44 protein-coding genes (1 of these 44 running past the window's edge) are annotated in these 57,671 nt (G+C 65.4%); 26 read left to right on the plus strand and 18 right to left on the minus strand.

Features of this window, described 5'->3' with window-relative positions; genetic code table 11:
* From RLO07_RS17905 to RLO07_RS17915, 3 genes are all read left to right on the plus strand, one after another.
* The coding region (locus tag RLO07_RS17905; RefSeq protein WP_462293510.1) for an HNH endonuclease signature motif containing protein at positions 1 to 238 on the plus strand (238 nt) is incomplete at its 5' end.
* Positions 239 to 324: 86 nt separating this feature from the next.
* Entirely contained in the window at positions 325 to 1,182 is an 858-nt protein-coding gene (locus tag RLO07_RS17910) for an SDR family oxidoreductase (RefSeq protein WP_462293511.1), read from the plus strand.
* The gene (locus RLO07_RS17915; protein WP_462293512.1) at positions 1,179 to 2,252 is read left to right on the plus strand and encodes a tRNA-queuosine alpha-mannosyltransferase domain-containing protein; all 1,074 of its coding nucleotides are present in this window, start codon (positions 1,179 to 1,181) and stop codon (positions 2,250 to 2,252) included. Before RLO07_RS17910 ends, RLO07_RS17915 begins: the two co-directional genes overlap by 4 nt.
* Here RLO07_RS17915 and RLO07_RS17920 read toward each other — a convergent pair whose 3' ends face one another.
* Positions 2,253 to 3,806 (minus strand): tannase/feruloyl esterase family alpha/beta hydrolase, encoded by a 1,554-nt coding sequence (locus RLO07_RS17920; protein ID WP_462293513.1) that lies wholly within the window; start codon positions 3,804 to 3,806, stop codon positions 2,253 to 2,255.
* 3 nt (positions 3,807 to 3,809) lie between these two features.
* A complete protein-coding gene (locus RLO07_RS17925) occupies positions 3,810 to 4,721 on the minus strand; it encodes a LysR family transcriptional regulator (protein WP_462293514.1) in 912 nt (303 codons plus the stop codon).
* 120 nt (positions 4,722 to 4,841) lie between these two features.
* Between RLO07_RS17925 and RLO07_RS17930 the strand changes: the two genes are divergently transcribed.
* The 5 genes from RLO07_RS17930 to RLO07_RS17950 are packed head-to-tail and all read left to right on the plus strand — an operon-like array spanning position 4,842 to position 11,711.
* The gene (locus RLO07_RS17930) at positions 4,842 to 6,392 is read left to right on the plus strand and encodes an NADH-quinone oxidoreductase subunit L (protein WP_462293515.1); all 1,551 of its coding nucleotides are present in this window, start codon (positions 4,842 to 4,844) and stop codon (positions 6,390 to 6,392) included.
* Positions 6,389 to 8,848, plus strand: coding sequence for a YbcC family protein (locus RLO07_RS17935; protein WP_462293516.1), 2,460 nt, complete (start codon positions 6,389 to 6,391; stop codon positions 8,846 to 8,848). The genes RLO07_RS17930 and RLO07_RS17935 overlap by 4 nt, the downstream gene beginning before the upstream one ends.
* The gene (locus tag RLO07_RS17940) at positions 8,845 to 9,681 is read left to right on the plus strand and encodes a DUF6671 family protein (protein WP_462293517.1); all 837 of its coding nucleotides are present in this window, start codon (positions 8,845 to 8,847) and stop codon (positions 9,679 to 9,681) included. Before RLO07_RS17935 ends, RLO07_RS17940 begins: the two co-directional genes overlap by 4 nt.
* A 55-nt stretch (positions 9,682 to 9,736) precedes the next feature.
* Positions 9,737 to 11,410, plus strand: a complete 1,674-nt coding sequence (gene ilvD / locus RLO07_RS17945) for a dihydroxy-acid dehydratase (RefSeq protein ID WP_462293518.1) — start codon at positions 9,737 to 9,739, stop codon at positions 11,408 to 11,410.
* A 10-nt stretch (positions 11,411 to 11,420) separates the two neighbouring features.
* Entirely contained in the window at positions 11,421 to 11,711 is a 291-nt protein-coding gene (locus RLO07_RS17950; RefSeq protein ID WP_462293519.1) for a hypothetical protein, read from the plus strand.
* A gap of 23 nt (positions 11,712 to 11,734) precedes the next feature.
* Here RLO07_RS17950 and RLO07_RS17955 read toward each other — a convergent pair whose 3' ends face one another.
* On the minus strand, positions 11,735 to 11,914 hold the full coding sequence (locus RLO07_RS17955; RefSeq protein ID WP_462293520.1) for a PLDc N-terminal domain-containing protein: 180 nt from the start codon (positions 11,912 to 11,914) through the stop codon (positions 11,735 to 11,737).
* A gap of 218 nt (positions 11,915 to 12,132) precedes the next feature.
* On the opposite strand from RLO07_RS17955, the gene RLO07_RS17960 reads away from it, so the two are divergent.
* From RLO07_RS17960 to katG, 3 genes are all read left to right on the plus strand, one after another.
* Complete coding sequence (locus RLO07_RS17960) at positions 12,133 to 13,323, plus strand: multidrug effflux MFS transporter (RefSeq protein WP_462293521.1); 1,191 nt, start codon at positions 12,133 to 12,135, stop codon at positions 13,321 to 13,323.
* A 98-nt stretch (positions 13,324 to 13,421) separates the two neighbouring features.
* The gene (locus tag RLO07_RS17965) at positions 13,422 to 14,729 is read left to right on the plus strand and encodes a spinster family MFS transporter (protein ID WP_462293522.1); all 1,308 of its coding nucleotides are present in this window, start codon (positions 13,422 to 13,424) and stop codon (positions 14,727 to 14,729) included.
* A gap of 173 nt (positions 14,730 to 14,902) precedes the next feature.
* Positions 14,903 to 17,131 carry a catalase/peroxidase HPI gene (gene katG / locus RLO07_RS17970; RefSeq protein WP_462293523.1) on the plus strand — a complete coding sequence of 743 codons (2,229 nt, stop codon included), beginning with the start codon at positions 14,903 to 14,905 and terminating at the stop codon, positions 17,129 to 17,131.
* Positions 17,132 to 17,198: 67 nt separating this feature from the next.
* On the opposite strand, the gene RLO07_RS17975 is transcribed toward katG, so the two are convergent.
* The 5 genes from RLO07_RS17975 to RLO07_RS17995 form a co-directional block, all read right to left on the minus strand.
* Entirely contained in the window at positions 17,199 to 18,341 is a 1,143-nt protein-coding gene (locus RLO07_RS17975) for a hypothetical protein (protein WP_462293524.1), read from the minus strand.
* A 1-nt stretch (position 18,342) separates the two neighbouring features.
* On the minus strand, positions 18,343 to 18,774 hold the full coding sequence (locus RLO07_RS17980) for an MAPEG family protein (protein ID WP_462293525.1): 432 nt from the start codon (positions 18,772 to 18,774) through the stop codon (positions 18,343 to 18,345).
* A 49-nt stretch (positions 18,775 to 18,823) separates the two neighbouring features.
* Positions 18,824 to 19,798: a hypothetical protein gene (locus RLO07_RS17985; RefSeq protein WP_462293526.1), complete on the minus strand. Its 975-nt coding sequence runs from the start codon at positions 19,796 to 19,798 to the stop codon at positions 18,824 to 18,826.
* A 158-nt stretch (positions 19,799 to 19,956) separates the two neighbouring features.
* Complete coding sequence (locus tag RLO07_RS17990) at positions 19,957 to 23,109, minus strand: UvrD-helicase domain-containing protein (RefSeq protein ID WP_462293527.1); 3,153 nt, start codon at positions 23,107 to 23,109, stop codon at positions 19,957 to 19,959.
* Positions 23,106 to 25,799: a PD-(D/E)XK nuclease family protein gene (locus RLO07_RS17995; RefSeq protein ID WP_462293528.1), complete on the minus strand. Its 2,694-nt coding sequence runs from the start codon at positions 25,797 to 25,799 to the stop codon at positions 23,106 to 23,108. Before RLO07_RS17995 ends, RLO07_RS17990 begins: the two co-directional genes overlap by 4 nt.
* Before the next feature lie 128 nt (positions 25,800 to 25,927).
* Between RLO07_RS17995 and RLO07_RS18000 the strand changes: the two genes are divergently transcribed.
* The 4 genes from RLO07_RS18000 to RLO07_RS18015 all read left to right on the plus strand — a co-directional run bounded on the left by RLO07_RS18000 (position 25,928) and on the right by RLO07_RS18015 (position 30,975).
* Positions 25,928 to 27,268: a serine hydrolase domain-containing protein gene (locus RLO07_RS18000; RefSeq protein ID WP_462293529.1), complete on the plus strand. Its 1,341-nt coding sequence runs from the start codon at positions 25,928 to 25,930 to the stop codon at positions 27,266 to 27,268.
* A 236-nt stretch (positions 27,269 to 27,504) separates the two neighbouring features.
* The gene (locus tag RLO07_RS18005) at positions 27,505 to 27,792 is read left to right on the plus strand and encodes a hypothetical protein (RefSeq protein ID WP_462293530.1); all 288 of its coding nucleotides are present in this window, start codon (positions 27,505 to 27,507) and stop codon (positions 27,790 to 27,792) included.
* A gap of 53 nt (positions 27,793 to 27,845) precedes the next feature.
* Positions 27,846 to 30,233: a Lon protease family protein gene (locus RLO07_RS18010; RefSeq protein ID WP_462293531.1), complete on the plus strand. Its 2,388-nt coding sequence runs from the start codon at positions 27,846 to 27,848 to the stop codon at positions 30,231 to 30,233.
* Complete coding sequence (locus RLO07_RS18015) at positions 30,223 to 30,975, plus strand: universal stress protein (protein ID WP_462293532.1); 753 nt, start codon at positions 30,223 to 30,225, stop codon at positions 30,973 to 30,975. Before RLO07_RS18010 ends, RLO07_RS18015 begins: the two co-directional genes overlap by 11 nt.
* On the opposite strand, the gene RLO07_RS18020 is transcribed toward RLO07_RS18015, so the two are convergent.
* Entirely contained in the window at positions 30,950 to 31,420 is a 471-nt protein-coding gene (locus tag RLO07_RS18020) for a pyridoxamine 5'-phosphate oxidase family protein (protein ID WP_462293533.1), read from the minus strand. The two genes, RLO07_RS18015 and RLO07_RS18020, sit on opposite strands and share 26 nt — an antisense overlap.
* Positions 31,421 to 31,428: 8 nt before the next feature.
* Complete coding sequence (locus RLO07_RS18025) at positions 31,429 to 31,956, minus strand: retropepsin-like aspartic protease family protein (RefSeq protein WP_462293534.1); 528 nt, start codon at positions 31,954 to 31,956, stop codon at positions 31,429 to 31,431.
* 149 nt (positions 31,957 to 32,105) lie between these two features.
* On the opposite strand from RLO07_RS18025, the gene RLO07_RS18030 reads away from it, so the two are divergent.
* From RLO07_RS18030 to RLO07_RS18045, 4 genes are read left to right on the plus strand one after another with little or no spacing between them, the layout of a single operon-like run.
* Positions 32,106 to 33,968 (plus strand): DUF1302 domain-containing protein, encoded by a 1,863-nt coding sequence (locus RLO07_RS18030; protein ID WP_462293535.1) that lies wholly within the window; start codon positions 32,106 to 32,108, stop codon positions 33,966 to 33,968.
* A gap of 26 nt (positions 33,969 to 33,994) precedes the next feature.
* Complete coding sequence (locus tag RLO07_RS18035; RefSeq protein ID WP_462293536.1) at positions 33,995 to 35,359, plus strand: DUF1329 domain-containing protein; 1,365 nt, start codon at positions 33,995 to 33,997, stop codon at positions 35,357 to 35,359.
* Between the two features lie 10 nt (positions 35,360 to 35,369).
* The gene (locus RLO07_RS18040; protein WP_462293537.1) at positions 35,370 to 36,518 is read left to right on the plus strand and encodes a WD40/YVTN/BNR-like repeat-containing protein; all 1,149 of its coding nucleotides are present in this window, start codon (positions 35,370 to 35,372) and stop codon (positions 36,516 to 36,518) included.
* Positions 36,515 to 38,866, plus strand: a complete 2,352-nt coding sequence (locus RLO07_RS18045; RefSeq protein ID WP_462293538.1) for an efflux RND transporter permease subunit — start codon at positions 36,515 to 36,517, stop codon at positions 38,864 to 38,866. The genes RLO07_RS18040 and RLO07_RS18045 overlap by 4 nt, the downstream gene beginning before the upstream one ends.
* 2 nt (positions 38,867 to 38,868) lie before the next feature.
* Here RLO07_RS18045 and RLO07_RS18050 read toward each other — a convergent pair whose 3' ends face one another.
* The 3 genes from RLO07_RS18050 to RLO07_RS18060 are packed head-to-tail and all read right to left on the minus strand — an operon-like array spanning position 38,869 to position 44,482.
* Positions 38,869 to 40,821, minus strand: a complete 1,953-nt coding sequence (locus tag RLO07_RS18050) for an outer membrane protein assembly factor BamB family protein (RefSeq protein ID WP_462293539.1) — start codon at positions 40,819 to 40,821, stop codon at positions 38,869 to 38,871.
* A complete protein-coding gene (locus RLO07_RS18055; RefSeq protein WP_462293540.1) occupies positions 40,818 to 42,710 on the minus strand; it encodes a pyrroloquinoline quinone-dependent dehydrogenase in 1,893 nt (630 codons plus the stop codon). The genes RLO07_RS18050 and RLO07_RS18055 overlap by 4 nt, the downstream gene beginning before the upstream one ends.
* A 5-nt stretch (positions 42,711 to 42,715) precedes the next feature.
* Positions 42,716 to 44,482, minus strand: a complete 1,767-nt coding sequence (locus RLO07_RS18060) for a Vgb family protein (protein ID WP_462293541.1) — start codon at positions 44,480 to 44,482, stop codon at positions 42,716 to 42,718.
* A gap of 87 nt (positions 44,483 to 44,569) precedes the next feature.
* Between RLO07_RS18060 and RLO07_RS18065 the strand changes: the two genes are divergently transcribed.
* From RLO07_RS18065 to RLO07_RS18075, 3 genes are all read left to right on the plus strand, one after another.
* Positions 44,570 to 46,261 carry a cation:proton antiporter gene (locus tag RLO07_RS18065; RefSeq protein ID WP_462293542.1) on the plus strand — a complete coding sequence of 564 codons (1,692 nt, stop codon included), beginning with the start codon at positions 44,570 to 44,572 and terminating at the stop codon, positions 46,259 to 46,261.
* Between the two features lie 92 nt (positions 46,262 to 46,353).
* The gene (locus tag RLO07_RS18070; RefSeq protein WP_462293543.1) at positions 46,354 to 48,354 is read left to right on the plus strand and encodes a serine/threonine-protein kinase; all 2,001 of its coding nucleotides are present in this window, start codon (positions 46,354 to 46,356) and stop codon (positions 48,352 to 48,354) included.
* Between the two features lie 49 nt (positions 48,355 to 48,403).
* Positions 48,404 to 49,051: a hypothetical protein gene (locus tag RLO07_RS18075; protein ID WP_462293544.1), complete on the plus strand. Its 648-nt coding sequence runs from the start codon at positions 48,404 to 48,406 to the stop codon at positions 49,049 to 49,051.
* Here RLO07_RS18075 and RLO07_RS18080 read toward each other — a convergent pair.
* Positions 49,048 to 49,875 (minus strand): HAD-IIB family hydrolase, encoded by an 828-nt coding sequence (locus RLO07_RS18080; protein ID WP_462293545.1) that lies wholly within the window; start codon positions 49,873 to 49,875, stop codon positions 49,048 to 49,050. The genes RLO07_RS18075 and RLO07_RS18080 overlap by 4 nt on opposite strands.
* A gap of 89 nt (positions 49,876 to 49,964) precedes the next feature.
* Here RLO07_RS18080 and RLO07_RS18085 point away from each other — a divergent pair, with 89 nt between their 5' ends.
* Positions 49,965 to 50,624, plus strand: coding sequence for a GDSL-type esterase/lipase family protein (locus RLO07_RS18085; protein ID WP_462293546.1), 660 nt, complete (start codon positions 49,965 to 49,967; stop codon positions 50,622 to 50,624).
* 4 nt (positions 50,625 to 50,628) lie between these two features.
* Here the strand turns inward: RLO07_RS18085 and RLO07_RS18090 are convergent, their stop codons facing one another.
* From RLO07_RS18090 to RLO07_RS18105, 4 genes are read right to left on the minus strand one after another with little or no spacing between them, the layout of a single operon-like run.
* Positions 50,629 to 51,261 carry a glutathione S-transferase family protein gene (locus tag RLO07_RS18090; RefSeq protein WP_462293547.1) on the minus strand — a complete coding sequence of 211 codons (633 nt, stop codon included), beginning with the start codon at positions 51,259 to 51,261 and terminating at the stop codon, positions 50,629 to 50,631.
* A 54-nt stretch (positions 51,262 to 51,315) separates the two neighbouring features.
* Entirely contained in the window at positions 51,316 to 52,053 is a 738-nt protein-coding gene (locus RLO07_RS18095; protein WP_462293548.1) for an SDR family NAD(P)-dependent oxidoreductase, read from the minus strand.
* On the minus strand, positions 52,043 to 52,441 hold the full coding sequence (locus RLO07_RS18100; RefSeq protein WP_462293549.1) for an HIT domain-containing protein: 399 nt from the start codon (positions 52,439 to 52,441) through the stop codon (positions 52,043 to 52,045). Before RLO07_RS18100 ends, RLO07_RS18095 begins: the two co-directional genes overlap by 11 nt.
* Positions 52,434 to 53,657: an acyl-CoA dehydrogenase family protein gene (locus RLO07_RS18105; RefSeq protein WP_462293550.1), complete on the minus strand. Its 1,224-nt coding sequence runs from the start codon at positions 53,655 to 53,657 to the stop codon at positions 52,434 to 52,436. Before RLO07_RS18105 ends, RLO07_RS18100 begins: the two co-directional genes overlap by 8 nt.
* Positions 53,658 to 54,616: 959 nt before the next feature.
* Here RLO07_RS18105 and RLO07_RS18110 point away from each other — a divergent pair.
* From RLO07_RS18110 to RLO07_RS18120, 3 genes are all read left to right on the plus strand, one after another.
* Positions 54,617 to 56,011 (plus strand): amidase, encoded by a 1,395-nt coding sequence (locus tag RLO07_RS18110; protein ID WP_462293551.1) that lies wholly within the window; start codon positions 54,617 to 54,619, stop codon positions 56,009 to 56,011.
* Entirely contained in the window at positions 56,008 to 57,207 is a 1,200-nt protein-coding gene (locus tag RLO07_RS18115) for a pyridoxal phosphate-dependent aminotransferase (protein ID WP_462293552.1), read from the plus strand. Before RLO07_RS18110 ends, RLO07_RS18115 begins: the two co-directional genes overlap by 4 nt.
* 153 nt (positions 57,208 to 57,360) lie before the next feature.
* Positions 57,361 to 57,671: the 5' portion of a hypothetical protein gene (locus tag RLO07_RS18120; protein ID WP_462293553.1), read on the plus strand. It continues 88 nt past the right edge of the window; 311 of the gene's 399 nt are visible here — the first part of the coding sequence; it begins with the start codon at positions 57,361 to 57,363; its stop codon lies off the right edge, out of view.

Here is a 57,671-nt window from a genome sequence, read left to right on the forward strand (position 1 = left end):
GCCGGAACGTATCCGCCGTGCCCTGCGCGAGCGGGACGGGGTCTGCCAGTATCCCGGCTGCCAGGAATCCGAGTACGTGGACGCCCATCATATCCGGCACTGGGCCGAGGGCGGGGAAACACGGCTGGACAACCTGGTGACCCTGTGTCGATTCCATCACCGTCAGTTGCATCGTGGCTGCTTTGACATTCGTCTCAATGGCAACTCCGCGGAGATTCTGGCGCCAGCGGATCATTAGGGGCAGCAGGCTCCAAGGGGTAGTAGTCGCTTGTTGCCAATAACCCTATACTCAATTGCTCGATTCCGGCAGCCAGGAGTTGCACCATGACACTGCAAGGCAAACACGTTCTGATCACCGGCCCCACCGCCGGGATTGGTCGCACGACGGCCCTGGCTCTGGCCGCCCAGGGCGCCGCCCTGACCCTGCTGTGTCGGAGTCCTGAAAAAGGCGCGACGCTGGCAGCAGAGATCACCGCCGCAGGCGGAACGGCGCCGACAGTTGTGGCGATGGACATGGCCAGCCTCGCCAGTGTGCGCCAGGCGGCGGAGCAGTGCCTGGAACTGGGGCGGCCGATTGATGTGCTGCTCAATAATGCCGGGGTAGTGAACACCAGCCGCCGGACCACAGTGGACGGGTTCGAGGAGACCCTGGCGGTCAATCACTTCGCGCCCTTCCTGCTCACCGGGCTGCTGCTGCCCGCAATTCGGGATGTCCCCGGCGCGCGCATCGTCAATGTCGCCTCCGCAGCCCACGCCTTCACCCGTGACATGGGCTTTGATGACCTGCACGCGGAGCGGGGCTACAAGACTTTCCGCGAGTACGGCCGCTCGAAGCTGGCGAACATCCTCTTCACCCGCAGTTTGGCGCAGCGGCTGGCGGATTACCCGGTGACGGCGAACAGCCTGCACCCTGGCGCCGTATCCACCTCGCTGGGAACCCAGAATGGCGGCGTAATGAGCAAGATCCTGCCGCTTGTTCTCAAGCCCTTTTTCCGTTCCCCGGAGAAGGGTGCGGAGACCTCGATCTACCTGTGTACCAGTGAAAAAGTAGCCGGGATCAGCGGCGAATACTTTGCCGACTGCAAGGTGGTGCGGCCCAAGCCCTGGGCCCGGGATGACGAGGCGGCCGAGCGCTTGTGGCGGGTTAGCGAGGAGAGCGTTGGATTTCAGTATCCGGCATGAGCGGCAGGGTAGCCGCCGCCCGGCGCTCGCGGGTCTGGCTACTCTCCGCCTACCGCGCCGACAGCCACGCCGCCTGGGCGGACTGGCTGCTGGCGTCCCAGACCCAGGTGGACTGGCAGCGGCTGGAGTTGCCCGGCCGCCACTTCGCCTGGCGTATTCGCGGCAATCCCCTGTCCTGGCTGGATACGCTGCCAGCTGAGCCGCCGGACCTGCTCCTCGCGACTTCCATGGTGGATCTGGCTACCCTGAAGGGCCTGCATCCGCGCCTTGCCGGGGTGCCAGCGCTGTACTACTTCCACGAGAACCAGTTTGCCTACCCCCTCAGCGACCGTCAGAGTCACTGGCTGGAGCCGTGCATGGTACAGCTCTACGGCGGGCTGGCGGCGGAACAGTTAGTGTTCAATTCCGCGTTCAATCGCGACAGCTACCTGCAGGGGGTGGCAGGGCTCCTGGGGCAGATGCCGGATGCGGTGCCGCCGGGTATCGTTGAGCGGCTGGCGCAGAAGAGCACCCTGTGCCCGGTACCGATTGCGCCGGTGCCCGCCGCGGCGGAGCGGGATCCGCAGCTGGTGCTGTGGAACCACCGCTGGGAGCACGACAAGGCGCCGGAGCTGTTCGCCGGGGCCATGATTGCACTGGCGGGGGAGGGAGTGCCGTTTCGGCTTGCCCTGCTGGGCAAACGGCCGCGGCGGGTGCCGCCGGCGCTGGCGCGGCTGCGGGAGGCGCTGCCGGAGCGGATTGTTGCCGACGGTCGTCTGCCACTGGACGACTATCGGGCCCTGTTGGGTAGAGCCGGTATTGTGGTCAGCACCGCGCGCCACGAATTTCAGGGGCTGGCGATGCTGGAAGCCGCCAGCGCGGGCGCCCGGCCGCTGGTGCCGGATGCCCTGTGTTACCCGGAACAATATGGTCCGGTCTACCGCTACCCGGCGGGTGACCACCCTGCGCTGGTGGCGCGGCTGCGGCAGTGGCTTACCGACGGCCTGCCGCCAGCCGTGGATGTCTCGCCCTGGTACAGCGAACAGCTGGCGCCACTGTGGGCGGAGGTGCTGGCGTCGCCGTCGAACTGATCACATCGGCTCCGCACAGCGGTAGCTCGCCGCACTGGTCGTTGGACCCCGGCCATCGTGCACTGCGCGCTGCGGGTAGGGGCAGAGCAGCGCGGTCGCGGTGGCGGCCTCCGGGTCGAGCTGGTCACGGGCGATGATCTGGCTGGGCGCAGTAGCGCTTTCCACCCAGGCTTCGAGGACCTGCACCGGGTCAAACAGGTCCGGCGCCAGCCCGGGCGCTTCCCAGCAGTGACCGTGGCCGGGCACCATGAACAGCCGCGCGTGCTTCCCCAGCGCCTCGGCGCCGCCATTTTCCCGAGCAGCGTCCTCGAAGTAGCTCACGGTACGTTGCGGCAGGATCAGCGGGTCCGCCCAGCCGTGCCAGAGCAGCAGTTTGCCGCCGGCGGCGCGCAGGCCGGACAGGTCCGGGTCGGTGGCGTTGGCGAGCACCGCCACCGGTGAGGTCGACATCGCCGCCGCTTCCGCAGCCACGTCAATTGCCGCCGGGTTGACATGCTCGCCCGCGGGCACCTGGCGGTAGATATCGAGGAAGCCCTGCGCGGCGAGCCCACCCCAGGCCGGCTGGCCTTCGCGGCCGGTAATCCAGAACGGCCACAGGTGTTCCGAGCCCGGTGGCAGGCCCGGGAACAGCTGATGCTCGCCATCCTGGGCGCCGCGGTAGAGCGCCGCCACACGCTGCAGCTGCTCGTCATCCAGGCAGCCCGGCTGTTGCCCGGCTGTGCAGCTCAGGACCGACAGGTCGGGCCGGCACAGTTCGGGGCTGGCAATGACGTTGTCCCGAACACCGTCCAGGGCGTCGCAGGCTGAGCGGACTTGCAGCGCCAGGCGCTCTGTCTGCTCCGGGGTGATCCGGGGTTCACCGGCGGCGGTCCAGGCCTGCTGGATCATCCATGCGCCCTGCACACCGGCATTGCCGGAGAGATCGAGGATAGGGCCGCCGGCGGCGATGCCGTCGAACAGGTCCGGGTAGCGTTGCGCGGCTACCAGGCCCAGGCGGCCGCCGTTGGAGCAGCCGGAGAAATAGCGCCGTGCGGGCGGACGCTGGTAGTAGGCCGCCGTGAGGATGTCGCCCAGGGCCACGAGTTCCGGCAGTACCTGGTGCGCCCACAGGTCGACAGCCTGCTGGTCACCGCGACGGGCCCAGTCGGTGTTGGCGGTGGAATCCGCCTGGTGGCCGCTGTCGTGGGCCATGGCGGCATAGCCGCGCCGTAGCGACGCGTTGATGCTGTTGGAGTAGCCCGGCTTGTCCGGCAGCAGCTGGCCGCAGAAGCCGCCGCAGCCGGCGAGCAGGAACCTGCCGTTCCAGTCTGTCTGCAGGGGCAGGCGCATCTCGAAGCCCACCCTGCCGGCAGCCGTGCCGCGTACCTTGCAGAAGGCCGGCAGACCCTCGATCCGGGTGAGCGCCGGGGCTGCTTCCAGGGAAAATTCCTGTCTGTCAGCCAGCGTCTGCCCCAGCGCGGCGCAAGCGGCTGCATCGCCGCCCGTACCCGGAGCTGCATCTGCCGTGCCCAGTAGCAGCAGGGTGCCGGCAAAGGAAATCAACAGACTGCGCATGAGCTATCTCCCCGGTGATGTATGGTCTTGTCCACTGTCCTGATATTGCTCCAGCAAGCTTTTCAGCGCCACCAGCTCGAAGTGGCGCTTGGCGGTGATGGCGTAGAACCGTTCCACTACCTTTTTCAGTACGCAGTAGCGCTGCAGTTTGCCACTGCGCAGCTCATCCTGCACCACCACCTCCGGCACTACCGCCAGCCCGCCGGAGTCGCGGGCCAGCAGGCGCAGCATGGCCATGTCCTCGACCTCGGCATAGGGGTCGGCCTCCACGCCGTGCTCTTCACACAGCAGGTCGAACTGGTTGCGGATTTCGCTGTTCGGTCCGGGCAGCAGCAGCGGTAGCCGGCCCAGGTCCTGTGGGAAGCGGAACCGCTGCGCCAGCTTGCCGGGCGGGCCAACGATACACACGCTCTGTTCGGCAATTTGCTGGCAGCGCCAGGGCGTGGAGGTGTCCGCGGCCACCGCACGGTTGGAGAGAATCAGGTCCAGCCTGTGCACGCGCAGCTGTTCCAGCAGCTCTTCCAGACTGGCGGACCGTATTACCAGCTTCACTTTCGCCTCTCCGATTACCGGCCGCAGGAAGTTTTCCTGGAAGTTGCGCGACAGGGTGGCCACCGAGCCGATGCGCAGGCGCTGCAGGCGCTGCAGCTCCCCGCTTTCGGTGAGGGCCAGCAGCTCGCTGCCGAGGCTGAAAATGCTCTCGGCATATTCCAGTACCAGGTGCCCCACTTCGGTCAGGCGCAGGGAGCGGCCATCGCGACTGAACAGTTCATGGCCCAGCTGTTCCTGCAGCTGGCGAATCTGCGAGGACAGTGCCGATTGCGACACATGCAACTGTTTTGCAGCGCGCGTCAGGTGGCCTTCCTTGGCCACAACCCAGAAATAATAGAGGTGGTGGAAGTTCAGGTGGCGCATGCAAATGTTCTCTTAAAAAGAACAATCATATCGAAACTAACTATTTTACAAAAGTGTTGCCGGGCCCCAGCATGCTCGTGTCTGGACATTGGACGACGCGACAGTGACAGGGGTGCATACATGACAGAATTCATCGGCGGCTGGTTGCTGCCACTCATCTACGCCACAGGCTGTGTGTTGGCCTGCCGCCGAGTGCAGCGGCACTGGGCGGTGGCGCGCCTGACCGCCGCCGCGGCACTGGCCGCAACCACCGCTGCCGCCGCCGCGGCGCTGCTCTGGTCCCGGTGGGGGGAGATCGCGGTGGATGCCCTGGGTTTGACCGCCGCGATGCTGGTGGCGGTGCTGGGGTGGGTCATCATCAACTACTCCGCACGTTACCTGAGCGGTGAACCCGGCCAGGCCCGCTTTGTCCGCGCCCTGCTGTTTACGCTGGGTGCCGTCGGTCTGCTGGTGGTCAGCCGGCACCTGGCGGTCATGGTGCTGGCCTGGACCGCCACCAGCCTCGGCCTGCATCACCTGCTCACCTTCTATCGCGAGCGCAAGGCTGCACAGGTGGTCGCGCACAAGAAGTTTCTGGTCAGCCGCTGTGCGGAGGCCTGTCTGCTGGTGGCGCTGCTGCTGGTGTACCAGACAGTGGGCACCTTGTCCCTGGAAGGTCTGGGTACTTTTCTGACCACTGTCGACAGCCTGCCGCTGTCACTGCATGTCGCGGCCCTGCTGTTTGCGCTGGCCGCCATTCTCAAGACCGCACAGCTGCCGCTGCATGGCTGGCTGATCCAGGTGATGGAGGCGCCGACGCCGGTATCTGCCCTGTTGCATGCCGGGGTGGTCAACATCGGCGGCTTCGTGCTCATTCGCCTCGCCGGTTTATTGTCACTGGCGCCGGCGGCACAAACCCTGCTGGTGGTGGTCGGCAGTCTGACAGCGGTGCTGGCGGGGCTGGTCATGCTCACGCGCATCAGCATCAAGGTACGCCTCGCCTGGTCGACCTGTGCGCAGATGGGATTCATGCTGATGGAAATCGGCCTCGGCCTCTACGAACTGGCGCTGCTGCACCTGGTGGCACATTCCCTGTACAAGGCCCATGCGTTCCTCGCCGCCGGGGATACCGTGCAGGCGGCACGAGAGGGCGATTTGCTAGCCGCGGGCAGGGCTTCGCGCTCGCCGCTGTGGTATCTGGCTGCGCTGGCCCTGAGCGGCGGCGTGGTCGCGGGCTCCGCCGCGCTGTGGCAACTTGTGCTGCCGGCGCTGGCAGTGCCGCTGGTCGCCCTGTTCATCGTCGCGCTGGGCCTCGCCTCACTGCTGTGGTTTGAATACACCGCGCCCCCCGCACTGTTGCGGGGCATGTTGCAGCTCGCGGCGCTGACCCAGCTCTACCTGCTGTGGCACCTGCTGTTCGCGGGGCTCGCTCCGGCGCCGGCTGCTGTCGCCTGGCCGCTGGTGCTTTGGGTCGCACTCAGCTTCACGCTGTTCTATGTGGCTCAGGTCTGGTTGCGCTGCTACCCACAGGGTCGCTTTGCGCGCACCGTCTACCCTTGGGCCTACTGCGGCTTTTATCTCGATGAAACCTTTACCCGGCTGACCTTCAGGATCTGGCCGCTGCAGCTCAGCCCCATCCAGGCGCAAACACTCACGAACCGGATCCCCCTGATGCAAGGAAACAGACTGTGAATGCACCCGTTAAATCCCTGCTGGTAGAAAATGAAGCACTGCACGAGGCCATTGCCGCGACAGTCGAGAGTATCGCCCCCAACTGGCCCCTGGACCGGATGATCGCGGTGAACCCCTACTGGGGGCGTATCCAACAGCCTTTCAGTGAGGTGGCCGCGACTCTGGCCCGGGTGGCAGGGTCGCCCATGACACTGCCTCTTGAGACCTACCGCAAAGCCTGGGAACGGGCAGAAATTGGCGTCGATGACCTGCAGCAGGCGCTGCGGGAAAACCGGGCGGGACAAACGCTGGAGCAGATGGTCTCCGCGCTGGATCGGCCGCAGCCCGCGCTGGTGCCGCTGCCCCTGCTCAGTGACCAACTGGACCGCCGCCGCGACCTGCGGCAGCAGCCCGCCTGGTGTGACACCATCACTCACCAGGTATCGCAGTTCTGCGCCGCCTGGTTCGACCGCGAGCAGGCCGACTGGCACCCGGAGCAGTCGGGACGGCTGTATGCCAGTTGGCGCAAGGCGTTGCGCCGGGATCACAGTGTCGCCCTGCTGATGCGGGCGCCCGCCATCCCCGCGTTGGCCGATACGCTCGCCGAGGACCCGGAGCAGCAGATCAGCAATGGCCTGGAGCAACTGGGCGTCGCACCAGCCGACTGGGCGCTGTATCTGCAGGCGGTGCTGCTGCGGGTGAGTGGCTGGGCCGCCTGGTGCGCCTATTTGCGTTGGCAGGCGCGGCTGGAGGAAGGCGATAATCATACCCTGGTCGACCTGCTGGCCATGCGTCTGAGCTGGGAGACCCTGCTTGATGATGGTGCCCGCGACAGCGGCTCTGTGTGGTCGGCCTGGCGAGCGGATTGGCGGGGCAAGGTCCATCAGCCGGTTGATGAATCATTGGCCGTCCGGCAGATCTGGCAACGGGCGCAGGAGATCAGCTATCAGCGCAGCCTGCGGAACCGCCTGTTGTCGGCGCCCCGGGTGGAGGTGGCAGAGATGCCGGCGGTGCAGGCTGCCTTCTGCATCGATGTGCGCTCGGAGGTGTTTCGGCGCCATCTGGAGGCCCAGTCCGGCGCTATCCAGACTTTGGGATTCGCCGGTTTCTTCGGTCTGCCGATCAGCTATGCCCCGCTGGGTACCGGGGCCCGGCGGCCGCAGTTGCCAGGGCTGTTGGCGCCAGCGCTGCACATCAGCGACAGCGCCGGTTCCGCGGCGGAGGACGCGGCCATTGCCCGACAGCGCAGCGAGAAGCTGCGCGGCATACTCGGCTGGCGAACCTTTCAATCGACACCGCTGTCCTCCTTTACCCTGGTCGAGGCACTGGGCCTGGGCTACCTGGGAAAGCTGGTGCAGCGCAGCCTGCCGGGTGCAGCGGCATTCACCTCCGCGGATTCCCTGGGCCTCGGGAACCATGCCTGCCGGGTGCGGCCCACCCTGGGTGCCGCGATCGCGGGTGGAGTGGCCGGACAGGCGGATATTGCCGCCCGGGTGCTGGGCGCAATGGGGTTCGGGCAACGGTTCGCGCGCCTGGTGCTGCTGTTGGGCCACGGCAGCCAGAATCGCAACAACCCGCAGCGCGCCGGGCTCGACTGCGGCGCCTGTTGTGGCCAGACCGGGGAAGTGAATGCCCGGGCCCTGGCGGGGTTGCTGAATGACCGGGCAGTGCGCGAACAGCTGCTGGCGAAGGGGGTGCGGGTGCCCGAGAACACCCACTTCCTTGCGGGCCTGCACAATACAACGACTGATGAAGTGTCGTTGTATGATCTGGATGCGCTGCCCCCCAGTCATGTGCCGGATCTGGAATGGATCCGCGAGCGGCTTGCCGCCGCGGGTGCCCGGGCGCGTCGTGAGCGGGCGCCTGCACTCGGTCTTGCGGCACTGCTGGACAGGCCCGATGCCCTGTTGCGCGCCGTCCGCGAGCGGGCCGATGACTGGGCGCAAACGCGGCCGGAGTGGGGCCTGGCCAACAACGCCGCGTTTGTGGTCGCGCCGCGGGCCAGAACCCGCGGGGTGGATTTGCAGGGCCGCAGCTTTTTGCACGACTATGACCACCGCGAGGATGCTGACGGCAGCCTGCTGGAATTGATCATGACCGCACCGATGGTGGTGACACACTGGATCAACATGCAGTACTACGCTTCCACTGTGGACAACAGACGCTACGGCAGCGGCAACAAGACACTGCACAATGTCGCCGGCGGCCGTATCGGTGTATTCGAGGGCAACGGCGGGGATCTGCGCATTGGTTTACCCTGGCAGTCGCTGCACGACGGCGAGCGCTGGCTGCATACGCCCCTGCGTCTGACCGTGGTCATCGAGGCGCCCAGGGAGGCCATTGATACGGTGATTGCAAAGCATGCCACGGTGCGGCAATTGTTGGACAATAACTGGCTCTATCTTGCCCGGCTGGAAGGGGAGCGCATGGAACGGTACTGGAACGGGAGCTGGCAGGTCTGGCTGGAACAACAGTGAAGAGTTCGCTGCAGGGGCGCAGTGTTGCGCTGTTGACCCGCCACGGCAAAGGCCCGCTGGTGGCGCCGGCGCTTGCGGCGCTGGGCCTGTCCCTGCGGGTCACGGACGCGTTTGATACCGATACGCTGGGGACCTTCTCCGGCGAGGTGGAGCGCACGCTCTCGCCGCTGGCGTGTGCGCGGCGCAAGGCGCGGCTCGCCTGTGAGCTGACCGGGCTCGACCTGGGTCTCGGCAGTGAGGGCAGTTTCGGTGGCGGTCCCGTACCCGGGGCGGTGAACTGGGACGAGGAGTTGCTGCTGCTCTGGGACCGCAGCTCCGGGCAGGAGATTGTGGCGCGGGCAGCGGGTCCGGTGCAGGTGGCGGCGGTTGCCTGGCAATCCGCTGCCCGGCTGGAATCGGAGCTGGCGGGCCTGGACACCTCACAGGCCTGGATAATCAGGCGTCCCGGTGGCGTCAGCAAGGGGCTTGCCGGAGTGTCCGGAGTCTTGCAGGCGCTCGCTGAAAGTCCGCCATGGGCGAGCAGCGGGCCCGACGTGGCAGGGGTGGTGATAGAGCCGGATCTCAGGGCCATGCATTGCCCCGAGCGGCGGGCTTACATTCGCCAGGCGGCAGAGCAGCTCGCGCAGCGCCTGCAGGCACTGTGCCCTCGCTGTGCTGCGGTCGATTTCTGGCCGGATGCGCAGGAGCCGGGCCTGCCCTGTGGGGCCTGCGAGGCACCGACCCCATTGCCGCGGGCGGCCGTTCGTCGCTGTCGTCCATGTGGCCATGAGCACCGCGAGCCCGATCCGCGAACCGCGGCCGATCCCCAGTACTGCCAGTGGTGCAATCCTTGAAGCCACTGCAGCAACAACGTCGTTTCGTACAACAGACTCCGAGGACCACACAACAGTGAAAAACACGCGCAAACACTCATCCCGGGTTGTGGATGGCATCGAGAAAGCACCCGCACGGGCCATGCTGCGCGCGGTCGGTTTTGACGACGAGGACTTCCGCAAGCCGCAGATCGGTATCGCCTCCACCTGGAGCATGGTCACGCCCTGCAACATGCACATCAACGCACTCGCCGACGAGGCCTGCGCCGGTGCCGATGCCGCCGGCGGCAAGGGGGTGATATTCAACACCATCACCATTTCCGACGGTATCGCCAATGGCACCGAGGGCATGAAGTACTCGCTGGTGTCCCGCGAGATCATCGCCGACTCGATAGAGGCGGTGGCCGGCTGCCAGGGCTTCGATGGCCTGGTGGCAATTGGCGGCTGTGACAAGAACATGCCCGGCTGCCTGATCGGCATCGCCCGGCTCAACCGGCCGGCGGTGTTTGTCTACGGCGGCACGATCCAGCCCGGGGCCAACCATACGGATATCATCTCGGTGTTCGAGGCGGTGGGGCAGCACGCCCGCGGTGACCTGGACCTGCTGCAGGTAAAGCAGATCGAGGAAACCGCGATCCCCGGTCCCGGCTCCTGCGGCGGCATGTATACTGCCAATACCATGGCGTCGGCCATTGAAGCGCTGGGCATGAGCCTGCCCAACAGTTCCGCCCAGGAGGCGGTGTCGCGCTCCAAGGCGGAGGACTGCCGGCAGGCGGGCGCCGCGGTGCTGGCCCTGCTGGAACGCGACATCAGGCCCGCGGACATCATGACCCGGGAGGCTTTCGAGAATGCCATCACTGTCGTCATCGCGCTCGGTGGCTCGACCAATGCGGTGCTGCACCTGCTGGCCATGGCTCATGCGATCGAGGTAGAGCTGACCCTCGACGACTTTGTGCGGGTGGGAGAGAGAGTGCCCGTGCTTGCGGACCTGCGGCCCAGCGGCAAGTACATGATGTCGGAATTGATCGCTATTGGCGGTATCCAGCCGCTGCTGAAAATGCTGCTGGACCGGGGGCTGTTACATGGCAATTGCCTTACCGTGACCGGCAGTACACTGGCGGAAAACCTGGCCAATGTGGCACCGTACCCCGAGTCGCAGGACATCATTCGCGCCTTCGACAACCCGATCAAGCGCAACAGCCACCTGATGATCCTGCGCGGCAACCTGGCACCCGAGGGTGCGGTGGCGAAGATCACCGGCAAGGAGGGCCTGCGTTTCGCGGGTACGGCACGCGTGTTCCACTCCGAGGAAGAGGCGCTGCAGGCGATTCTGGACGGTAGCGTGGTCAAGGGTGACGTGCTGGTGATTCGCTACGAGGGTCCCCGCGGCGGGCCCGGCATGCGCGAGATGTTGAGCCCCACATCGGCGCTGATGGGCAAGGGCCTGGGCGCCGAGGTTGCGCTGATTACCGATGGTCGCTTCTCCGGCGGCAGCCACGGTTTCGTGGTGGGGCATATCACGCCGGAAGCGAGTGAGGGTGGCCCGCTCGCCATTGTCGAGGACGGCGACGCGATTGTGATTGATGCGGCAACGTCGCGGATTGATGTGCAGCTGAGCGCTGCGGAAATCGCGGCGCGTCTCGCCCGCTGGCAGCCGCCGGCTCCCCGCTACACACGCGGCCTGCTGGCCAAATTCGCCAAGACCGTGGCCTCGGCGTCAGAAGGCGCAGTTACCGACAAGTACCTGTAGGGAATACGACATGACAAAAGAAGCAGACACGCGCAGCTATCGCCTGATCAATGGGGTGTTCTATCCTGAAGAGGCGAGCCAGCTGCTGCTGACGCTGATAGAGGACAAGATCAGCTTTCACAAGCGCAACGACTGGAGCCGGCGGGAGCGGTTCGGCGAAGTCGACCGGACCTCGGTGCAGCGCGTGAAGGAACTGCGGCAAACCAAGACAGACCTGGCCGCGCTGATTGCAGAGGCTGCCGCCGCCGGCATGAAACTCACCATCAGCGGCAATATCGAAATTACCCTGACCCCGGAGTAGGGCGCAGGTGCCGGGCGAAGCTGCTAGCCCTTGGGACCCAGCAGCGCCCAGATAATCAACCCGATTACCGGTGCCAGCAGCAGGAGCAAAATCCACAGCACCTTGGCGAAATCGCTCGCAGAGCTCTTCACCACCTTGATGATGGCCCAGATAACCAAAGCCAGCCAGATCAGGCCCAGCAGGCCACCTACTTCTACATTCATGGATAGCTCCTTGATCAATATGTCGTACCGGCGCCCCGGTCCAGCAGTCCCTGCGGCGTGCAGCTTACTCTACGCAATTCCGGCACGCGTATCCATGTAATTCAAGCCGGCCAATCTGCCTGCCCGCAGCAGTGACCGGTATCTGCATGCTATACTGCCGTCTTGCATGTCCCGCCACCGCAGGCGGAGAGCACCACTGAACACCATCCGGAACCCGCATGACCCAGTCCCAGCATACGCCGCTGGCGATCGTGTTTGCCCTTGGCTTCACCATGATGCTCGGGCCCTTCGCCATCGACACCTATTTGCCCGCGTTTCCCGACATCGCGGCTGCCATGGGCGTAGAGATCAACGTCGTTTCCCTGTCCATTTCGGTCTACATGGTCGCCATTGCCCTGGGGCAACTGGTGGGCGGCGCATTGTCGGACCGCTTCGGGCGCCGCCGGGTGCTGGTCACCGGCTTGCTGCTGTTCGCGGGCGCCAGTTTTTTCCTGTCCCGGGCGCAGTCCATTGAATCGCTGCTGCTGGGACGGGCGGTACAGGCGCTCGGTGGCGGCTTTACCGCGGTCTCCATACCGGCTCTGGTCCGGGACCGGGTAAAGGGACTGCAGGCCGCCAAGCTGTTTTCGATGATCGGCCTGGTGGCCATCGTGGCACCGGCGATCGCCCCGTCCATCGGCACGCTGCTGCTGCGCCTCGGCGACTGGGGCGTCATCTTTGTCTTTCTCGGTGTCTACGCCTTGTTGTTGCTGCCGCTGTTGACGGTGACCGTATTCAAGGGGCCGCGCCGCCCGCCTGCCGGTCCCGGGGGCATCAGCATGGTGGCACGCTATGTCGGGGTGCTGCGCGAACGCCGGGCGCTGCCACATATCGGCTGGCAAGCCGCGGGCTTCGGCGGCCTGATCATCTTCGTGACCTGGTCCGCCTTCATCTATCAGGTCCACTACGAACAATCGCGGGACGCCTTCGCCCTGTTGTTCGCCTGCAACATCGTCGCCATGTTCTGTTGCAACCTGCTGAACCGCGTGCTGCTCAACCGCCTGCCGTCACTGCAGATCCTGCGCGGGGCCACCGTGGCGCAGGCCGCGGCCGCGGTCTGGTTGCTGGGTGTCGCCCTGCTGGATGGGCCGGTGTTCGCATTCCTGCCGGGCATGATGCTCTACGCCGGTGCCCTGGGCGCCATCAGCCCCAACAACCAGGCCGGCTTCCTGGAATACTTTCCCGGCAGCAGCGGTTCGGCGGCGGCCCTGATGGGCACCGCTACCTTCAGCCTGGGCGGCATCGCCAGCGGGCTCAGCACACTGCTGCCGCAGACTCTGACGGCGGTAACTCTGTGCATGTTTGCCTGCTCTATGGTGAGCCTGGGCTTCATGGCACTGCGCGGCACCCGCAGCCACGCCATGGCCTGAACGTACTTCCCCTGACGCACCGTCACAGGTATTGTGCTTGACGCGACTATCGCAACTCCACCAGCACATAACCCATAACACTGCAGGGAGAAACCGTCTTGACAGACATCCGCCCGGGTGCGGCTGCACCGTCGGAAGCCTTTGGCGCGGGTACGCGCCGCTACGTACTGACCATCCTGGTTATCGCCTACACCTTCAATTTCATTGACCGCCAGATCCTCGGCATTCTGGTGGAACCGATCCGGCTGGAACTGGGCGTGGGAGATACCGCCATGGGCCTGCTGACCGGGCTGGCTTTCGCCCTGTTCTACACACTGATGGGTATTCCCATTGCCCGCTACGCGGACCGCGCCAACCGCCGCAACCTGATTGCCGTCGCGGTTGGCATCTGGAGCCTGTTTACCGCGGCCCAGGGCCTGGCCCAGAACTACTGGCAGTTGCTGGCCTACCGTGTCGGCGTGGGCGTGGGCGAGGCCGGCTGCTCGCCGCCGGCGCACTCCATGCTCTCGGACTATTATCCCGCCAACCAGCGCGCTACCGCGCTGGGGATCTACTCCCTGGGCATTCCCATCGGCATCCTGTTCGGCTTTTTTGTCGGCGGCTGGATGAACGAGTGGTTTGGCTGGCGGGTGGCGTTCTTCGTGGTCGGCATTCCCGGCATCGTGCTCGCCCTGCTGATCCGCTTTACTGTACGCGAACCGGACCGGGGCATGTCCGAGCTGCGAGCCACGGCGGACCCGGGTGCACAGCAGCCTGCCATAGGCGCCGTGTTCCGCTATCTGCTGGGTCGGAAGTCTTTCATTCACATGGCGCTGGGCGGGGGGATTTCCGCGTTCGTCGGTTACGGGATGATTTCCTGGGCGGCGGCGTTCCTGGCGCGCAGCCACGGCATGTCCTCGGGCGAGATCGGCACCTGGCTGGGGCTGATTTTCGGCATTCCCGGCGGCATTGGCATTGTCCTCGGGGGGCGTCTGGCGGACCATTTCGGCGAGCGTGACCAGCGCTGGTATCTGTGGGTGGTGGCGGTGGCACTGTTGATCGCGGTGCCCGCGGGTGTGGGCGTGTTCCTCTCCGATTCCGTCAGCTACGCGCTGCTGTTTCTGGTCATTCCGGTGCTGCTGGGCAACTTCTACCAGGCCACCACCTTTGCCCAGACCCAGACCCTGGTGGGCCTGCGCATGCGCAGCGTCGCCGCGGCCATTCTGTTGTTCGTGATCAATATCGTCGGTCTCGCCTTCGGGCCCTCGGTGGTGGGCATGGTCAGCGACCTGCTGGCGCCGCACTACGGCGTGGACTCCCTGCGCTGGGCGTTGTTGCTCTGCTCCATGGCCAATCTGTGGGCGGCGTTCCACTACTGGCGCGCGGGTGTGCACTTCCCGGGGGATCTGCAACGGGTGGAGGACTGAGCGCCGCCATGTTCAGTTTTATGGAACACAAACTTCTATTTAAATGTATTCTGCGAAACCTGGGGGCTGAGGTAGTCTCAGGATCGACCGAAATACACCTTTCGGATTTTTCTGCTACATTAGTAATGTTGAATATAACTCGCATCAGTGTTCGGTAATCAGAGAGGCTCGTGATGATCAAGAAGACAATACCCCTGGTAGCGGCGGTGGCATTTGCTACCGCTTCAATGTTGCCCAACGCCCATGCCACCACCCAGGCCGAGAACATGTCCAATCAGTTCTGGTGGCCGGAGCAGCTGAACCTGGCGCCGTTGCGTCAGCACAGCCCCCAGTCCAATCCGCTGGGTGAAGACTTCGACTACGCCGAGGCCTTCGCCAGGCTTGATCTGGCGGAAGTAAAAAAGGACATCGAAGCGGTGATGACCAACTCCCAGGACTGGTGGCCCGCTGATTACGGCCACTACGGCCCCTTCTTCATTCGCATGGCCTGGCACAGTGCCGGTACCTATCGCGTGGCGGATGGCCGCGGCGGCGCCGGTGGCGGCCAGCAGCGTTTCGAACCATTGAACAGCTGGCCGGACAACGTCAGTCTGGACAAGGCCCGGCGCCTGTTGTGGCCGGTCAAGCAAAAGTACGGCAGCAGCCTGTCCTGGGCAGACCTGATGGTCCTGACCGGCAACGTGGCCCTGGAGTCCATGGGCTTTAATACCTATGGCTTTGCCGGTGGCCGTGAGGATGACTGGGAGCCCGATCTCATTTACTGGGGTCCCGAGGACGAGTGGCTCGGCGATGAACGCTACAGCGGCGAACGCGAGCTGGACAACCCCCTGGCCGCGGTGCAGATGGGCCTGATCTACGTCAATCCGGAAGGCCCGAATGGCAACCCCGATCCGCTGCTGGCGGCGAAGGATATTCGCGAAACCTTCGGTCGCATGGCCATGAATGACGAGGAGACGGTCGCCCTGATCGCCGGTGGACACACTTTCGGCAAGGCCCACGGGGCGCACAAGCCCGGTGATTGCCTGGGGCCGGAACCCGGGGCGGCCGGTCTTGAGGAACAGGGCCTGGGCTGGAGCAACAAGTGCGGGAAGGGCAATGCGGAAGACACCATTACCAGCGGCCTGGAAGGTTCCTGGACCGCCGCGCCGACGCGCTGGACGATGATGTATCTGCAAAACCTGTTCAACTTCGAATGGGAACAGACACGCAGTCCGGCCGGCGCAATCCAGTGGGTACCCAAGGGTAATCCGGCCGCAGCCCAGGCGCCCGATGCCCATGTTTCCGGCGGCACCCAGTCGGTGATCATGTTCACCACCGACCTGTCCCTGAAGGAAGATCCGGCCTACCGCAAAATCTCCAGGCGCTTCCTGGAAAACCCGGCGGAGTTCGAACTGGCCTTCGCCAAGGCCTGGTACAAGCTGACCCACCGCGACATGGGTCCGCTGGCACGCTATGTCGGCGCCGAAGTGCCCGAAGAAGTGCTGATCTGGCAGGACCCGGTGCCCCCGGTTGAGCACGACCTGATCGACAAGCGCGACATCGCCAAGCTGAAAGCGGAGATCCTCGAGTCCGGCCTCAGCACCGGTGAGCTGGTGCGCACCGCCTGGGCGGCGGCATCCACCTATCGCGACACGGACAAGCGCGGTGGCGCCAATGGTGCGCGCATTCGCCTGGAGCCACAGAAGAGCTGGGCGGTGAACAACCCGGAGGAGCTGGCGAAGGTACTGGAACGTCTGCAGGGCCTCCAGGAGGACTTCAACGACTCCCAGCGTCGCGGCAAGAAGCGAGTGTCACTGGCTGACCTGACCGTGCTGGGGGGTGCCGCGGCCATCGAGCAGGCGGCAAAAGACGCCGGACTCAAGGTCGAGGTGCCTTTCGCGCCGGGTCGTACCGATGCCACTCAGGAAATGACCGACGTCGAGGCCTTTGCGGTGCTGGAACCGAAAGCGGATGGCTTCCGCAATTACTTCGACGAGGCCAACCGTCGTTCCCCGGTGGACATGCTGGTGGATCGGGCCAGCCTGCATGACCTGACCGTGCCGGAAATGACGGTGCTGGTGGGTGGCATGCGCTCCCTGGGAGCGAACAGCGGGCAAGTGCAACACGGTGTGTTCACCGAGCGTCCGGGAACCCTGAGCAACGACTTCTTCGTCAACTTGCTGGACATGTCCACGCAGTGGAAGAAGTCAGAGTCGGCTGATGGCATTTACGAAGGCCACGATCGCCAGTCCGGCGAACTCAAGTGGACGGCCACTCCCGTTGACCTGGTGTTCGGCTCCAACACCGAGTTGCGTGCGGTTGCTGAAGCCTACGCCGCCAGCGATGCACAGGAGAAGTTCGTCAATGACTTCGTCGCGGCCTGGACCAAGGTGATGCAGGCGGATCGTTTCGACCTGCGCTGATCACTGGCGGTATCCACCGGAAACGGCGGCGCGTAATGCCTCGCCGTTTTTTTGTGGCTGGGAACAATTACTGCCGCTTCAGCAACAACCACGCCTCCGCGTAGTCGCTGATATGCCGGTTGGCCGCGTGGTAGTCGTCCCAGCCACGGTAATAGCCGCTGAGCCAGTCCAGCTGGTAGAGGTTGTCGTGGAAGGCCCCGCCAGTGTCGGCGAGCACGGTCAGGCGAAAGGTCGGCTGGCCGGCTTCCTCCGCCCGCAGCAGCACCAGGCGACCGAGGCCAAGCTGGAAGATGTCCCCGGCGACAGTGACCAGCGGTTTTACCGGGATCTTGTAGTCCGCATCCTTGCCGTAGCCCAGCACTCCGGGCACTTCCTTGAAGTACCAGTAGCGGTCCTGCGCCTCGGGCTTGCGGCTGCGGTCATAGGCGACGCCATTGTTGCGGTGCACATTGAAGTAGCGGCGCTGCCCGCGCTCGTCCTCGACCACGGCGGTACCCTGCAGCAGTGCGCCTTCCAGGTCGGCGCGGCTGAGCCAGATCAGGGGCGGCGCCAGGGCGGCCATCCTGTTCGCGGTTTCCGGGTTGGTCTCCAGCGCGACCACGCGCTGCTTGCCGTAGCGGTAGCGCGTGATGCTGTCCGCATGCGCGTCCGCTGCCGCCAGCGCCAGGTCGGCCTCGTCGAAGGGCAGGCCGTAGAGGGCGTGGGGCGTGGCGGCGCTCTGCCGGGCACTGCCAGCCGCCACCCGCACATAGTATTTGGTCAGCAGCAGCTGATCGGCCGGCAGCCGTTGCAGCAGCGGCTTGCCAGCGGCCAGGGTGGCGGCTTTCGCCTGGTCCGGGTGCCAGCGCAGCAGCTCGAAATGCTGCTGGATGAAAGCCGGGTCGGTGAGGCGGGAGCGCTGGCCGCGCGCCTGATCCTGCCGCTGTACCTCGCAGACAAAGTCCAGGGTAGCCCGGATGCGCTGTGGCGAGGTCTGCAGCAGTGGCGTGGTGCCGCCGTGAATGGCGGCCGGGTCGTAGGCATGGCCCCGTTCGAGGTAGTCCGCGGTTGCCGCGGCAACCTCACACAGTTCGGCGCCGTGGTCCGCCCAGTCCCCCGCCGGCAGCGTGGCGGCGGGGCTGAACGCCGGGCTGGCGCAGGCATGGCCGCCCGCCAGCAGCAGGACGGCAACTGCGGCGAGACGGGGCAGGGGAGTGAGGCGGGCACTCACCCTACAGTGTTGCCGTGACCGCAAACCAGGCCATGCCAGCCAGCGCCAGCGAGGACACCAGGAACAGTAAAAAACGCACGGGCACGTAGTTGGTGGTGACCTGTACCAGGCTGTGGGCGACCCGCAGGCCGAGGTAGGCCCAGGCCAGCTGCAGCGCCAGCCCGGTGCCCGCGCCGCTGATGGCGAGGATGCAGCACAGGGCGTAGAACACGGTCGGCTGTTCGTGCAGATGGGTGTAGTTGTGCGCCTTCCAGTTGACGCTGTCCGGCAGTACGCCCTCAAGATCCGCCCCGCGGCGGCCGCCCGGTGTGGGCTTGGAAAGATCGAGGCCCGCCTTGTTCAATGCGGGCAGGCGAGTGGCCGCCATCCAGATGAGGATGACCAGGGTCCAGGCGGCGAGCAGGGCGGCGGGAGCGAGGATTGCTGTTGTCATTGTTGTGTCCTGTGCTGGAGTGGGTTCAGGGGTTCAGGGGTTCAGGGGTTCAAGGGTTCGAGGTGTCGGGTGCTGGCGTGGCGGGCTTGTGCCAGCTCGCGGCCTTGTCCTTGAGTTCGCGGAACTTGCCGGAGGCGCTGTCGAGCCTGGCTTCCCACTCGGGATTGGCCTGCTGGCCCTGGGTGACCTTGAAGAACACCTGCATCAGCGCGGTCATGGCAAACGGTTCAATCACCGCCTGCTTGATGCCCCAGGCGAAGACCAGCGCGATCACCAGGCTCAGCGGGCCGGCGCTGCCCGGGAACAGGGCAACCAGACCGGCCACCGGCGCCAGGATCAGCAGGAAGATCAGCAAGGTCAGGCCCCAGATCAGGAACGCCAGCCAGAAGGCGTTCTTCAGGAAGGCCTTGTAGTTCTGCGCATACAGCACCAGCGCGGTCTTGCTGGCGTCCCAGGGGTTTTCCGCGCGGGTGTGGATGTTGTAGGCGAGGATGACTTCGTCGAGATAGGTCAGCGACAGGTTGATCACGGTGTTCAGGAACTTGACCAGGCCCCCGCTGCCGGGAATTGGCAGGAAGCTGGCGACGGTGAAGAAGATCCGGTTAAAGGATTTCAGGATACCCTTGATCAGCTGGTCGAGGCCGAACAGCACCGAGGATTCCACGAAGCGTTCGCGCACCACTTGCTGGGCGTGGTCGATCTGCGAACGTCCTCCCGGCAGTTCCTTGCCCTCCAGCAACTCCACCAGCACCGCGATGTGTCCCGCCTTGACCATGTAGAGCAGGTATTCGCGCAGGAAATACATGATGGCGCCGGCGATGGCGAAGCCGGCAATACCGCCGTACATGCCGCCGACGGCACTGTCACCGGCGATGGCGCCGATGCCGTAACCCGTGCCCGCGCCCAGGCCGGTAATCAGCATATAGCCCAGGGTGATGCCGAAGTAGATCAGGAAGCGGAAAATGAGGAAGGGCGTGGTCCGCAGCAGCAGGCCGATGATTTCCCCGATATTGAAGTCTTTCATGTCGGTAAACTCCCCAACCGGTTCTGGTGATTATGCTGCTGAGTAGACCCGATGCTGATGCGGGGCGTCAAGCGGAGTTCCGCACTGCTCTCTGCACGGCCGGTGTTCCCGCCGATGGGCGGCAACGTCGATCCCGGGCTTCGCCAGCACCACAGAACTCATGGCAGGCGCACCTCGACCAGGCCTCCGGTGACGGCGAAATGGATCCAGGTGCCGAGCACTGGTTTGCCGCTGGCACGGGTCACGCCCTCGGCATAGGCCTGCAACTGGCCGGAATGGCCGAGCGCCACCTGCCGCCAGTCGTCGCGGCCCCGGGGCGAGGCCTTGTGATCGATGATGACGTAGCCTGCCACGGTTTCCAGCAACAGGTCGATCCAGCCGTCGACGATCTGGTCATCGTTGTTGACGTAGCACACCGGGTGCTCGGGATAGAGGGCGGTCGGCTGAAAGTGTTGCGCCACGGCAGCGAGCAGGCGCTCGCAGCACTGGTCGGCGGCCGCCCCCGGGAGTATCGCCGCCACCCCGTGGTCGGCGAGGATGCGGGCGCTGTCGGCGTGGCCAAGCAGCCGACAGGCGATCACTGCGTGCAGGGCGGAACCGAGGGTGGCCGGATCAAAATCGCCCTCCAGCTGCAAGCGCTCCCCCAGCGTGATGACGTCGCCGATGCTGGCTTCCGCGCATGGCGGGAAGGCGGAGGGGCTCTGGCGCCGGGGCAGCAGGCTCGGCTCGGGGGCGGGGGTGTCTGGCCACTCGGGGTGGTACGGAGCCTGCGGCGGCAGTCGATAATCCGCTGCAAGGGCTTGGAAGTGTGTCGGGATACTGCTGCCGTCGGGCAATGACAGCTGTGCAGCCGTGGGCAGCATCCACTCCGCGTTGAGGGTGTCCATCCACGGCCCGCCGCTGCTCTTGCCCTCGCGGGTCAGGATCAGGGCATCCCGTGGCCGGGTCAGGCTCACATACAGCAGGCGCTTTGCTTCCTGGATTTCCTGCGCCATTGCCGCCCGCCCCTCGGCGCTGGCGTCGATGGTGTCCAGTACCGGGATGCCGGTGCTGTTGTTGCCGAAAAATGCCGGCCAGTAGTGCAGGCTGCGCCCGGCGAGTGGGTTGTCCAGGCTGACCGGCTCTGGCGAGGGCAGTACGGTCAGGCCCCACAGGCGCGGTTTCAGGGGGCTGGCCAGATCCATGGCAATCACCAGCGGCCACTCCAGGCCCTTGGCACCGTGGTGGGTGACCAGCTGGATGGCGTCCTCGTCGCCGCCGCTGGCCTGGGTGTCTTCCTCCGCGTCCGCCAGTGCCTGCAGCCACAGCACCAGGCCGGTGACGGTCGCCGGCTCGCGCTGGGCGCGGCACTGCTCCAGATAGTCCCCGGCGTGGGCCAGCAGGGCCGCGAGATTGTTGCGGCGGTGCTGGCTGCGCTGGCCGGTGGGTCCCCAGCGGTTGATTGACTGCGCCACCTCGCCCGCGTCCAGCGCCAGGCGCAGGGTTTCCACCGGGGTCAGGAAGCGCAGCCGTGCCCGGGCAGCGGCCAGTGCCGCCAGCGGGCCGTCAGCGCGGTCTTCGCGCCAGCGCTGGGGCATGGCGGCCGGATCGGCGAGCCAGGCCAGGCGCTCGCTGAGCCACTGTTCCGGGTTGCGGCACTCGGTGAGGCTGATGATCTCCGCCGAGGCCAGGGTGTCCGCCGGGTCGATCAGGCGCCGCAGGCAGGCCATGGCCAGGCAGCCCTCGGGTGTCGCCAGCAGCCCCGGGCGCTGGTAGCGGATCGGCAGCCGCGCCGTTGCCAGTGCCGCCGCCATTGCCGCGAGGTTGCTGTGGCTGCGGCAGAGAATGGCGATGTCGCGACAGCGGATGGTCCGCAGTTGCCGACTGTCCTTGTCGCAGACCAGGCGCCCGCTCTGCAGCAGTGCCTGAACTCCGGCGGCCAGTGCTGCCGCCCGTTCGGGCTTGTTGCGCCCCTCCAGTTGCCAGCACTCCACGGCGGGTCCGGGGGGCGTCTCCGACGCCGGCCGCGCGGGGCGCAGGGTCACCCGCTCGACCGGCAGGGTGTCGGCAAAGGCGGGTGCAAACAGGGCGTTGCTGTACGCCACCAGGGCGGCGCTGGAGCGCCAGGACCGGGGCAGCACCTCGGGTACCGAACCCCGCTCCCCAAGCCGCGCTACTACCGCATCCATCAGCGCCGGATCGGCGCCGCGGAAGCCGTAGATGGACTGCTTGATGTCGCCGACCCAGATGACGTCATCTGCCAGCGCCGACAGCTTCAGGAACAGGGCCAGCTGAATCGGGCTGGTGTCCTGGAACTCGTCCACCAGCAGCAGCTGCAGCTCTTCGCGCAGTACAGACGCCACCTCCGGGTGGTCCAGCAGCTGGTACAGACGCTGCTCCTGGTCGACAAAATCGATCAGGCCCCTGCGGTTTTTCAGCTGCTGGTAGGTATCCAGGCTGGCGGCGGCAATGGCGAAAACGTCGTCGCAGAAGTCCCCCAGGTCCGCGTGCAGCTGCGGGTGCTGCTCGAACCGGGCAGCTACCGCACTGACCGGTTCGGCGATGGCGCGGGATTTGGCCCCGGTCTTGCCCTTCGCCAGGCCGATCCATTCAGGCCAGGTCAGAGTGCGCTTGATCAACGCCGCCTGGGCCTGTTGCAGGCGGGACTGGTAGTCCGCCGTGGCCTGGGTGCTGTCGTGGTCGGTGTCGAGTGCGGACAGGGCGTGGTTGACTGCTGCCAGCAGCTCGGCGTTCAGGTCCAGCGCGGTCGCAGTGGGGAAGTGCGCGAGCAGGGCGCTGGCACTGGCGCTGCCGAGGTCGCGGATATCCGCGGCGGACTGGTTGTTGGCCCGGGCCGCGTCGACAATCTTTTTCACTTCCTGCCGCCAGAGCTGCTGGCGACTGCGCTGGTCCACAATCTGCAGCCGGTGGCTCAGCGCGTTCATCTTGCGCAGGCGCGGCCGGTCGTCGGCCAGGGCCTGCTCCATGGCCTGGTAGAACAGCACATTGCCCTGGGCCTCGTCGATCACCTGCTGCTCCGGGGGCATCCCGGCCTCGAAGGCGAATCGCCGCAGCAGTTCACCACAGACGCCGTTCACGGTGCCGATCAGGGCCTGCTCCATGCGCACTGCGGTGGCGTGCTCCCCGGCCTCTATCAGCGCCCGGCGCACACGCTCCTGCAGCTCGCTGGCAGCCAGCCGGGTAAAGGTGGTGGCGATCACCCCGGCGGGTTCAACCCGTCCCCGGGCCAGGCGGTCGCGCAGCTCCGTAGTGAGACGAAACGTCTTGCCGCTGCCGGCCCCGGCGCTGATGAAGTGGATATTGGTGCTCATGCATTGTCATCCCAGCCGGTCAGCGCGCGGTAGTCGCTGAAGCTGTCACTGGTGGCGGGCATGGGCAGCCCGTCCTCGCCCGGGCTGGAGTCGGCATCGGGCTCGGTGCCGGTCACCGTCACTTCGATCAGGCCGCGGTCAAACTGCTGCCTGCGCCAGCGCCAGGTGTGCTCGAACCGGTGCCAGTACTCCTCGGGGCCGGCATCCGCCGGTGGTGCGACAATCTCCGCTGCGGGGAAAAACGTGTGGTTGAGGCTCAGCATGTGGGCATCACTGACGATGAAATAGCTCAGGCAGGGGCTCTGGCTGACGCCCGCCGCCCGCCGCAGCCGGGCGTACACCGCCAGCTGCAGGAAGCTGCCTTCGAGCAGGGACTGGCGCCGGTATTTGCGCCCCCCCCACTTGATGTCGACCACCGCCTCGCGGCCGTCGGCGCCGAGCGCCAGCAGGTCGATGGAGCCGGTCAACCTGCCGCCGCCGAAGCTGCCCTGCAGTTCCTGTTCCATCGCTACTGCCACGACTCCGGCCTCCTGCAGATGCGCCACCAGTGCTGCCAGGGCTTCCTGCAGCACGGTGATGAACCGCTCGCACTCGGCCTGGCGCCCGGCCTCCAGCAGCAGCGCACCTTCCTGTTGCAGCAGCGCATAGCAATGGGTATCCACCCAGCTTGCGATGCCATGGCCGGCGATTGTCTGCACCTCGGGGTGGGCCTGGAAAAACAGTTCCAGCAGGCGGTGGGCGAGATTGCCTTTCAGGGTGGCACCATCGTTGACGCTGGCCAGGGATCCCGGCTGGATACGGGCGCCGTAGCGCAGCAGCCACTGGTAGGGGCTGTGAATCCAGGCGTCGAGGGAGGAATAGGATTCCGCTTCGCGTGCGGGGATCGCGGTGCCGGCGGGCAGCTGCCACCAGCGGGCCAGAGGTGGCAGTGCGCGCGCGGGCAGCGGGCTGTGGGGCAGGTCCAGCACCGTCGCGCTGACCGCATCCGCCGCAGCGAGTACCGGCAGGCCGTCACAGAGGCTGCACAGCAGGTCCCACAGCGGGTGCTGCTGCGCGGCGTCACCGTGCAGCACCAGGGTGCACTGCGCGCGTGCACTGAGCAGGGGGCGCTGCCAGGCGCGGCCCAGCCAATCCAGCCGCGCCGCCTCGTTGTGCAGAGTGACGCCGGCGGCCTCCAGGGCTGCGCACTCGCGGCGGGACCAGGGCCAGCGCTGGACCCGGTCGGCGGCCTGGCAGTCCCACCACAGGACCCGTTCGACGGCTGTAGTAAAACTGCCGGCGTGGCTGGCGGCGAGGGCATTGCCGGCCCCGGGCGCGGTCTGCGCGCAGCGGTCGGTGACCGCGCTGCCGCTACCGCGCACGTCCTCGATCAATCGCAGCACGTTGTCCCGGGTCAGCCGGTCGCGGCCGTGGGCCGCGAGTCGCTCGATCGCCTTGACCAGCTCCCGGGCCTGGTTGATGGCGGTGTTGTAGAGCGTTTGCTGGGCTGGATCCGTGCTCGCTTCACGGGCGCCCAGCAGCCACTCGGCCACACGCCGGGCACGGTTCGCAAGCTGTGCACCCGGTACCCCGCTATCCGGCGCGAACCGTTCCGGCTGCAGCCAGAAGTCGATGGCCTGGCCCAGGTTCCGGTCGCCATCGGCGGCTGCCAGGCAGTCGGCCACCGCAGCCTCCCAGGCCGGGCTGCCGATGCCGGGGACCGCCGCCACAGTGCGCGCCAGCGCCCGCCGTACCGGCTGCGGCAAGGGGCCCACCGGATGCGCCAGAAACTGGAACAGGGCAGTGGGATTCAGTGGCTGCCAGAGCAGTTCGCAGGCCAGCGGCAGCAGCTGGAATACCGGCCGCCAGGGTGAGGCGCTGCCGAATCCCAGGCGCGCGCCGCCGCTGGCCTCCAGGGCCTCATCCAGCTGGTCTCCGCGCTGCTCGGCGAGCACCGCCAGTGTCTCCCCGGGGCTGGCTGCGAGCTGCCGCCGGATCAAGCGGGCGACCAGCGGCGCGCTGGCGTGAGGCGAGTCCGCGGTCAGCACCCGCAGGCTGCCATCGCCGGTCAGTGCCACTTTGCCGGTTTCGGTTGCGGCGGCCAGCAGCCGTTCCTGTACCCGCCGCAGATCACTGCCCGCCGCCCCTCGCAGCGGGGCCTGGGCAGCCTCGATCAGCTCAGTCTGCAGAGCCCGCAACAGGCACTGCCAGAGCGGGGGAAAATCCTCGAGACGGTCCAGCAGGTGGATCTCGGTGATGGCCGGGTCGTGCGTGGTCAGGAGGTCCAGTACTCGCTGCAGACGCTGGCCCTGGCCTGGCTCTACCGCGGCGGCGGCCACCTGTTCAATCGTTGCCATGTCAGCCAGGCGCCCCGGTACCGCGCCCTCGAAACGGCCATTCCAGCCCGCCAGGTACCACTGGTCCCGCCACTGCAGCAGGCTGCGGGCGACGGCGAAGGGGTCTGCCTGCCAGGAGGCGTGGTAAAAAGCGGCGGGCTGGTTGCACTGGTCGACGCAGGCGAGATACTGGATCAGGCGGGTACTGAAAGGCGTGTCAGTGGCGGGAATGCCGAGCCGGGCTTCCAGCGCGGCGAGAAAGCGCGATGGTCCCAGCGTGACCCGGCCCAGGGCGGGTTCCGTGGGCACGGGTTGCGGTCCATCCCCCACCAGGCTGAGCGTGATGACGAGCGGGCCGGGCGCGGCTGCGACCATGGCGGGTTCCCGTGGCAGTGTGAGAGAGCAGTGTACTGAAATGCTACCGCCGCTCAAGCAATGCGTTTATTCCCGGGCCTGACTCACCTATCCTGTAGTCCGATGTGCTCAACTCAGGTGAAATTCCGATGAAAAAGCTGCTGTTGTTGGCGGTAGTGGTAGTGACCGGGGCCGCGCTGGCGGCACCCTCCGTGCTGGGTTTTTCCCTCTGGCGTTTGGGGGATGCGCTGGCGGTCGCCACCGGGATGGGCGCCAAGCTCGGTTGCTCGGCCCATTTTGTCAGCGGCCATGACCGCCAGCAGATCCTTGCAGATCTCGCCAGCTACACGCCCATCAACCGGCGGCTGACGCTGGAGTTCAGCGACAACCGGGTCCAGGCCTCCCTGTTTGGTCTCGCCGCCACCAGCGCCACCTGGCGCCCCGGTCTCGGCTGCACCCTGGACATCGGCGATACGACGGCGCTGGACACGCTGGTTGTCGACAGGAACTGGGCCGCTGCGCAGCAACCGGCACCGGCGCTGCAGGTGGACGCAGCGCTGCAGGCTGCGGTAGCGACCTTGATGGCCGCCGACCAGGCCGCGGGCCTGCAGACCCGGGCACTGCTGGTGCTGCAGGATGGCACGCTGGCGGCGGAGAGCTACGCCGGGGGCTTTGGCGCGGATAGTCCCATGCTGGGTTGGTCCATGGGCAAGAGTGTGGTGGCGATCCTGTTCGGGCGCATGGAGGCGCTGGGCTTGCTGCCCGCGGACCCGCCCACCCCGCTGTTTGCCGCCTGGGCCGGGGACGAGCGTCGCGAGTTGACTCTGCAGCAGCTGCTGCAGATGACCTCGGGGCTGGATTGGGACGAGACCTATGCGCCGGGCAGTGACTCCACCCGGATGCTGTTCCAGGCTCACAGCGCCGCCAACCTGGCCATGGCCAGCCCGCTTGCGCACACGCCCGGCAGCACCTTCTCCTACTCTTCCGGCACCACCAACCTGCTGGCGCGCTATCTTCACGACCGGCTGGGTGGGCCCCAGGCGCAGCTGGACTTTCTCCACCGCGAACTGCTGCAGCCGCTGGGCCTGGGCCGGATGCTGCTGGAAATGGATCCCTCGGGTGTGCTGGTGGGCAGCTCCTACGTCTATGGCTCCGCGCGCGACTGGGCGCAGCTGGGCCAGTTGCTCCTGGATCGGGGCCGCAGCAACGGCGCCCAGCTGTTGCCCGCAGACTGGGTGGCGCGTGCCACCCGGCCCAACGCCAGTGACAACGATCCGCGCTATGGCTACCAGCTCTGGCTCAACGGCGGTGGCGACAGCCTGCGCTGGCCGGACCTGCCGGCGGATGCCTATGCCATGCAGGGCAACCGCGGGCAGGTAGTGATGATCGTGCCCTCCCGCGATGCGGTGCTGGTGCGACTGGGTTGGACGGCCGGCGACTATCCGGTTTCTGCCGGATTGGGGCAGTTGTTGGCTGCGCTGCCAAGGTAACACTTTGCCCGGAGTCGGCTCCGGTAATTTTCACACTCTCGCGCCGCATTGTGATCTGAAAAATAAAAATCACTAAAAACAATAATATAAATGACATTGGGAGAATTGGTAGAGGTTTTTATAGGTCGATACCCTGCCGGCATTAACAACTGTTAATGATCCGAAATCCTTGAATATGGGTATATGTGTTACCATGTGTGCAATGACGTAACACATGACCTTTCAGGAGAGTAGTAATGAATACCCTAGCTGTAACAGTCAGGCTCGCCACCCTGGCACTAACCGCTGCCCTTGGCAGCACCGCTTTCGCCCAGTCAGCCGACTATGCCAACACCGGCGCGACCCTGGCGCTGAATGACGCGCCGGCGATCGAGAACTGGGAGCCGACCCTGGCTGCCAACGGTGATCAGGCCCGGGCAGAATCCGTGGAGCGCGGACTGGTGATTTCGGCTGAAGAAATCTCGCAGAAACTCAACGAGCAGCTGGAAGCCAAGATGGCGCGCAAGCTCGAACTCGCCATCTGACCCCTGGTCCCTGTTATGATCTGGCAGCAAGTCCATAGACAAGGAGTGCTGCCATGGTCGAGCCACTGGCTCCAGAGCAGGTTTACCGCGCCTGCAGCGGGGAAGGTTTTGATTTTGAAGCCACCAGCGAACTGGAACCGCTGGACCTGCTCTACGGTCACGACCGGGCTCGCGATGCGCTGAACTTCGGCACCGCGATTCGCAGCGATGGCTTCAACCTCTACGTGCTGGGTGATCCCGGCCACGGTCGGCACGAGCTGGTGGCACAGTTTCTTGAAGCCCGCGCCCGCAAGGAAGCCTCGCCCGGTGACTGGGCCTATCGCTACAACTTCGACGAGCCCTCCCGGCCGTTTCATCTCGCCCTGCCGGCCGGTTTGGGGCGGCAGCTGCACACCGACCTGGGCCAGCTTGTCGACGAATTGAAGACCGCGATTCCCGCCCTGTTCGAGAGCGAGGAGTACCAGAACCGCCTGCAGGAAATGAACCAGGCCATGGGTGACCGCCAGCGGGATGCCATCGAGGCGATCCGCCGGGAGGCCCGGGAGCAGGACATCCTGCTGGTGTCCACGCCCAACGGGTTCACCTTTGCACCCGTGGATGACAAGGCCGACGGCGACAGCATGATGTCTCCGGAGGCCTTCCGGGCCCTGCCCAGGGAAGACCGCGAGCGCATCGAGGGCACGGTCGACATTCTCCAGCGCAAGCTGACCCAGGCCATTCGCCAGATGCCCCTGCTGGCCCGCGAGCTGCGCCACCAGGTGGATGCCCTGAACGCGGAAATGCTGCAGACAGCGATTGGCGCGCCGCTGGCGGAACTGGAGGAGCGCTACCGGGAACAGGCCGGGGTACTGGCGCACCTGCAGGCCTGTCGCGAGGCCATGCTGTCCCACGTCAACGTGTTTCTCGCCGAAAGCCCCGAGGTGTCCCCGGAGGCGGTATTCAGTCGCTTCCAGATCAACCTGCTGGTGGACAACAGCGACTGCACGGGGGCGCCGGTCATCTATCAGGACCTGCCCAGCCACCAGCATCTTGTGGGCCGCACCGAACATCACGTGCACAACGGTACCCTGGTCACCGATTTCTCCCTGATCCGCGCCGGGGCCCTGCACCGCGCCAACGGCGGCTACCTGCTGATCGATGTGCGCGGCGTACTGACCCAGCCCGGCGCCTGGGAGACCCTGAAGCGGGTCCTGCGCGCGGGCGAAATCCGTACCGAGTCACTGGAGCAGGCTTACGGCCTGATCAGTACCGTGAGCCTGGAACCCGAGCCCATCCCGCTGGACGTCAAAGTGGTGCTGCTGGGCGAGCGCCTGTTCTACTATCTGCTCTGCGAACACGATCCCGAGTTCCTGGAACTGTTCAAGGTACAGGCGGATCTCGAGGATGAACTGGCCCGGGACCCGGCCAACCAGGCGCTGTACGCACGGATGATTGGCACCCTGGCCCGGAACGCGGGTCTGCTGCCATTGGGCCGGGACGGCGTGGCGGCGGTGATCGAGCGCGCCAGCCGCCTGGCGGACGACCAGCGCAAGCTCACCGCGCGCCAGCGCGAATTGCGGGATCTGTTGCTGGAAGCACAGCACTGGGCCAGCGAGTCCGGCGCCAGTGTGATCGGCCGCGAGCACGTGGAACAGGCAGTGACCCAGCAACTCTGGCGCGCCAGTCGCTTGCGCGAGCGCAGCCACGAGATGATTCATCGCGGTACCGTGATGATCGATACCGCCGGCTCTGTAGTGGGGCAGGTCAATGGCCTGTCGGTGCTGACCCTCGGGGATTTTGCCTTTGGGCAGCCCTCCCGCATCACCGCGACGGCGCGCCCCGGTGGCGGCCAGCTGGTCGATATCGAGCGCGAGGCCCGCATGGGCGGGCGCATCCATTCCAAGGCGGTGTTGATCATTGGCCGCTATCTGGCCAACCGCTACGCGCCGGACGTCCCCCTGTCCCTGTCCGCGAGCCTGGTGTTCGAGCAGTCCTACGGCGGTGTCGAAGGCGATTCCGCGTCAGTGGCGGAGATCTGCGCCCTGGTCTCGGCCATTGCCCGGGTGGGGCTGGACCAGTCCTTCGCGGTAACCGGGTCAGTGAACCAGCGCGGGGAAGTGCAGGCGGTGGGCGGTGTGAACGAAAAGATCGAAGGTTTTTTTGACGTCTGCCGCGCTCGCGGCGAGGTCAGCGGTCACGCCGTGTTGTTGCCCGCCAGCAATGTCGAGCACCTGATGCTGAAAGGCGAGGTGCGCGAGGCGGTGGCCGACGGGCGCTTCCGCATCTACCCGATTCGCCATGTCGACGAGGCCTTGACGCTGCTCACCGGCACCGATGGCGCCGAGCTGGAACGGTTGGTGGCTGAACGGCTGGCGCTGTTCGCGGCTGCGGTCAAGGCGGCCAGGGCCGACGACGACAGCGACCAGGAGTACAGTCAGGAGGATGACGAGCATGAACGTTGATGCCCCACTGCGGCGCCGACGCTCGGATATCCGCGTGCTGGCACTGCTGGATGCGTCGCGCCACAGCCTGGCGGCTCTGCAGGCGGCGGTGGAACTCGCCGCGCAACGCCGGGCGGAACTGGTGGCCCTGTATGTGGAGGACCAGGATCTGGTGCACTCGGCGCAATTCCCTTTCTCCCGGGAAGTGGGCGCCCGGTCCGGTCTGGCGCGACCGCTGTCGCCGGCACAGATGGAGGCTACCCTGGCGCGGCAGCTGCAGCGGGCGACCCTGGCGCTGGAGGCGGCTGTCGCCGGGCGCGGTCTGGCACACTCGCTGCAAGTGAGTCGCGGGCGGGTGGTGAATGCGGCCCTGGCCCTGGCGGGCCCGGGCGACCTGCTGGTACTGGGCAAGGCCGGGTTGTCGGCCCACTGCGGCGGGGCGCGCCTGGGCTCCAACTGCCGCGCGTTGATCCTGCAGGCACCCTGCACGGTATTGATCCACGACGAGCGTCACCCGCCGCGCAAGGGCCCCCTGCGGGTGCTGTCGGAACCGGTGCCGGAGGAGTTGCTGGCATTGCCCCTGTGCGACCGGGTCGAGCGCCTGCACCTGCACGATGCCTTGAGTCTGGAGCACAATCTGGCCCATGCCCGCAGTGGCGCCCTGCTGCTGCACCGGGCGGAGCTGCGGCAACTGGTGGGGGAGGACCCGGACCTGCTGGCGCGGATCCCGGTGCCGGTTATTGTGGTGCCCGACCCGCGCTGACATCCGCCATGCGCTGTCTGTAGTCCCAGCTGAACATGCGTTCGGGGCTTATGGTAATGAGCATTTCCTCATCCTTGCGTGCCAGCAGCCAGTTGCCGACCCGCGACTCCTCTTGCCCCAGGTAGCGGTCCAGCAGTGTTTCCAGGACATCGTGGTCGCCCAGCGGTGCCAGGCTGGCCTGGCCCTGGCCACGCACGCCGTGGTAGGGCGGGTCATTGGGGGACACCTCGAAGCCTACCCGCGGATCCTGCTCCAGCAGCTTGACCAGCGCGGACTTGCGGTGTGACACGCAGAGCAGCGCGGCGTCGCGGTAGGCGTACCACACCGATACCACCCGCGGGTAGCCGTCGCGGCTGGTACAGGCCAGGCGCAGGGGGAAAGTGACGTCGCCCAGGAACTGCTCGATCTGGCGCAGGTTCCAGGGGCCTTTCAGGGTCGCGGGCATGGGTGTCCTCAGCCGGGGTATTGCCGCAGTATAAGCTGGTCGCCGCGCTGGGTGAATTCAATATGCTTCAGGAACGACATGCCGAGCAGGATTTCACTGGTTTGCAGGCCCGGTACAATGCCTGCGCTGACATTGTCCAGGGCGATGTCGCCGACGCTGACCCGGTCCAGGCGGGTGGCGTAGGAAACGGCGACACCGTTGGCGGTCTGGGTGCGAAAAGCGCGACCCCGCTCCAGCTTGAGGCGGCGGGCGATGTTCTCGGGGATGGCGACGCCGGTCGCGCCCGTATCCAGCATGAACACAACCGGTTCACCGTTGATCCTGCCGCTGGTGACATAGTGGCCGAAGCGATTGCGCTGCAGGACCACCTCGCGGATGCCGCCCTCCGCATAGCGCGTTTCCAGCATCTGGTTGGGATTGTGGCGCCGGCCCAGCAGGTCGTTGAACCAGGCCGCCAGCAGCGCCATCAGCACGACCCAGGCAAGTACCTGCATGGTGGTGCCCAGCCGTTTCTGCTCTGTCACATCGTTTCCCATGTTGCCACCTTAGCACGCGCTCGTGACGCCGCAGTGTCCACTGCGGTGACTAAAAATTGATCCGGAACAACCCGCCGGCACTGGAATTCGTCCATACTTACGGTGAGAATGCTGCCAACGACTAATCATAACCAGCAGGAGAACCACCCATGAAAGCACTGACTGGCCTTAATCCCTGCAATACCAGGTCACCGCTCCTCGCTGCCCTGGTAGCCCTGGGCCTTGCTGCACCGGCGTCGGCGCAGACCTTCGATCTCGGTCCTTTCGAGGCCCGCCTGTCCTCCAACCTCTCCATTGGTGCGAGCTGGCGGGCCGAGAGTCCCAACAATGGCCTGCTGGCGCCGGGCAATACCGCCGATGGCAAGGGCCGGGCATCCTCCAGCACCGCCGATGACGGCAACCTGAACTATGACAGGGGCGACCTGTTTTCGTTGCAGTTCCGCGGCATTCACGACCTGGAGCTGACCCGGGACAACTACGGTTTCTTTACGCGCCTGAAATACTGGTATGACCACGAAGTGGGGACCAGCGCGGTCCCCCACGGCCACGCCGCCAACGGCTATGTCCCGAATCGCAAGCTCGACACCTCCGACTTCGAGCGCCTGGCACGCTATCGCGGTGTCGAATTCCTGGATTATTACCTGTTCGGCAGCTTTGAGGTGGGCGACAGCCCTCTCGAACTGCGCGCCGGCAACATGGTCCTGAGCTGGGGTGAGAGCACCTTTATCCAGAACGGTGTCAACGTGATCAACCCCTTCGATGTCACTGCCCTGCGCAAGCCCGGCTCGGAAATCAAGGAGGCGTTGCTGCCGGTGGGCATGGTCTACGCCAACTACGGTGTCACCGGCGATCTCAGCCTGGAAGCCTTCGTCCAGTATGACTGGGAGCGCACCATCCTCGATGAGTGCGGGACCTACTGGAATGCGGCGGACCCCTACGGTGGCGGCTGTGATTACCTCACCATTTCCAATGCGGTGCCCGACGGCGCCGCCGAGGCCCAGGGCCTGATTTTGCCGCGCAGTGCCGATGTGGAAGCCTCCGACTCAGGGCAGTGGGGGCTGGCCTTCCGCTACTTTTCCGAGGCTTTCAATGACACCGAGTTTGGCCTCTATTACATGAATTACCACAGCCGCACGCCGATTTTCAGCGCCAACAACGCCACCGTTGCCTTCGGTTTGCCGGTCAATTTTGGTGCCAATCCGGACTACTTCTTCGAGTTCCCCGAGGACATCGAACTCTGGGGCTTGACCTTTGCCACCAATCTCGGTGCCTGGGCGGTCTCCGGTGAATTGAGCCATCGCCCGGACTTTCCGCTGCAGATCAATACCACCGATCTGCTGCAGGCCGTTGCCCTGGGTACCGCGGCGGAGTGGTCCCGGATGCTGCCGCGAACGCTGGCGGCGGGCCCGGGTGGCTACGTGGCAGGTTATGACAATGTCTCCTACACTCAGGCGCAGATGACCTTTATCAAGTTCTTCGAGCAGGTGTTCGGCGCCCAGCGGCTCTCCCTGGCCGCGGAGGTCGGTGCGGTGTTCCTCGGAGGCATGGAGGACAATATCAACTACGGGCGCTCACCGAGCTACGGCGTCGGCGACTTCGAGCCATTCAGCAGCCAGTTTGCACTGTGGCCCGGCTCCCCCATCGCCTGCGACTCGCACCCGGCGGCAGAGGCCTTTGCCGGCATCCGGCCCAACAGCAACGGCGACTACTGCACCGATGAGGGCTTTACCGAGGACTTCTCCTGGGGTTACCGGGTGCGTGCAAGTCTCGAGTACACTGATGTCTTTGCCGGTGTCAACCTGACGCCGAATGTGGCCTGGTCCCACGATGTGAAAGGCACTTCGCCGGCACCGAACTTCATCGAGGACCGCATTGCCCTGAGCCTCGGGGTCATCGCGGACTACATGAACGTCTACCGCGCCGATATTTCCTATACCAGTTTCTTTGGTGCAGACTATGATGAAATGATCGACCGGGATTTCGTCTCCCTGAGCTTTTCCGTCGCGTTCTAGTGCACCCGATAACAAGGAGTAATTGCATGAATAAAAGATTGATGGCCGCGGGTCTCGCGTCTTTGCTCGGTCTGGGTAGCAGCCTGGCTCTGGCGAAAGTCAGCTCCGAGCAGGCCGCGCGCCTGGGCGGCGAGGAACTGACCCCCATTGGTGCCGAGCGCGCCGGCAACGCCGACGGCAGCATCCCGCCCTGGGAGGGCGGCATCACCGAGCTGCCCGCGGGCTACACCGAAGGTGAGCGCCTGGTGAACCCGTTCGCCGAGGACGAGGTGCTGTTCACCATCACCGCGGACAATGTCGAGCAGTACGCCGACAAGCTCTCTCCGGGGCAGGTGGCGCTGTTCCGGCGCTACCCCGACACTTACCAGATGCCGGTCTATCCCTCCCGCCGTAGCGCCAACCTGCCCGACAGTGAGTACGAGCTGATCAAGGAGTGGGCGACCAAGACCGACCTGGTCGCCGGTGGCAACGGCCTGGTGGATTTCCGCGCCAGCATTCCGTTTCCCATTCCGGAAAGCGGCGTTGAGGTGATCTGGAACCACATCACCCGTTACCGCACCCCGCAGGGGGTCAAGCGCCGTTACATCCAGGCGCCGGTGCAGGCCAATGGCGCCTTCGCTCCGGTGCTGTTCGAGGAGGAGGCCATCTTCGCCAACCGTTTCCCCGGCAATCCCTACCCCAACCGCCTGTTCGTGTTCCTGCAGCGCATCCTGGCGCCGGCGCGGCTGGAGGGGGATGTCCTGCTGGTACACGAGAACCTGAACCAGGTAAAGGAGCCCCGCTCCGCCTGGGTCTACAACGCTGGCCAGCGACGGGTGCGCCTCGCGCCCAGCATCGCCTATGACGGTCCCGGCGTCGCCTCCGATGGCCTGCGCACCGCCGACGACCTCGATCTGTTCAATGGCGCGCCGGACCGCTACGACTGGGAACTGGTGGGCAAGAAGGAAATTTACATCCCTTACAACGCCTATGCCCTGCGCCGTGGCGATCTCAAGTACACCGACATCATCAAGCCCGGGCACATGGACCCGCAGTATCTGCGCTATGAATTGCACCGGGTCTGGGTGGTGGAAGCCACGCTCAAGGAAGACGCCCGCCACATCTACGCCCGCCGCACGTTCTACGTGGACGAGGATACCTGGCAGATCGCGGTGGTGGACCACTACGATGGCCGCGGCGAACTGTGGCGGGTGAAGGAGGGCCACAAGGTCCAGCACTACCAGGTGCAGGTACCCTGGATCGCGGCGGAATCCCTGCACGACCTGATTTCCGGTCGCTATGTTGTGATCGGCCTGGACAACGAAGAGAGCGGCTACCAGTACGATTTCGGCTATGTTGGTGACTTCGATGACTTCACGCCGGCCGCTCTGCGCCGGGCTGGACGGCGCTAGGCGCACGGCCATGGATTGTCTGAGCGCTCTGGCGCGGCCACTGGGCCTCGCCGCACTGGTTCTCTGCGTCCTCCTGCCCGCGCCACTGCGTGCGGCGGAGGACTTCGCCTTCCTGCCGGCGGTGACCTTCACCGAGCCCGCCAGCATGCAGTTGCTCGACATCACCCGGGCGGGCGATCGCCTGGTCGCCGTGGGCGAGCGCGGCGTGATCATTCTCAGCGACGATGACGGCGCCAGTTGGCGCCAGGCCCCGGTACCGGTCAGTGTCACCCTGACCGCACTGCACTTCCCGCAGCCGGAGCTGGGCTGGGCCGTGGGCCATTCCGGCACGATCCTCCACAGCAATGACGGCGGCGAGAGCTGGAGCCTGCAGTTCGACGGCTACGATGCCAATCGGCAGTATCTGGCGTGGGCGCAAGAGCGTGTGCGGCAGCTGGAGGACGCGCTGGCGGAGGCCGAGGCCGAGGGGGTGGAAGAGGCGGACCTGGGGGAGCTGCAATATGCCCTGGAAGATGCCAGCTTTGCCGTGGATGACGCCACGGATGCGATTGATGTCGGCCCCGCCGATCCCTTTCTCGATGTGTTGTTCCTCGACGCCAACAACGGTTTTGCCGTCGGTGCCTACGGCATGCTGTATCGCACCGACAACGGTGGCAGCGACTGGAAGATCGCCATTGCCGGCATCGACAATGCCTATCGGTACCATTACTACGCCATGGCCGCCGGCGCCGACGGTCGCCTTTATCTCAGTGGTGAAGCCGGCCTGCTGTACTACTCCAGTGACAATGGTGGCAGCTGGGAGCGGGTGGAGGATCTCTACGACGGCAGCCTGTTTGGCATCGCAGCGCAGGCAGGAGAACTCTACGCCTACGGGCTGCGCGGTCACGTGTTCCGCTCAACGGACGGCGGTGTCAGTTGGGAGGAAGTCGGTAACGCCGAACGCTACAGCCTCTATGGTGGCACGCGGCTGGCGGATGGCCACGTCCTGATGGTCGGTTCCGGCGGCCTGGTGCTGGCCAGTACCGACGGTGGCGGCTTGCGTGGCTGGCGTCATCCTTCCCGCTCCAGTCTGTCCTCTGCCGTTGAGACCGCCGGCGGCGACATCCTGCTGGTCGGCATGGCCGGCCTGTTACCCCTGAGTGAGGCAGATCCCCTGTGACCGACCACGAAAGCACCCGCGAAGAGCCGGAAGACGGCAAACTCCGTCCGCTGCTGGGCACTCTGTTGATGGGGATGCGCCTGCCCCTGATCCTGCTGTTTGCGCTGACCACGGTATTTTTCGGCTGGCAGGCGAGCCAGCTCAAGCCCGATGCCAGCTTCGAGAAGATGTTGCCGGTATCGCATCCCTACATCCAGAACTTCCTCTACCGCCAGGATGATCTCAAGGGGCTGGGCAACTCGGTGCGAATCATTGTCGAGACCACCGAGGGCGACATCTTTACCGAGGAGTTCCAGGACCTGCTGCGCCGCATTACCGACGAAGTCTTTTACATCAACGGCGTCGACCGCTCCGCACTGCAGTCCCTGTGGACCCCCAATACGCGCTGGATGGAGGTCACGGAGGAGGGCTTTGTCGGCGGTGCGGTCATTCCCGATGACTACGACGGCAGCGAGCGCTCCCTTGGGGATCTGCGCGAAAACGTACTCAAGTCGGGCCAGATCGGGCGCCTTGTCGCCAACAATTTCAAGTCGACCATTATTGTCGCGCCTCTGGTTGAGACAGACCCCAACACCGGTGAGCGTCTGGATTATGCCCGCTTTTCGCACGACCTCGAGGAACTGGTGCGAGACAAGTACTCCTCGGACACCATCAATATCCGTATCACCGGCTTCGCCAAACTCATCGGCGACCTCATCGAGGGCGCCACCCTGGTAGGGCTGTTCTTCCTGGTGGCGTTTGCGATCACCGCGGTGATGCTGTTCATCTATTCCCGCTGCGGCTGGCTCACCTCTGCGGCGCTGTTGTGTTCCACGGTGGCGGTGGTCTGGCAGATGGGGCTGCTCAACCTCATGGGCTTCGGCCTTGACCCGTACTCGATGCTGGTGCCGTTCCTCGTATTTGCGGTAGGCGTCAGCCACTCGGTGCAGATCATCAACCGCTTTGGCAATTTCATTTATCTCAAGGTATCGCGTCTGGAGGCGGCACGGCTCACCTTTATCCGCCTGTCCAAGCCCGGTTTCGTGGCCCTGCTCAGTGACGGCGTGGGTTTCTTCACTCTGCGGGTCATCGATATCCCGGTGATCCAGGAGCTGGCCGTGGTGGCCGCGACCGGGATCGCGGTACTGATACTGACCAACCTCATCCTGCTGCCCCTGGTGCTGACTTTCACCGGCATTTCCGATCGCTGCGTCAGCTATCGTTCCACGAAGGAAAACAGCCGCTACAGCCACTGGCGCCTGCTGGCCAAAACGACCCGCCGGGGACCTGCGATCACCATTCTCGCCGTGTGTACGATACTGTTTGCCGGCGGCCTGTACTTTGGCCAGTTCCAGAAAATAGGCGACCTCGACCCGGGTGCGCCGGAGCTGCGCGCCGACTCACGCTACAACAAGGACAACGCGTTCCTCACCCGCAACTATTCCACCAGTACCGATGTGTTCGTGGTCATGGCCAGCACCGATGTGCAGCAGTGCGGCAGCTACGAGTTCATCTCGGCGGTGAACTATTTCCAGGGGGTGATGGAAACCGTGCCCGGAGTGCAGTCCGCCATGTCCCTGGTGGATGTTTCCAAGCTCGCGATCCAGGGCATGAACGAGGGCAGCCCGAAATGGCACGAGACCAGCCGCAATCGCTTTATCCTCAACAATTCCCTGAGCAGTGCGCCGAACATGCTGCGCAATACCGACTGTTCCATGGCGCCCGTTATCCTGTTTCTTGACGATCACAAGGCCGATACCCTGGATGGTGTGGTGGCCGAGGTGGAGGAGTTTGCCGAGACCTACAACCGGGATGACCTGCAGTTCGATATGGCGGCGGGCAATGCCGGGGTCGAGGCGGCGACCAATATCGTCATCCGCGAGGCCCAGACCAGGATGCTGCTTTGGGTCTACGGGGTGGTGATTGCGCTGTGCCTGATCAACTTCCGCTCCCTGCGTATTACCGCCTGCATCATCGTGCCGCTGATGCTGACCTCGGTCCTTGGCCAGGCGCTGATGGCCGCGCTGGGTATCGGGGTCAAGGTGGCGACTCTGCCGGTGATTGCGCTGGGTGTGGGCATCGGGGTGGACTACGGTATCTACATCTACTCTTCGCTGCAGTCCTACCTGCGCAGCGGTGAGTCACTGGAGAATGCGTATTTCTACGCGCTCAAGTCCAGCGGCACCGCGGTGGCCTTCACCGGTCTCACCCTGGCGGTGGGCGTGGGTACCTGGATGTTCTCGCCGATCAAGTTCCAGGCCGACATGGGCCTGATGCTCACCTTCATGTTCTTCTGGAACATGCTCGGGGCGCTGCTGTTCCTGCCGGCCCTGGCCTGGCTGCTGTCACCTCGAGGCAGCAAAGCCTGAAGTCAGTCGCTTACCCGATAGGCCAGCAGCAGATTGCCCGGCAGCTGGCCGAACATGCTGTAGCCCGATAGTACGTACAGCCAGCCGTCGGCGATCACCTGGCCGCCGACGTCGATGGCGCCGCCGTGGCCTTCAAGTCCGTTGCTGGCAGTGACCGGCACCGCGGTGGCGGTTTCCCACAGGACTTCCCCCGTTGCCAGGTCAAAGGCCCGTACCCGGCCATCGAGGCCGGCGCTGAAGGCCAGTTCCGGCGTGACGGTGGCCGCGGCCGAGAGCCCGTAGTAGAACGAACACCGATACTGTTCTTGCAGTGGCTGGCCGCCACCGGCGCGAACCTGGGCCAGGCCCACCAGGGGCCGGTGCTCCTCGGGGAAATCGCAGCCGCGGGTGACGGTGTGCTGCCACGCCAGGGCGCCGTTGCTGATATTCAGCGCATACAGGCCCGGCGCCGGCGTATAGCCGGGAAGATCCCGCTCCGGGTCGGCAACCGGCACCACCAGACGGGTGCCGGCGAGGGCCATGCCCCAGTGGATACCGCCATTGGTGGTGCCCTGGCTGACACGCCGTGACCACAGACGTTCCCCCGCGGCACTCGCCGGATCCGGATTGAGGGCGTGAATCTCCCCCGATTTCTGTCCCGCCAGCAGCAGCTGGCCGCCGTCGGGCAGGTCGGCGATGATCACCGAGGCGCCGAAGTCGAAGTCGGGCCCCGGCTCCTCCGGGCAGTTGGCGCCATCGTTCTGGCAGGCGGCATTCCAGGCGTCATCGGCGGTGGCTTGGAAAATCCAGGCGGCCTCGCCGCTGTCCAGGTCCAGGGCGACGATGGCGTCGCTGGTGCCGGTGGCGGGCCGGGACAGGTTCTGGCCGGTACCGACATAGAGCCGGTTGCGGGTGGCGTCAATCGCGGGCGTGGTCCACACCACCGCGCCCGAGGGTCCGTACCAGTCGACGCCGTCCGCATTCTGGCCCTGCAGGGTCGCATCGGGCGTGGCATGCCAGGTCCACAGCTGCTCGCCGCTGCCCGCATCCAGGGCCAGCACCGCACCGTGGGAGCGGCAGCAGGGATAGCCCGGGCTGCCCGCCACCGCAACCTCGTAGGAAGACACCGGCACATACAGGCGGTCGTCGTGGAAACTGATGGAGCCGGTGACCACCGAGGTGTCGAATACCCGGGCCGAGCCCTGCCACACCGTCTCCAGGGTCTCCGGGTCCAGGGCGAACAGGTTGGCGAGGGAATCGGCGAGTACCAGCAGGCGGCGGCCGTTGTTCAGCTCGGCGACCGTGATCGCGGAGCGCACGCCGGCCATGACCTCCGTGTGCCTGCGTACGCAGCCGGTCTTGCGGTCCAGCGCATAGAGCATGCCGGCGCGGTCGCCCAGGTACAGAGTATCGCCGATGATGGCGGGCTGGGAGCGCATGTCCGTGACCCGCGGCAGGGCCAGGCTCCAGGCGAGTTCCAGGGAGCCGACGCTGGCGCGGTCGATGCCGGCCTCCGCGGTGTCCAGGAAGCGGCGGTTGTCCGGCCCCAGCCCCCAGTGGCCAACCCGCACGGTACCGTCACTGGCGTCGGTTTCCGTGCAGGCAATTTTGTCTACCCAGTCATATACCCCGGTCGCTGAGTTGGTCAGGTAGAGGGCGATCAGCCCCCGCTGCTGCTTGCTCAGGTGGGCCGCCATGGGCTGCATCTTGCCGAACTCCAGCGACACCATGATGCCTTCACGCGACAGGTTGCCCAGCGCCTGGCGGGTGGGCGCTTTCATGGCTGGGTTCTGGTGACAGTCCGCGCAGTGCTGCCGGTACAGGCGACCGCCGAAATACGCCAGCGGCAGCTTGTCGGCGTGGCGCATGGCCAGGGTCTCCACAGTCCGCGCCGGGTGTTGGAAGAAACCCTCGCTGCCCAGCCAGACGGCGAGGCCGACCAGCAACAGGAGCATGACCAGCAGTATTTTTTTCATAGGGGAAGCCTGAACGCGTAGAGGTAGTCGCCGCTGCCACGGTTGAACATGTGGTGGCCGCCGGCGTTGATCACCAGGTATTGCCGGCCCCGGTAGCGGTAGGTCATCGGAGTCGCGGTGGCGTCCACCGGCAGGGTGTACTGCCAAAGCGTGGCGCCGCTATCGGTATCGAAGGCGCGGATCTGCCGGTCCATGGTGGCGCCGATAAAAAACAGCCCGCCCGCGGTGGCGATACCACCGCCCAGATTGGGAGTGCCCCACTCAATGTGCACAGGCGCATCCACCGGGCCCATTTCGTGTACCGAACCGAGCGCGGTCTCCCAGAGGATACGCCCGCCGTACAGGTCTACCGCCAGCAGCTTGCCCCAGGGCGGCGGGTTGCAGGGCAGTCCCAGGAACGATTGCAGGCGGTCGATTTCGATCGCGTAGGGCGTGCCGGCCATGGTCACCCGGAAGCGCCGGCCCGCCGCCGGCAGTGCGCGCTCGACAAGGTCTGCAGCCGCTACCAGGCGACCGGTGAACGCCACGTTGTTGATGTTGACCAGCAGTACGCCGCGTTCCGGCAGCAGGGCGCCGCCGCCCCAGTTGGGTCCGCCGAGACTGCCCGGATACATCAGGGTCCGGGTCTCACTGATCGGGGTGAACAGGCCCAGGTTGTGCAGCGCTGCCAGCTGGCGCCGACAGTGGCCGCGATCGACGGGGGTCAGGCCCCAGGCGTCGTTGGGCATCAGGAAGCTGTCCAGCAGCGGCGGCGGGGCGATGGGCTTGGGCTGGGTGAGGGCGGTGACCTCGCCCGGAACTTGCGACGGGGGTACGGGTTGCTCGGTGATCTCCCACAGGGATTCCCCGGTGAGCCGGTTGAGTACGAACACAAAGCCCTGTTTGGTCAGTTGTGCCAGCGCCGGTACTCGCTGCCCATCCCGCCGCCAGTCGAACAGGATGGGCTGGGCCGGGGTGTCGTAGTCCCAGAGGTCGTGGCGCACATGCTGGAAATGCCAGCGCCGGGCGCCGCTGGCCAGATCCAGGGCGACCACGCTGTTGGCATGCAGGTTGTCCCCCGGACGTCCGGCACCATAGTAGTCGGGAGAGGGTGCGCTGACAGGCAGGTATACCAGGCCGCGCTCTGCATCCACTGACATCGGCGCCCAGACGTTGGCGCTGCCGCTGTCGGGGTGCCCGTCCAGGGGGTCGAACTGCCACAGGGGCTCGCCGTTGTGGCTGTCGAAGGCCTGCACTACCCCGCGCGGGGTGGTGGCCCGGGTAAAGTCGATCACCGTCGATCCGGTGACCACCACGCCATTGGCAACCACGGGCGGGGAGGAGTTACTGACCTCCCCGGGGGGATGATCGCTGCTGCCATACAGCGCCACCCGGCCTTCCTCGCCGAAGCCGGCACAGGGTTTGCCATCGGCCGCATCGATTGCCCACAGCCTGCGGTCGTGAGTGGCGAGAAACAGTCGATGCCGGCAGTGGGCCGCGGTGGCTACCGCCGTGTCCTCGGCATAGCTGACCCCGCGGCAGCGAAAGGGGCGGTCGCCACCGCGATTGATCTGCGGGTCGAAATCCCAGCGCTGCTCGCCGCTGCCCGGGTCCAGGGCAATCACGCGGTTGAAAGGCGTGCAGTACACCAGGCTGGCTCCGGCGGCCGCGGGCAGCAGGATGGGCGTGCTCTGGGTAGAAGTCTGCGCCATGGCTGCGCCGAAGGTTTCACTGTCGCCGCTGCGGAATACCCAGCCGACCTCGAGCCGGGCCACGTTGTCACGGTTGATCTGGTCCAGGTCGCTGTAGTGCTGGCCCCCTGCGTCGCCGCCATAGACTGGCCAGTCGCTGGCGGCGGCGCTGACTGCGCACAGCGTCAGCAACAGCCCCGTCAATCTTCCTGCAGCCACTGCCGCTACTCCGCCAGCGGTGTGATGCGCAGCAGCGTCGGCACGCCGCCCTCGGTTTGCCAGGTGGGGAAGTGGGAGTTGCTGGTATAGATCGCACCGCTGTCCTCGGCCACTTCGATATCCCGGGTAAAGAAGCGCTGCCGCGGCATGGGATACACGCGCCAGCGCTCACTGGCGATATCGAAACTCATGATGGTGTCGGACTGGTTGCCGTTGACCCACACCACTCCGCGATCGCGGTCGACGTTGAGCGCGTAGGGGACTTCGTTGCGCACCGGCAGCGGGTAGTCGGTAAAGACAGCAGTCACCGGGTCGTATTTCACCAGCAGGGAGTCCTGGAAGGCCACGATCCACAGGTTGCCGTCCGCATCCGCCCGCAGCCGCCGGGGCCCCTCGAAGGGGAAATCGATCATGGTGACCTCGTCGGTAGTCGGATCGATCATCGCCAGGTCATTGGCATACAGCCGTGCCACCCAAACACGCCCGTCCGGCGCCACATCGATGCCATAGGGCATGGGCAGCCCCGTGCCCTCCCGGTCCGGCGCCGGTTGCGGCCGCCGCTCGGGGTCCATCCAGAAAATGAACGGCAGCGACTTCAGCACCAGCCACTCGCGGAAACTGCGGGCCGGCAGGTCGTAGATCCTGAACTCGCCGCTGTCGCGATCAAAGCGGGCCACCTGGGAAGACAGTGCCAGGGTGAACCAGACCCGGTCCTGGTCGTCGGTACGGATGGTGTGGGGGTAATAGCCCTCGTCCATTTCGTGAATGGTGAAGGCCTTGGTCTCGGGATTGAATTCCAGCAGTGCCTGCTGCATGGAGGGGGTAATGAAGATATTGCCGTCGCGCTTCGAGTAGGCAAAGGAGTGCACCCCCATGGTGTTGTCCATCTTCGGGAACACCGTGAAGCGGTTGCCGAGAATGCCGCCGATGGTATCGCCTTCACGGTGCGGCACCTTGTAGACGGTGTAATCACCGGTTGCCGGGTCGACCTCGTAAATCCGGTCGAACAGGTTGTCACCGACGTAGACCAGGCCGTTGGGGTGCAGCAGGAAGTCGTGCATCTGCGAGAAGCCGTCACCGAGCGGCCACTCGGTCATCTGGTAGTCCGCCAGGTAGGGCTCCCAGCGCCGCGGCTCGGGCACCTGCTGCGGATTCTCCCGCAGCTCCCGCAACTCCGTTTGCAGCAGTTCCGCAATGCGCTGGTGGTCCTCCGCTGGCAGCCGTGCGCCGTAACTGTTCATGCGTTCAAACACGCTGAGCCATTGATCCACGGTGCGTTCGTTGCGCATGAACGGTGAGGCCTGCTGGTGGCAGAAGGCGCAGTTGAGCTGGAAGGTTTTCTTCAGCTCGTCGTCGCCGCCGAAGCGCAGCTGTGACAGCCAGACATTGGAGGGGAAGCTGGCGATGTACTGTTCCCGGGACATGGGCTGCAGGGTCACCTCGATGGGCTCCTCGCCGGCAGGGGCGGTCAGGGTGGCGTCGACAAAGCCCTGGGCGCGCACGCGGAACCGGTGATCGTCCAGCCGGGTTCCAAAGCTGACACGGCCGGCGGCATCGGTGAAGCGGGTGAGGGTCACGGCAGCGCGATTGCTGACCCCGTCGGCCGGGTAGCCCATCTCACCCAGTGTGGGCTCTGGCACTGTCAGGGGGCTGGCGGTCACCATGGCGGGGTTGATGGGCTCGCCTGCGGGGTCCCTGACCACGAAGCTGGCCGCGTGGCAGTAGCCGCTGCCCAGCAGAAGCAGTACCAGAGTGCTTGTTTTTATCGTCATTGCAGATGTTACCTTGCTATCTTGGGACAACCCTGGTTGGGGTCAGGTCCGTAAAATGTTCGGCGCAGAGTGGGGGAGTATTTATTGATGATTGATATGGCCCTGATTCACAGTTCGCCATTCTACGAGTGGGCAGCCCTGTTGGCGCTGGCCGCCTTTGTGGGATTCATCGGCCTGCAGTTGCGCCAGCCGATGGTGGTCAGTTTTATTGCGGTTGGTGTCCTCGCGGGGCCCTCGGCACTGAATATCGTCAGCGACCACGACAACATCGAGTTGATGGCGGAGCTCGGGATCGCCGTGCTGCTGTTCCTGGTGGGGCTGAAGCTCGATTTGAAGCTGGTCCGGACCCTGGGCGTGGTGGCCCTGGCCACGGGCCTGGGGCAGGTCCTGTTCACCTCGCTGTTCGGGTTCCTGCTTGCCCTGGCGCTGGGCATGAGTGTGGTCGTCTCGCTCTACGTGGCGGTGGCGCTGACCTTCTCCAGTACCATCATTATCGTCAAGCTGCTGTCGGACAAGCGCGAGGTGGACTCCCTGCACGGGCGCATCGCCATCGGCTTCCTCATTGTGCAGGACCTGGTGGTGGTACTGGCGATGATGGTCCTGTCTTCATTCGGCATCGGCGCCGCGGAGGGTGACAACGGCGGGGCCCTGGCGCGGGTGGCGGGTATCCTGGTCAACGGCGCGGCGATGCTGTTGCTGGTACTGCTGTTCATTCGCTACCTGGCGACGCCGCTGGTGGGGAGGATCGCGCACTCCCAGGAGCTGATGGTCACCTTTGCCATCGCCTGGGCCGCGCTGCTGGCGGCGGCCGGCCACTACCTCGGCTTCAGCAAGGAGCTGGGTGGCCTGCTGGCGGGGATATCCCTGGCATCGACACCCTATCGCGAGGCGATCGTGGCGCGGCTGGGTTCCCTGCGGGATTTCCTGCTGCTGTTTTTCTTCATCGCGCTGGGCACCCAGCTCGACCTCAGCCTGCTGGGCGCGCAGATCAGCCCGGCCCTGGTCTTTTCGGTCTTCGTGCTGGTCGGCAACCCGTTGATCGTCATGGTGATCATGGGCCTTCTGGGCTATCGCAAGCGCACCGGTTTCCTGGCGGGCCTGACGGTGGCCCAGATCAGCGAGTTCTCCCTGATTTTCATGGCCATGGGCATGACCCTGGGGCACGTGGATGCCGAGGCCCTGGGCCTGGTGACCCTGGTCGGTCTCATTACCATCGCCATGTCCGTGTACATGATTACCTGGTCGCATGTGCTGTACCGGTGGCTGGAGCCGGTGCTGGGTATCTTCGAGCGCAACAACCCGCAACGGGAAGCCTCAGTGGCAGAGCAGGAGGTCGACGTCCGCGGTTACGATGTGGTGGTGTTTGGCCTCGGCCGCTATGGCATGGCCATCAGCCGCTTTCTCGAGGATCAGGGCTACCGCGTGCTGGGAGTGGATTTCAATCCCGAGGTCGTGCGCAAGTACCGGGACTGGGACAAGCAGGCGCTGTACGGGGATGCTGCCGACCCGGAGTTCATGGCCAGCCTGCCGCTGCAGGGCGTCAAGTGGGTCGTGTGTGCCTTGCCCCAGCACGATCTCGGCGTCACCCATGAAGATCCGCGGCTGCTGATTCTCAATGGCCTCAGGGATCGCCAGTTCCAGGGCAGGGTCGCGCTGGCGACGCACTACAGCCAGGATATCGAAGGCCTTCACGCCAAGGGGGCAGATCTGGTTCTGGCCCCGTTCACCGACGCCGCCGAGCTGGCGGTAGCCAAGCTGGTGGCGGACATGCAGGCGTGACCCCGGTGCTAGCGACCTGCGCGGCATAATTCTATACTCACCTCTTTGGGCCGCGGTGTGGCCAGTAGAAGTAGCAGGCGGGAGTGTGCAGTTTGGGAGACAGTGACAAGACGCAGGATCCGGGTTCCGACACCAGGGCCGGGACGCCAGACGCTGATGCCACCGAGATCAACCCGGAGGGCTCGCTGCCCGGGGAGCGAAACCCGGAGGCCGAGACCCCCGCGGCTGACTATACCGAGTACCAGAGCCCCACCCAGACCTCGGCCGGCTTCGATCGCGCCCGCCAGCTGGCGCAAAAGGCGCGCTCGGAAAGCGGTCGTCTGCTGAAAAAACGTTTCGTGCTGGAAGATGTGCTGGGCGAGGGCGGCATGGGGCTGGTCTACAAGGCCCGGGATTTGCGCAAGGTCGAAGCGGAGGATCGCAACCCCTACATCGCGGTCAAGGTGCTGGGGCAGAATTTCAAGGACCATCCCCAGGCGTTTGTGTCCCTGCAGCAGGAGGCGGTGAAGTCGCAGAAGCTGGCGCACCCGAATATCGTCACCGTGCACGACTTCGACCGCGACGGCAGCACCATTTTCATGACCATGGAGCTGCTCAAGGGCGACCCCCTGGACAGTCTGTTGCGACTGGAGGCGCCGTTCAGCAAGGAAGTGGCCATGCGCTACTTCAGCGACCTCTGCTCCGGCCTCGACTACGCCCACAAGCGCGGCCTGATCCACTCCGACTTCAAGCCCGGCAACATCTTTGTCACCACCGGCGGCACGGTCAAGATCCTGGACTTCGGCATCGCCCGCGCCGCCAACAAGACCGCCGTCAGCCACGACTACGACGCCGGCGACCTGGGCGCGCTGACTCCCGCCTATGCCACCGTGGAGATGGCCCGGGGAGAGCCACCCAGTTTCAGCGATGACGTCTACGCCCTGGCTTGTGTGCTTTACATCATGCTCACCGGAGAGCACCCCTACGACCGCAAGAGCGCCGCGGATGCGAAAGCGGAGAACCTGAAGCCGACCCGGCCCGCCGTACTCAACAACCGTGAGTGGCAGGCGCTGAGCGCGGCCCTGAGTCCGGACAAGAGCCGGCGCCCGGCGACCATTGACGCCTTCCGCGGCGCCATGCTGCCACCGAAACGCAGTGGCAGCCTGAAAGGGATTGCCGCGCTGGCGTTGGTGCTGGTAATCGCCGGTGGCTGGTTTGGCTACCAGCAGTACCAGGCGGGCGAGCAGCAGCAGCGGGCTATCGACAGTCGTCTGCAGGCCGCCAAGGATTGCTTCTACAGCCAGGACTACAAGTGCGCTATCGAGAGCGCGCTGGTGGTGCGCAGCCTCGCGCCGCAAAATACCGAGGCCGGCCAGTTGCTGGCGGCGGCAGAGCAGGCGCAGGCCCAGGCCGAGCAGGAGCGGCTGGTCAACTCCCGGCTGGCGGACGCGGAAGCCTGTTTTGCAGCGGGGGATTACGATTGTGCCAGCAGTCGACTGCGTGGCCTGCTGGATCTGGTGCCGGGTCAGGCGCAGGCGATCCTGTTGCTGCAGCGGGTGGATCGGGAAGTCGCGCGCCAGACCATTGCCGGTTACCTGGAGGAGGCACGCACCTGCATAGCCGGGGATGATATAGGCTGCGCGCGCTCGGCCCTTGCCAGTGCCCGTGAAGCCGGGGCCGAAGCCGATGACCTGGAGGGCCTCCAGCGCGAGGTGGACGTCATGGCCGAGCGCCTGATGGCCGCCGCCCGCGACCGCGAGGAACGGCTGGGCCTGCTGTTGGGCGAGGGCCGCGCCTGCCTGCGGATGAACGACTTTGCCTGTGTCGATGACCGGGCGGCCCAGCTCAGATCGGCGGATCCCGGCAATGCCGGCGCGCTGGAACTGGAGCAGGCAGCCGCGGCCGGGCGCGAGCAACAGCGCTTCCGCGAACAGACCGTGGCCAGCTTTCTGCAAGAGGCGAAGGATTGCTTCCAGCGCAAGAACTACAGTTGTACCATTGCCAAGTCGGAGTCTGCACTGGCGATCATTCCGCGACACCCGGGCGCCAACGATCTGATCCGCAGGGCGGACGCGGCGCAGAGCGAGGCAAAAATGAATATTTCCATACAATAGACTATGGTGCAGTAAAGCAGCAGCCGGTCGGGCTGCGGGGGGAAGCGTCATGAAATCTGTAACCCGAGTTGTCATGGCCACAGGGCTCGCCCTGGGTGTCGCCAACACCAGTCAGGCCAGCTTCTTCAAGGACCTGGTCGATTCCGTGCAGCGCACTGCGGAGAATACGGCCAGGCAGGTGGTGATCCAGACCACTGCCCAAATGGTGCGCGACATGATCATCGGCTACACCACCGTGCAGGTGAAGAGCGAGCGCGAGGTGTCCGCCGAGTTCGAGAAGCAAACCGGTAGCCTGCCGGTCAACCCCAAGGTCAGTGCCTACCGCAGCGAGATCCTGCCGGGAACCTCCGTGCGTCCGGGCACCGAAGTGCGGGTCAAGTCCCATATTGAGGTCGTGCCGGGAACCAGCGGTGCCCGCGCCAATATCGAAGAGAAGATGACGATCTGGGACAACGACGACAACAGCATTGCGCTCAACAGCATGACCAAGGCGCCGGGTTCCAGCACTGCCAATGGCGGAGCGTATACCAGTGAATTCACCTTCACGCTGCCCGAGGGTCTGCCCCAGGGTGTCTACCCGGTGAGCACCCATCTGTTGCTGAATGGCGAGCAGGTCGGGGACCAGAAACACGGACTGCAGCTGGTGCTGCAGGTGGATACCAGCGGCGCGGTGCAGCTGGCGCTGGCCGCCGGCTAGTCCGGCAACCCGAAGCGCTGGCGCAGGAAGCGGGCGATGCCGTCTTCATTGTGGTGGCCTATCACCGCAGTCGCCACTTCCTTGACATAGTCCTTGGCATTGTCCGGGGCATAGCATTCGTCGGCCAGGGCGAACATGCTCAGGTCGTTGTCGCTGTCGCCAAAGCACAGGACCTTGCTCACGCCCAGGTCTTCCTTTAACCGCGTCACGGCGTTGCCCTTGCTGGCATCGATGTGATGAATGTCGATCCATTTCAGCGCCGAGCCCTCCAGCGCATCGCCGCTATACGCCACCAGGTTGTCTTCACCCTCCACCAACTGTGCCACCGCGGCAATTGCTTCCGGCTTGCCCAGCGCGCTTACGTTGGTGATGTCTGCAGTCGCAGGCATTTTCTCCACGGGCAGGACATCCACTTCCGAGCGTTTTGCGAACTCTTCCGCCAGGCGCCGTTCCACATCGTTACGCAGCGGGGTGTGATAGATGGCGTGGTAGTTGCCGGGTGCGAGGGTGAAAATGAACGGTGTGACATCCTGGGCCATGACGGCTGTCAGGACCTGCTCGATCTCGCCCTGAGTCAGGAAGGTGGTGTGGCTGTAATCCTCCGCCTGCGGGCACCAGATCACGGCGCCATTCTTGAATACCTGTGGCAGAGAAAAGCCGTGGCCGTGGAGAATGTCGCGCGCCGCGTGCAGGGTACGCCCGGTTGCCACGGTATAGGCGATACCGTTTTGTGCCAGCAGCTGCAGCGTGTCCCGGGTATAGCCGCTGATTTGGGAGCGGCTGTCGAGCAGTGTGCCGTCGAGATCGAAAACGACCAGTTCCAAAATGACTCCAGACTTGTGCCGGCAGGGGTGTTGAAGGCAAGCTGGAGAGCATAGCGTTTCGCCGCCTGGAGGTCGAGAACACCGTGACAATGACGTCGACAGGATCGGGGCACCGGCGCCGCTGGCTGCTGCGGGCGCTGGTGGCACTGGTGGCACTGGTGCCGGGTTGTAGCCGGGAGAGCCCGTACTCGCCGCTGCCAGCCGGGAGCGTTGTGCTGGCCTTCGGCGACAGCGTCACCTGGGGTACCGGCGCCGGCCGGGGCGAGGATTTTCCCTCCCGGCTGGCTGAACACAGTGGCTGGCAGGTGGTGAATGCCGGAGTCCCGGGGAACACTGCGACGGCGGCCAGAGAGCGCCTCGAGGGTCTGTTGCGGCAACATGACCCGGCCCTGGTCATTGTCGAGCTCGGCGGCAACGATTTCCTGCGCAGGCGGCCCGATGCCGACGTCGAGGCGGATTTGCGTGACATTCTGCGCACGGTACAGGACCACGGTGCCATTCCCGTGCTGGTGGCCGTGCCACGGCTGTCGTTGCTGCGCGCCACTGTCGGTGCTCTCAAGGATGCGCCGCTCTATGCCCGGCTGGCGGAGGCGGAGGGGGTGTTGCTGGTGCCCGATGTGCTTTCCGGCGTACTGTCGCAGGAGTCGTTGCGCGCGGACACTATCCACCCCAACAAGGCGGGGTACGAGGTGCTTGCGGAGGAGTTGGCGGCAGCCCTGCGGCAGGCGGGGCTGCTGTCGCCAACGTAGCCGCTCAGCCGGCGGGGCCGAAGGCGTACTCGCCGCCCTGTTCCAGGGCGCGCCGATAGGCCGGGCGGGCGTGGATACGATCGCGGAAAGCCGCGAGATTGGGGTAGGGCTCCAGGGTGTGCAGCAGGGGCGCTATTTCGGCGACAAAGGAGAGCTGGATGTCGGCGCCGGAGAAACTGTTGCCCACCAGCCAGTCGACTCCTTCCAGCGCCGCATCGATGTAGCCGAGGTGGCGCTGCAGTTCGTCGTTGATCCGCGGTTGCAGCGCGGCACCCTGGTCCGGCAGGCGCGAGGTATACATGCGCAGCATCAGCGGCAGCATGGCGCTGCCCTCGGCGTAGTGCAGCCACTGCAGGTACTGTTCGTGCGCATCGCTGCCGGGTGCTGGCAGCAGGCGGCCTCCGCCGTGCCGGCGCAGCACATAGTCGATAATGGCGCCGGACTCGATGATCACCCGGTCGCCGTCGCCGAGCAGGGGCGACTTGCCCAGCGGATGTACGGCCTCCAGCTCGGGGGGTGCGAGATTGGTGTCGGCATTGCGTTGGTAGCGCACTATCCTGTAGGGCAGCTCCAGTTCCTCCAGCAGCCAGAGGACGCGCTGGGAGCGCGAGTTGTTGAGGTGGTGGACGACCAGCATGGCAGTACTCCCGTGGATGTTGTTATCGCTGTCGATTGCAGGATAGCACGGCCGCTACCAGGTGATCGCCTGGCCGTCCCAGTCCAGGTAGGACAGGGTGCCATCGGCGGTGGCCGCGTCCATGACGGCCAGCAGCCTGCCCGCCACAAAATCGGGGCTGAACAGTTTCCCCGCGGCCACGTTGCCCTGGAATGGCCTGGACAGCGCCGTGTCGGTGGTGCCCGGATGAAAGGCAATAAGCTTGCTCGCTGGTGCGCGCCGGGCCAGTTCCACCGCGGCGGTTTGCAGCAGCATGTTGAGCGCCGCCTTGGACGCGCGGTAGCTGTACCAGCCGCCCAGCCGGTTGTCGCCGATGCTGCCGACCCGCGCACTCAGGGCGGCGATGACGCAGTGCTGCTTGCGCCCGAGACCCTTTGCCAGGGCCTGCAGCCACAGCATCGGAGTGATGCTGTTGGCGTGGAACACGGCCTGCATCCACGCCGGGTCCAGCTGCTCCAGCGACTTCTCGGGGCCCTTGTCTCCGGCGTGCAGGATGCCGCTGCAGATCACCACCCGGGCGAGCCGGCCAACGTCGTCCCCCAGTTCCCCGCGCACCGCCGCGATGTCCTCGGGCGAACCGCTGCAAGGCAACCAGCGCAAACCCGGTGTTGCCGCCAGCGCCGACGGTGGGGTGGCGGCGCGGCTGACACAGAACACGGTGCTGTAGCGGTTGTCATCCAGCAGTCGCCGCGCCACGGCGGCACCGATGCCGCCCGAGGCGCCGATGACCAGGGCAACATTCTCAGCAGTCAAGTCCGAGCTCTCGTTTGACGAGGTCCAGCACATCGGGTTGCCACACTGGACCCGGCGGCAAATTGCCCCAGACCGGTTGCGGCCAGCAGGGGTCGTCTTCGCGGCGGCCGACGACATGCAGGTGCATTTGCGGCACGACATTGCCCAGCCCGGCAAAATTCACCTTGGGGTAGCCCCGCGCCTGCTTCAGCCATTGCGACAGGTACCGGCAGTCTGTCAACACCTGCTGCAACTGGGCGGATGGCAGGTCGAGCAGGTCTGCCATGTCGGTATCCGGCACCAGGATGAACCAGTGCAGGTTGGCATTGCGCGACAGCAGCAGCTCGCCGCTGGCCATCGCGCCCAGCTGGTGGCAGTCCGCCAGCAGCTGTGGATGCAGCTCAGGCATCGGTATAACGCTTGATCACCATCTTTCCCAGGGCCATCTGGTGGACCTGGTCCGGGCCATCCGCCTGGCGGCACCAGCGCGCGTAGTTGAATGCCTCCGCCATCATGTAGTCTTCGGTGAGGCCGCCGGCGCCGTGAATCTGCATGCAGCGGTCGATCACGTTCTGCATCAGCAGCGGCACCGTGCTCTTGGCAGCGGCGATATAGTCCAGCGCCCCCTGGGGTGTCAGCTCGTCCATCCTGTGGCAGGTCTTCAGCAGCAGCAGTCGGCCCATCTCGATTTCCGAGAAGCAGCGCGACAGGTCCTCGCGCACGGACTGGTGCTGGCTCAGCTTGCGGCCGAAGGTGGTACGACTCTCGGCCCGCTGGCAGGCCAGCTCCAGCGAGCGCTGGGCGGCGCCGATCAGGCGCATGCAGTGGTGAATGCGACCCGGGCCCAGACGGCCCTGGGCAATCTCGAAACCGCGCCCCGGCCCCAGCAGCATGTTGCCGGCGGGCACCCGTACATTCTCGAACAGGATTTCCGCATGGCCCAGGGGGGCGTCGTCATAACCCAGGGTGGTCAGCGGCCGCACCATGGTCAGGCCCGGAGCGTCCTTCGGCACCAGGATCTGGCTCTGCTGCAGGTGGCGGTTGGGGTTGTCCGGGTCCGACTTGCCCATGACGATGAATATCTGCGTGCGTTCGTACATGGCACTGGTGATAAACCACTTGCGGCCGTTCAGCACCCAGTCGTCCCCATCCTGCTCAATGCGCAATTCGACGTTGGTGGCGTCCGAAGACGCGACCTGGGGCTCGGTCATGGCGTAGGAGGAGCGGATCTCGCCCGCCAGCAGCGGCCGCAGCCAACGCGCCTGCTGCTCGGCATTGCCGTAGCGCATCAGCACCTCCATGTTGCCGGTATCCGGGGCGTTGCAGTTGAACACTTCCGGCGACCACAGCACCCGGCCCATCATCTCCGCCAGCGGCGCGTAGTCGAAGTTGCTGAAGCCGTCGTGGTCGGCGAACTCCGCCTCGTGGGGCGAGATAAACAGGTTCCACAGGCCGGCAGTCTTCGCCTTCTCCTTGAGCTCGTCCATCAGCGGCAGGGCGGCAAAGCGCGAAGACGCGCTGTGCAATTCCCCGGCATAGGCGGCTTCGTTGGGATAGATGTGCTCGTCCATGAATGCCTGCAGGCGCTCCTGGTAGGCGTAGGACTGCTGGCTGAAACTGTACACGGTGTTCTCCTGGGCTGATTTTCCGAGGCGCGTAGTGTAGCCGCTGCGGTGATTGGACGGAAATCGTGTTTACGTCGCTCGAGTGCCGTCGTTCTCGTGGCAGCCTGACCGCTGCAGCGTGGCTCCGGTCCCTTCGTTCCAGTGGCAGCCTGACGGCTGCTGCGTCGCTCCGGCACGGGAAGATCCTTTTTCTCCATTCCGGGCGCATGCGGCGCGCGTTCCCTCAATAATCTTGCGCTGCCGTCTGGCCGCGCACATCGTTATTGGGTGTGGCACCTGCCATGGCGAAGGCAGGGTTGGAGCTGGCCTGTTCCCACTTTCAGGGCTGCGGGTTGGCAGCCACTAAGTGGAGGACGGCGGGCGCGCCGACGCCCTGCAAGTCCGAAAAAGGACATTCCCGCCCCGGATCAACGCGGCGGGTAGGCTGGAGCCACTGCACGCTGTCAGAGGAGAGGGGGCGCGGTTCAGGCTGCAATGCCGTGCCCGGGCATTCCAGTGGCGAAGTCATGAGCGATGGCCCCTGCACCCCGCGTTGATTCGGGGGGCGGGGGCTGCGAGACGGACTTGGAGGGCGTCGGTGCGCCCACCCAACTTTCTTAGTGGCTGCCAGCCTGCAGCCCTGCAAGTGCGAACAGGTCAGCCCAACTGGCACCGTCGCCTTGCCAGGTGCCGGACCAGCTCACAGCGTACGCGGCCAGACGGCAGCGCAAGAATCCAAAAGGTTTGCGCGCCGCATGCGCCCGCAATGGAGTATCGGAGTCCCCGGCTCCCGGAGCGACGCAGCGGTCGCCAGGCCGCCACGCGAACGAAGCGATCCACGGGGCAGTCCCGTAGCGACGCAGGGCCGGGACGAGCAGTCCGCCAGGCTGCGGTGCGAACGAAACTACTGTTATCCGCAGACGCCAGTTGACAGCGACAAGCGCCGCTGAGTAGTGTGCAGAGACATACAGGAGTGAGTCATGACCGAGGCCATCAACGCGCTGAGCGCCACAGCGCTGCTGCAAAAATACAGTCGAGGCGAACTCTCGCCGGTCGAGGCCACCCGCGCCGTCCTGGGGCGTATCGAGGAACTCGACGCCGATATCCATGCGTTCTGCCTGGTGGATCCGGAAACCACTCTGCGCAGTGCGGCGGAATCGGAGGAGCGCTACCGCAGAGGCCAGCCCAGGGGCCTGCTGGACGGGGTGCCGGTTGCGATCAAGGATCTGTTCCTGACTCCCATGTGGCCTACCACCCGGGGCTCGAAGACGGTCGATCCCGCCCTGCATTCGGGCAAGTCGGCGCCGGCGGTCGCGGCCCTGGATCGCCACGGCTACGTGCCCCTGGGCAAGACCACCACGCCCGAGTTTGGCTGGAAGGCGGTGACGGATGGTCCCCTGCACGACGCCACCTGTAATCCCTGGGACCACCAGCGCACAGCCGGCGGTTCCAGCGGCGGCTCGGCGGCAGCGCTGGCGGCGTACATGGCGCCGCTGGCACTGGGCACGGATGCCGGCGGCTCCATTCGCATCCCGGCGGCCTTTTGCGGCGTTGTCGGTTTCAAGCCCTCCTTCGGTGAAGTACCTCACTGGCCGCCCAGTCCGTTTGGCACCCTGGCCCATGCCGGTCCCATGGCGCGCACGGTGGAGGATTGTGCGCTGCTGATGAATGTCCTGTCCGAGCCGGATGTGCGCGATGTGCACGCGGTGCCGCGGCGGGGCATTGACTATCTGGCTGGTCTTGGCGAAGGCGTCAGGGGACTGAAGATTGCGTTCAGCCCCAATCTTGGTCACGTCCATGTCACTCCCGAGGTAGAGCGCGCGGTCGCTGCGGCTGCCGGGGTCCTGCGCGATCTGGGGGCGACAGTGACCGAGGTGGACCCCAGCTTCAGTGATCCCCTCGGCGCTTTTGGTCACCTGTTCTACAGTGGCGCCGCGAACGCCCTGCGTGACCTCGGCACCCGCAAGCGCGAGCTGATGGATCCACAGCTGGTCAAGGTGGCCGAGAAGGCGGCCAGGCTCACGGTGCTGGACTACCTCGCGGCCAACAACGAGCGCGGCCAACTGTGCGAGCGCATGGCCCAGTTTCATCAGAAATACGACCTGCTGTTGACACCGACCCTGCCGATCACGGCCTTCGGGTTGAACCGGGAAGTCCCCGAGGATTGGCCCAGCACCCGCTGGCCCACCTGGACGCCGTTTACCTATCCCTTCAACCTGACCGGGCAACCGGCCCTGAGTGTGCCCTGTGGTTTCTGTCGCGAGGGCCTGCCGATTGGCCTGCAGCTGGTGGCGGCCCGCTATAACGATGCCACTGTCTTGCGTGCCGGCCATGCCTATCAGCAGGCTGCTCCCCAGGCGAGGAAACTGCCATGAGCGATATGGATATTGATTTCTACGAATCCGAGGATCCGATCTGGAACCCGGCACTGCTGGCCATTCCGATGCCGGGGATCCGCAAGATGGTCAACCTGGCGGCGACCATGGACGATGTTATCCATCTGTCCATTGGCCAGCCGGACCTGCTGGCCCCGCGCCATGTGGTCGACGCCACCGTGGACGCGCTGCACGCCGGCCAGACGGGCTACACCATGGACGCCGGACTCCCGGAGCTGCTGGATGCGCTGGCGGAATACTACGGCGAACGCTACCAGCGCACCCTGTTGCCGGAGAATATTCTGGTCACCACTGGCGCCACCGAAGCCATTTACCTGGCCCTGACCTCCACCTCGGCCCCGGGCCGGGAGTTCATCGTGCCCGACCCGGCTTTCATGCTGTATGCGCCCCTGATCCGCATGAACGGTGGCAGCGTCAAAAGCATTGCCACCCGCGCTGAAAAAAATCACCAGCTCGATCCACAGGAAGTGATCGATGCCATGGACCAGAATACCTGTGCCGTGGTGCTGAACTCCCCCAGCAATCCCACCGGCACCGTGTACCCGCGGGAGACTATCGAAGCCATTGTCGAAGAGGCTGCCTATCGCGGCATCTATGTAATCAGCGACGAGGTCTACGATCATCTGATCTACGACGGCAAGACCTTCCCCAGTGTGCTGTCCTGCTGCTCGGACCTGGACCATGTCATGGTGGTCAGCAGTTTTTCCAAGACCTTCAGCATGGCCGGCATGCGGGTGGGCTGGCTGATCGCCAGCCAGGGTGCGATCAGGAAACTGCGCCGCTATCACATGTTTACCACCACGGTGGCCAACACGCCCTGCCAGTGGGCGGGGGTGGCCGCGCTCAAGGGCGAACGCACCTTTGTCAACGACATGCTGGCGGAATACGGCCGTCGCCGCGACCGGCTGATGGAACTGGTCGACCAGACTCCGTACCTGACCGGCTACAAGCCGGAGGGTGCATTCTACATGTTCCCGTCGCTGCCCGAGGGCATCAACGGCAACAACGTGGCTCTGCGTCTGCTCCGGGAAACCGGCGTCTGTACCATTCCCGGGCAGACCTTTGGTGATTCCTGCAGCAATGCACTGCGAATAAGCTACTCTACCTCCATCGACCGGATCGAGGCCGCTTTCGAGCGCATGATCCCGTGGATGGAGAAGCAGGATTTTGCCTGAGTTGTTCTTGCCGACGTGCGTCGGCGGCAGTTGCTGAAGGTGCAGCGAGCGCAGTGGTGCAGCAGCGCCCGGCTTTACTCCGTGCGTATTGCTGTGTAGTCTCAGGTGGTCCTGTCGGGACAAGACGAGACAACCAATTTAAAGGGGCGAATTATGAAGATGAAAACAATGACAGGTGCGGCGTTGGCAGCTCTGATGACTGTGGGTCTTGCGGCGTGCAGCAGCGATGATGCTGATGAAGCGCAGCAGTCCGCTGCGGAAGCGATGAGCACCATGGGTGATAAGGCCAAGGAAGCCGGTAGTGCTGTGTCCGAGGCGGCGAGCAGTGCCGCGGAATCCACCGGCGAAGCCTGGGACGATGCTGCCGATGCCGCGGGTGACGCCATGCACGATGCCAAGCAGTGGGGCGAAGATGTCATGCATGACAGCGAGCAGTCGGGTGAAGACGTCATGCACGACAGCAA

Origin of the sequence: Haliea sp. (assembly GCF_040221975.1) — a bacterium.
Taxonomy (GTDB): domain Bacteria; phylum Pseudomonadota; class Gammaproteobacteria; order Pseudomonadales; family Halieaceae; genus Haliea.

Excerpts from the sequence above, each read along its gene's own strand:
- RLO07_RS18115 (WP_462293552.1), top strand. The coding sequence starts at position 56,008 with ATGAGCGATATGGATATTGATTTCTACGAATCCGAGGATCCGATCTGG.
- RLO07_RS17985 (WP_462293526.1), bottom strand. The coding sequence starts at position 19,798 with ATGAAAGACTTCAATATCGGGGAAATCATCGGCCTGCTGCTGCGGACC.
- RLO07_RS18075 (WP_462293544.1), top strand. The coding sequence starts at position 48,404 with ATGAAATCTGTAACCCGAGTTGTCATGGCCACAGGGCTCGCCCTGGGT.
- RLO07_RS17960 (WP_462293521.1), top strand. The coding sequence starts at position 12,133 with ATGACCCAGTCCCAGCATACGCCGCTGGCGATCGTGTTTGCCCTTGGC.
- RLO07_RS17955 (WP_462293520.1), bottom strand. The coding sequence starts at position 11,914 with ATGAATGTAGAAGTAGGTGGCCTGCTGGGCCTGATCTGGCTGGCTTTG.
- RLO07_RS18025 (WP_462293534.1), bottom strand. The coding sequence starts at position 31,956 with ATGGGAAACGATGTGACAGAGCAGAAACGGCTGGGCACCACCATGCAG.
- RLO07_RS18015 (WP_462293532.1), top strand. The coding sequence starts at position 30,223 with ATGAACGTTGATGCCCCACTGCGGCGCCGACGCTCGGATATCCGCGTG.
- RLO07_RS17915 (WP_462293512.1), top strand. The coding sequence starts at position 1,179 with ATGAGCGGCAGGGTAGCCGCCGCCCGGCGCTCGCGGGTCTGGCTACTC.
- RLO07_RS17920 (WP_462293513.1), bottom strand. The coding sequence starts at position 3,806 with ATGCGCAGTCTGTTGATTTCCTTTGCCGGCACCCTGCTGCTACTGGGC.
- RLO07_RS18030 (WP_462293535.1), top strand. The coding sequence starts at position 32,106 with ATGAAAGCACTGACTGGCCTTAATCCCTGCAATACCAGGTCACCGCTC.
- RLO07_RS18100 (WP_462293549.1), bottom strand. The coding sequence starts at position 52,441 with ATGCCTGAGCTGCATCCACAGCTGCTGGCGGACTGCCACCAGCTGGGC.
- RLO07_RS18050 (WP_462293539.1), bottom strand. The coding sequence starts at position 40,821 with ATGAAAAAAATACTGCTGGTCATGCTCCTGTTGCTGGTCGGCCTCGCC.
- katG (WP_462293523.1), top strand. The coding sequence starts at position 14,903 with ATGATCAAGAAGACAATACCCCTGGTAGCGGCGGTGGCATTTGCTACC.
- RLO07_RS18040 (WP_462293537.1), top strand. The coding sequence starts at position 35,370 with ATGGATTGTCTGAGCGCTCTGGCGCGGCCACTGGGCCTCGCCGCACTG.
- RLO07_RS17990 (WP_462293527.1), bottom strand. The coding sequence starts at position 23,109 with ATGAGCACCAATATCCACTTCATCAGCGCCGGGGCCGGCAGCGGCAAG.
- RLO07_RS17995 (WP_462293528.1), bottom strand. The coding sequence starts at position 25,799 with ATGGTCGCAGCCGCGCCCGGCCCGCTCGTCATCACGCTCAGCCTGGTG.
- RLO07_RS17980 (WP_462293525.1), bottom strand. The coding sequence starts at position 18,774 with ATGACAACAGCAATCCTCGCTCCCGCCGCCCTGCTCGCCGCCTGGACC.
- RLO07_RS17930 (WP_462293515.1), top strand. The coding sequence starts at position 4,842 with ATGACAGAATTCATCGGCGGCTGGTTGCTGCCACTCATCTACGCCACA.
- RLO07_RS18005 (WP_462293530.1), top strand. The coding sequence starts at position 27,505 with ATGAATACCCTAGCTGTAACAGTCAGGCTCGCCACCCTGGCACTAACC.
- RLO07_RS18060 (WP_462293541.1), bottom strand. The coding sequence starts at position 44,482 with ATGACGATAAAAACAAGCACTCTGGTACTGCTTCTGCTGGGCAGCGGC.
- RLO07_RS17910 (WP_462293511.1), top strand. The coding sequence starts at position 325 with ATGACACTGCAAGGCAAACACGTTCTGATCACCGGCCCCACCGCCGGG.
- RLO07_RS17925 (WP_462293514.1), bottom strand. The coding sequence starts at position 4,721 with ATGCGCCACCTGAACTTCCACCACCTCTATTATTTCTGGGTTGTGGCC.
- RLO07_RS18085 (WP_462293546.1), top strand. The coding sequence starts at position 49,965 with ATGACGTCGACAGGATCGGGGCACCGGCGCCGCTGGCTGCTGCGGGCG.
- RLO07_RS18000 (WP_462293529.1), top strand. The coding sequence starts at position 25,928 with ATGAAAAAGCTGCTGTTGTTGGCGGTAGTGGTAGTGACCGGGGCCGCG.
- RLO07_RS18035 (WP_462293536.1), top strand. The coding sequence starts at position 33,995 with ATGAATAAAAGATTGATGGCCGCGGGTCTCGCGTCTTTGCTCGGTCTG.
- RLO07_RS18065 (WP_462293542.1), top strand. The coding sequence starts at position 44,570 with ATGATTGATATGGCCCTGATTCACAGTTCGCCATTCTACGAGTGGGCA.
- RLO07_RS18020 (WP_462293533.1), bottom strand. The coding sequence starts at position 31,420 with ATGCCCGCGACCCTGAAAGGCCCCTGGAACCTGCGCCAGATCGAGCAG.
- RLO07_RS18110 (WP_462293551.1), top strand. The coding sequence starts at position 54,617 with ATGACCGAGGCCATCAACGCGCTGAGCGCCACAGCGCTGCTGCAAAAA.
- RLO07_RS18010 (WP_462293531.1), top strand. The coding sequence starts at position 27,846 with ATGGTCGAGCCACTGGCTCCAGAGCAGGTTTACCGCGCCTGCAGCGGG.
- RLO07_RS18090 (WP_462293547.1), bottom strand. The coding sequence starts at position 51,261 with ATGCTGGTCGTCCACCACCTCAACAACTCGCGCTCCCAGCGCGTCCTC.
- RLO07_RS17950 (WP_462293519.1), top strand. The coding sequence starts at position 11,421 with ATGACAAAAGAAGCAGACACGCGCAGCTATCGCCTGATCAATGGGGTG.